This window comes from Pseudomonas sp. NPDC090203 (genome assembly GCF_044746765.1).
GTDB classification, from domain to species: domain Bacteria; phylum Pseudomonadota; class Gammaproteobacteria; order Pseudomonadales; family Pseudomonadaceae; genus Aquipseudomonas; species Aquipseudomonas putida_AD.
In genome coordinates, this window is the sequence record NZ_JBIVCV010000008.1 from 230,687 (window position 1) to 287,915 (window position 57,229).

The 57,229-nt window shown below is 61.2% G+C and carries 49 protein-coding genes and 2 tRNA genes (2 of these 51 cut by a window edge); 20 read left to right on the forward strand and 31 right to left on the reverse strand.

What is annotated here, in order from left to right:
• The 3 genes from ACIPO9_RS16190 to ACIPO9_RS16200 form a co-directional block, all read left to right on the forward strand.
• On the forward strand, nt 1–53 hold the final stretch of the coding sequence (locus tag ACIPO9_RS16190) for an urease subunit beta (RefSeq protein WP_274136237.1). It extends 253 nt beyond the left edge of the window; 53 of the gene's 306 nt are visible here — the last part of the coding sequence; its start codon lies off the left edge, out of view; the stop codon is at nt 51–53.
• A gap of 147 nt (nt 54–200) precedes the next feature.
• Nucleotides 201–1,901, forward strand: a complete 1,701-nt coding sequence (gene ureC, locus ACIPO9_RS16195) for an urease subunit alpha (protein ID WP_400782063.1) — start codon at nt 201–203, stop codon at nt 1,899–1,901.
• A gap of 208 nt (nt 1,902–2,109) precedes the next feature.
• The gene (locus tag ACIPO9_RS16200; RefSeq protein ID WP_400782065.1) at nt 2,110–3,243 is read left to right on the forward strand and encodes a sensor histidine kinase; all 1,134 of its coding nucleotides are present in this window, start codon (nt 2,110–2,112) and stop codon (nt 3,241–3,243) included.
• A 130-nt stretch (nt 3,244–3,373) separates the two neighbouring features.
• Here the strand turns inward: ACIPO9_RS16200 and ACIPO9_RS16205 are convergent, their stop codons facing one another.
• Together ACIPO9_RS16205 and cbpA are read right to left on the reverse strand one after the other, a co-directional pair.
• Entirely contained in the window at nt 3,374–3,673 is a 300-nt protein-coding gene (locus ACIPO9_RS16205; protein WP_400782067.1) for a chaperone modulator CbpM, read from the reverse strand.
• 2 nt (nt 3,674–3,675) lie between these two features.
• Nucleotides 3,676–4,635: a curved DNA-binding protein gene (cbpA, locus tag ACIPO9_RS16210; RefSeq protein WP_274136261.1), complete on the reverse strand. Its 960-nt coding sequence runs from the start codon at nt 4,633–4,635 to the stop codon at nt 3,676–3,678.
• Nucleotides 4,636–4,923: 288 nt separating this feature from the next.
• Here cbpA and ACIPO9_RS16215 point away from each other — a divergent pair, with 288 nt between their 5' ends.
• A complete protein-coding gene (locus ACIPO9_RS16215; RefSeq protein ID WP_274136231.1) occupies nt 4,924–6,189 on the forward strand; it encodes an Hsp70 family protein in 1,266 nt (421 codons plus the stop codon).
• A 119-nt stretch (nt 6,190–6,308) separates the two neighbouring features.
• Here ACIPO9_RS16215 and ACIPO9_RS16220 read toward each other — a convergent pair whose 3' ends face one another.
• Nucleotides 6,309–7,319 carry an AI-2E family transporter gene (locus tag ACIPO9_RS16220; protein WP_274136229.1) on the reverse strand — a complete coding sequence of 337 codons (1,011 nt, stop codon included), beginning with the start codon at nt 7,317–7,319 and terminating at the stop codon, nt 6,309–6,311.
• A 239-nt stretch (nt 7,320–7,558) separates the two neighbouring features.
• Nucleotides 7,559–7,849, reverse strand: a complete 291-nt coding sequence (locus ACIPO9_RS16225) for a PsiF family protein (protein ID WP_274136227.1) — start codon at nt 7,847–7,849, stop codon at nt 7,559–7,561.
• A 150-nt stretch (nt 7,850–7,999) separates the two neighbouring features.
• Here ACIPO9_RS16225 and ACIPO9_RS16230 point away from each other — a divergent pair, with 150 nt between their 5' ends.
• A complete protein-coding gene (locus ACIPO9_RS16230; RefSeq protein WP_400782069.1) occupies nt 8,000–8,902 on the forward strand; it encodes a DMT family transporter in 903 nt (300 codons plus the stop codon).
• Here ACIPO9_RS16230 and ACIPO9_RS16235 read toward each other — a convergent pair.
• Nucleotides 8,888–9,775 (reverse strand): esterase/lipase family protein, encoded by an 888-nt coding sequence (locus ACIPO9_RS16235; protein ID WP_400782071.1) that lies wholly within the window; start codon nt 9,773–9,775, stop codon nt 8,888–8,890. The two genes, ACIPO9_RS16230 and ACIPO9_RS16235, sit on opposite strands and share 15 nt — an antisense overlap.
• A 253-nt stretch (nt 9,776–10,028) precedes the next feature.
• Here ACIPO9_RS16235 and osmE point away from each other — a divergent pair, with 253 nt between their 5' ends.
• Complete coding sequence (osmE, locus tag ACIPO9_RS16240; protein WP_400782073.1) at nt 10,029–10,367, forward strand: osmotically-inducible lipoprotein OsmE; 339 nt, start codon at nt 10,029–10,031, stop codon at nt 10,365–10,367.
• Between the two features lie 140 nt (nt 10,368–10,507).
• Nucleotides 10,508–11,041, forward strand: coding sequence for a bacterioferritin (locus tag ACIPO9_RS16245; protein WP_274136219.1), 534 nt, complete (start codon nt 10,508–10,510; stop codon nt 11,039–11,041).
• A 249-nt stretch (nt 11,042–11,290) separates the two neighbouring features.
• On the opposite strand, the gene ACIPO9_RS16250 is transcribed toward ACIPO9_RS16245, so the two are convergent.
• Nucleotides 11,291–13,357: an AsmA family protein gene (locus tag ACIPO9_RS16250; protein ID WP_400782075.1), complete on the reverse strand. Its 2,067-nt coding sequence runs from the start codon at nt 13,355–13,357 to the stop codon at nt 11,291–11,293.
• A 330-nt stretch (nt 13,358–13,687) separates the two neighbouring features.
• Here ACIPO9_RS16250 and ACIPO9_RS16255 point away from each other — a divergent pair, with 330 nt between their 5' ends.
• The 7 genes from ACIPO9_RS16255 (at nt 13,688) to ACIPO9_RS16285 (ending at nt 18,820) form a co-directional block, all read left to right on the forward strand.
• On the forward strand, nt 13,688–13,909 hold the full coding sequence (locus ACIPO9_RS16255) for a hypothetical protein (protein WP_274136832.1): 222 nt from the start codon (nt 13,688–13,690) through the stop codon (nt 13,907–13,909).
• 195 nt (nt 13,910–14,104) lie between these two features.
• Complete coding sequence (locus ACIPO9_RS16260) at nt 14,105–14,737, forward strand: TetR family transcriptional regulator (protein ID WP_274136830.1); 633 nt, start codon at nt 14,105–14,107, stop codon at nt 14,735–14,737.
• A 275-nt stretch (nt 14,738–15,012) separates the two neighbouring features.
• Entirely contained in the window at nt 15,013–15,513 is a 501-nt protein-coding gene (gene ureE, locus ACIPO9_RS16265; RefSeq protein WP_400605515.1) for an urease accessory protein UreE, read from the forward strand.
• A gap of 10 nt (nt 15,514–15,523) precedes the next feature.
• The gene (locus ACIPO9_RS16270) at nt 15,524–16,198 is read left to right on the forward strand and encodes an urease accessory protein UreF (protein ID WP_400605518.1); all 675 of its coding nucleotides are present in this window, start codon (nt 15,524–15,526) and stop codon (nt 16,196–16,198) included.
• Nucleotides 16,199–16,245: 47 nt separating this feature from the next.
• Nucleotides 16,246–16,860 carry an urease accessory protein UreG gene (ureG, locus tag ACIPO9_RS16275; RefSeq protein ID WP_274136825.1) on the forward strand — a complete coding sequence of 205 codons (615 nt, stop codon included), beginning with the start codon at nt 16,246–16,248 and terminating at the stop codon, nt 16,858–16,860.
• Between the two features lie 27 nt (nt 16,861–16,887).
• Nucleotides 16,888–17,460, forward strand: coding sequence for a HupE/UreJ family protein (locus tag ACIPO9_RS16280; protein ID WP_400782077.1), 573 nt, complete (start codon nt 16,888–16,890; stop codon nt 17,458–17,460).
• 223 nt (nt 17,461–17,683) lie between these two features.
• Entirely contained in the window at nt 17,684–18,820 is a 1,137-nt protein-coding gene (locus tag ACIPO9_RS16285) for an AGE family epimerase/isomerase (protein ID WP_400782078.1), read from the forward strand.
• A gap of 158 nt (nt 18,821–18,978) precedes the next feature.
• Here the strand turns inward: ACIPO9_RS16285 and ACIPO9_RS16290 are convergent, their stop codons facing one another.
• The 8 genes from ACIPO9_RS16290 to ACIPO9_RS16325 all read right to left on the reverse strand — a co-directional run bounded on the left by ACIPO9_RS16290 (nt 18,979) and on the right by ACIPO9_RS16325 (nt 29,073).
• A complete protein-coding gene (locus tag ACIPO9_RS16290) occupies nt 18,979–19,752 on the reverse strand; it encodes an SDR family oxidoreductase (RefSeq protein WP_400782081.1) in 774 nt (257 codons plus the stop codon).
• 904 nt (nt 19,753–20,656) lie between these two features.
• Nucleotides 20,657–21,373 (reverse strand): ABC transporter ATP-binding protein, encoded by a 717-nt coding sequence (locus ACIPO9_RS16295; protein ID WP_274136123.1) that lies wholly within the window; start codon nt 21,371–21,373, stop codon nt 20,657–20,659.
• Nucleotides 21,370–22,245 (reverse strand): ABC transporter ATP-binding protein, encoded by an 876-nt coding sequence (locus ACIPO9_RS16300; protein WP_274136122.1) that lies wholly within the window; start codon nt 22,243–22,245, stop codon nt 21,370–21,372. Before ACIPO9_RS16300 ends, ACIPO9_RS16295 begins: the two co-directional genes overlap by 4 nt.
• On the reverse strand, nt 22,245–23,540 hold the full coding sequence (gene livM / locus ACIPO9_RS16305) for a high-affinity branched-chain amino acid ABC transporter permease LivM (protein ID WP_400782084.1): 1,296 nt from the start codon (nt 23,538–23,540) through the stop codon (nt 22,245–22,247). Before livM ends, ACIPO9_RS16300 begins: the two co-directional genes overlap by 1 nt.
• A 3-nt stretch (nt 23,541–23,543) precedes the next feature.
• Complete coding sequence (locus tag ACIPO9_RS16310; protein WP_274136118.1) at nt 23,544–24,458, reverse strand: ABC transporter permease subunit; 915 nt, start codon at nt 24,456–24,458, stop codon at nt 23,544–23,546.
• Nucleotides 24,459–24,642: 184 nt separating this feature from the next.
• The gene (locus tag ACIPO9_RS16315) at nt 24,643–25,776 is read right to left on the reverse strand and encodes a branched-chain amino acid ABC transporter substrate-binding protein (RefSeq protein ID WP_400782087.1); all 1,134 of its coding nucleotides are present in this window, start codon (nt 25,774–25,776) and stop codon (nt 24,643–24,645) included.
• A gap of 358 nt (nt 25,777–26,134) precedes the next feature.
• Nucleotides 26,135–27,418, reverse strand: a complete 1,284-nt coding sequence (locus tag ACIPO9_RS16320; RefSeq protein ID WP_400782088.1) for an NAD(P)/FAD-dependent oxidoreductase — start codon at nt 27,416–27,418, stop codon at nt 26,135–26,137.
• 164 nt (nt 27,419–27,582) lie between these two features.
• Nucleotides 27,583–29,073: an aldehyde dehydrogenase family protein gene (locus ACIPO9_RS16325; protein WP_400605534.1), complete on the reverse strand. Its 1,491-nt coding sequence runs from the start codon at nt 29,071–29,073 to the stop codon at nt 27,583–27,585.
• A gap of 162 nt (nt 29,074–29,235) precedes the next feature.
• On the opposite strand from ACIPO9_RS16325, the gene ACIPO9_RS16330 reads away from it, so the two are divergent.
• The 3 genes from ACIPO9_RS16330 (at nt 29,236) to nadE (ending at nt 32,509) form a co-directional block, all read left to right on the forward strand.
• The gene (locus ACIPO9_RS16330) at nt 29,236–30,141 is read left to right on the forward strand and encodes a LysR family transcriptional regulator (protein WP_400782090.1); all 906 of its coding nucleotides are present in this window, start codon (nt 29,236–29,238) and stop codon (nt 30,139–30,141) included.
• A 277-nt stretch (nt 30,142–30,418) separates the two neighbouring features.
• The gene (pncB, locus tag ACIPO9_RS16335; RefSeq protein ID WP_400782092.1) at nt 30,419–31,618 is read left to right on the forward strand and encodes a nicotinate phosphoribosyltransferase; all 1,200 of its coding nucleotides are present in this window, start codon (nt 30,419–30,421) and stop codon (nt 31,616–31,618) included.
• Nucleotides 31,619–31,681: 63 nt separating this feature from the next.
• Complete coding sequence (gene nadE / locus ACIPO9_RS16340; RefSeq protein WP_400782095.1) at nt 31,682–32,509, forward strand: ammonia-dependent NAD(+) synthetase; 828 nt, start codon at nt 31,682–31,684, stop codon at nt 32,507–32,509.
• Nucleotides 32,510–32,681: 172 nt separating this feature from the next.
• On the opposite strand, the gene azu is transcribed toward nadE, so the two are convergent.
• The 7 genes from azu to ACIPO9_RS16375 all read right to left on the reverse strand — a co-directional run bounded on the left by azu (nt 32,682) and on the right by ACIPO9_RS16375 (nt 42,740).
• A complete protein-coding gene (gene azu / locus ACIPO9_RS16345) occupies nt 32,682–33,128 on the reverse strand; it encodes an azurin (protein ID WP_274136104.1) in 447 nt (148 codons plus the stop codon).
• 251 nt (nt 33,129–33,379) lie between these two features.
• Complete coding sequence (locus tag ACIPO9_RS16350) at nt 33,380–34,276, reverse strand: transglutaminase N-terminal domain-containing protein (protein WP_400782097.1); 897 nt, start codon at nt 34,274–34,276, stop codon at nt 33,380–33,382.
• Entirely contained in the window at nt 34,276–36,777 is a 2,502-nt protein-coding gene (locus ACIPO9_RS16355) for a circularly permuted type 2 ATP-grasp protein (protein WP_400782100.1), read from the reverse strand. Before ACIPO9_RS16355 ends, ACIPO9_RS16350 begins: the two co-directional genes overlap by 1 nt.
• A 108-nt stretch (nt 36,778–36,885) precedes the next feature.
• Nucleotides 36,886–40,173, reverse strand: coding sequence for a DUF2126 domain-containing protein (locus tag ACIPO9_RS16360; RefSeq protein WP_400782101.1), 3,288 nt, complete (start codon nt 40,171–40,173; stop codon nt 36,886–36,888).
• A gap of 169 nt (nt 40,174–40,342) precedes the next feature.
• Nucleotides 40,343–40,819, reverse strand: a complete 477-nt coding sequence (locus ACIPO9_RS16365) for a hypothetical protein (RefSeq protein ID WP_400782104.1) — start codon at nt 40,817–40,819, stop codon at nt 40,343–40,345.
• Nucleotides 40,820–41,091: 272 nt separating this feature from the next.
• Nucleotides 41,092–41,865, reverse strand: a complete 774-nt coding sequence (locus ACIPO9_RS16370; protein ID WP_400782106.1) for a hypothetical protein — start codon at nt 41,863–41,865, stop codon at nt 41,092–41,094.
• Between the two features lie 2 nt (nt 41,866–41,867).
• Complete coding sequence (locus ACIPO9_RS16375) at nt 41,868–42,740, reverse strand: NAD synthetase (protein WP_400605558.1); 873 nt, start codon at nt 42,738–42,740, stop codon at nt 41,868–41,870.
• Between the two features lie 186 nt (nt 42,741–42,926).
• Between ACIPO9_RS16375 and ACIPO9_RS16380 the strand changes: the two genes are divergently transcribed.
• On the forward strand, nt 42,927–43,415 hold the full coding sequence (locus ACIPO9_RS16380; RefSeq protein WP_400605561.1) for an Hcp family type VI secretion system effector: 489 nt from the start codon (nt 42,927–42,929) through the stop codon (nt 43,413–43,415).
• A gap of 48 nt (nt 43,416–43,463) precedes the next feature.
• Here ACIPO9_RS16380 and ACIPO9_RS16385 read toward each other — a convergent pair whose 3' ends face one another.
• From ACIPO9_RS16385 to rnr, 8 genes are all read right to left on the reverse strand, one after another.
• Nucleotides 43,464–45,767: a YgiQ family radical SAM protein gene (locus ACIPO9_RS16385; RefSeq protein WP_274136094.1), complete on the reverse strand. Its 2,304-nt coding sequence runs from the start codon at nt 45,765–45,767 to the stop codon at nt 43,464–43,466.
• A 284-nt stretch (nt 45,768–46,051) separates the two neighbouring features.
• Entirely contained in the window at nt 46,052–47,449 is a 1,398-nt protein-coding gene (gene dnaB, locus ACIPO9_RS16390; RefSeq protein WP_274136093.1) for a replicative DNA helicase, read from the reverse strand.
• Between the two features lie 150 nt (nt 47,450–47,599).
• Entirely contained in the window at nt 47,600–48,046 is a 447-nt protein-coding gene (gene rplI, locus ACIPO9_RS16395) for a 50S ribosomal protein L9 (RefSeq protein WP_274136092.1), read from the reverse strand.
• 20 nt (nt 48,047–48,066) lie between these two features.
• Nucleotides 48,067–48,963 (reverse strand): hypothetical protein, encoded by an 897-nt coding sequence (locus ACIPO9_RS16400; RefSeq protein WP_400782108.1) that lies wholly within the window; start codon nt 48,961–48,963, stop codon nt 48,067–48,069.
• 42 nt (nt 48,964–49,005) lie between these two features.
• On the reverse strand, nt 49,006–49,236 hold the full coding sequence (gene rpsR, locus ACIPO9_RS16405; RefSeq protein ID WP_037015707.1) for a 30S ribosomal protein S18: 231 nt from the start codon (nt 49,234–49,236) through the stop codon (nt 49,006–49,008).
• 28 nt (nt 49,237–49,264) lie between these two features.
• Nucleotides 49,265–49,687: a 30S ribosomal protein S6 gene (gene rpsF / locus ACIPO9_RS16410; protein ID WP_062379020.1), complete on the reverse strand. Its 423-nt coding sequence runs from the start codon at nt 49,685–49,687 to the stop codon at nt 49,265–49,267.
• A 275-nt stretch (nt 49,688–49,962) separates the two neighbouring features.
• Nucleotides 49,963–50,721: a 23S rRNA (guanosine(2251)-2'-O)-methyltransferase RlmB gene (gene rlmB, locus ACIPO9_RS16415; protein ID WP_400605570.1), complete on the reverse strand. Its 759-nt coding sequence runs from the start codon at nt 50,719–50,721 to the stop codon at nt 49,963–49,965.
• Entirely contained in the window at nt 50,718–53,336 is a 2,619-nt protein-coding gene (rnr, locus tag ACIPO9_RS16420; RefSeq protein WP_274131672.1) for a ribonuclease R, read from the reverse strand. The genes rlmB and rnr overlap by 4 nt, the downstream gene beginning before the upstream one ends.
• A 227-nt stretch (nt 53,337–53,563) precedes the next feature.
• Here rnr and ACIPO9_RS16425 point away from each other — a divergent pair.
• Nucleotides 53,564–53,650, forward strand: a tRNA-Leu gene (locus ACIPO9_RS16425).
• Nucleotides 53,651–53,881: 231 nt separating this feature from the next.
• Nucleotides 53,882–53,968 (forward strand) — tRNA-Leu (locus tag ACIPO9_RS16430).
• 182 nt (nt 53,969–54,150) lie between these two features.
• Here the strand turns inward: ACIPO9_RS16430 and ACIPO9_RS16435 are convergent.
• Together ACIPO9_RS16435 and ACIPO9_RS16440 are read right to left on the reverse strand one after the other, a co-directional pair.
• Nucleotides 54,151–56,085: a methyl-accepting chemotaxis protein gene (locus tag ACIPO9_RS16435; protein ID WP_400782110.1), complete on the reverse strand. Its 1,935-nt coding sequence runs from the start codon at nt 56,083–56,085 to the stop codon at nt 54,151–54,153.
• 149 nt (nt 56,086–56,234) lie between these two features.
• Nucleotides 56,235–57,229, reverse strand: partial view of an adenylosuccinate synthase gene (locus ACIPO9_RS16440; RefSeq protein WP_274131674.1) — the 3' portion only. 298 nt of this gene lie beyond the right edge of the window; the window shows 995 of its 1,293 coding nt (coding positions 299–1,293); its start codon lies off the right edge, out of view — the gene reads right to left on this strand; it ends in the stop codon at nt 56,235–56,237.

The window sequence follows — 57,229 nt, forward strand, 5'->3', positions numbered from 1 at the left end:
CCGGGCATCGCCGGGTGTTCGGGTTTGCCGGGCGGGTGATGGGCGACCTCTAGTTTCCGGCGCCCCTGTAGGAGCGCGCTTGCCCGCGACAGCGTCGGGTCAGCGATAACCATGTCACAGGACCATCGCAAATCGCGGGCAAGCGCGCTCCTACGGAAGCTGCAACACCCGTGATCTCTCTTTGAATTCAAGGAAGCGTCATGAAGATTTCCAGACAAGCCTACGCCGACATGTTCGGCCCCACCGTCGGCGACCGTGTGCGTCTGGCCGACACCGAGCTGTGGGTCGAGGTCGAGAAGGACTTCACCGTTTACGGCGAGGAAGTGAAGTTCGGCGGCGGCAAGGTCATCCGCGACGGCATGGGCCAGGGCCAGTTGAACGCCGACGACGTCGTCGACACGCTGATTACCAACGCGCTCATCATCGACCACTGGGGCATCGTCAAGGCCGACGTGGGCCTGAAGAACGGCCGCATCGCCGCCATCGGCAAGGCCGGCAACCCGGATATCCAGCCCGATGTGACCATCGCCATCGGCGCGGCCACCGAGATCATCGCCGGTGAAGGCATGATCCTCACCGCAGGCGGTGTCGACACCCATATCCACTTCATCTGCCCGCAGCAGATCGAAGAAGCGCTGATGAGCGGCGTGACCACCATGATCGGCGGCGGCACGGGCCCTGCGACGGGCACCAACGCCACCACCGTCACCCCCGGCAAATGGCACATGATGCGCATGCTCCAGGCCGCCGAAGCCTTCCCGATGAACATCGGCTTCACCGGCAAGGGCAACGTCAGTGTGCCTGAACCCTTGATCGAGCAGGTGAAAGCCGGCGCCATCGGCCTCAAGCTGCACGAAGACTGGGGCACCACGCCTGCGGCCATCGACAACTGCCTGAGCGTCGCCGACCAGTACGACGTGCAGGTGGCGATCCACACCGACACCCTCAACGAGTCCGGTTTCGTCGAAACCACCCTGGGCGCGTTCAAGAACCGCACCATTCACACCTACCACACCGAAGGTGCCGGTGGCGGCCACGCGCCGGACATCATCAAGGCTTGCGGCTTCCCCAACGTGCTGCCGAGTTCGACCAACCCGACCCGGCCGTTCACCCGCAACACCATCGACGAGCACCTGGACATGCTGATGGTTTGCCATCACCTGGACCCGAGCATCGCCGAAGACGTGGCCTTCGCCGAGAGCCGCATCCGCCGCGAAACCATCGCCGCCGAAGACATCCTGCATGACCTGGGCGCGTTCTCCATGCTCAGCTCCGACAGCCAGGCCATGGGCCGTGTCGGCGAGGTGATCCTGCGCACCTGGCAGACCGCCGACAAGATGAAACGCCAGCGCGGCCCGCTGCCGGGCGACGGCGAAGGCAACGACAACTTCCGCGCCAAACGCTACATCGCCAAATACACCATCAACCCGGCGATCACCCACGGCATCAGCCATGAAGTGGGCTCGATTGAAGTCGGCAAATGGGCGGACCTGGTGCTGTGGCGCCCGGCCTTCTTCGGGGTCAAGCCGACGCTGATCCTCAAGGGCGGCTCCATCGCCGCAAGCCTGATGGGCGACGCCAACGCCTCGATCCCGACGCCGCAACCGGTGCACTACCGCCCGATGTTCGCCAGCTACGGCAGCTCATTGCACGCCAGCAGCCTGACGTTCATCAGCCAGGCGGCGTTCGATGCCGGCGTGCCGGAGCAACTGGGTTTGAAAAAGCAGATTGGCGTGGTCAAAGGTTGCCGCAGCGTGACCAAGGCCGACCTTATCCACAATGACTACCTGCCAAAGATCGACGTCGACCCGCAGACCTACCAGGTCAAGGCCGATGGCGTGCTGTTGTGGTGCGAGCCTGCCGAGGTGTTGCCGATGGCGCAGCGGTATTTCCTGTTCTAACGCCTGTAGGAGCGCGCTTGCCCGCGATTGCGGTTTGCCGGTGACATCGTTGTTGCCTGACACACCGCCGTCGTCCGGATGCGGCCCAGACCAAGCGCGCTCCTACAAGGCCGTGGGGTGGCTGTGAAAATCCGCTGTTCTACCTGCCACAACATGGCGCTAAGATGGCCCCACCTCATCCAGCGCCACGCCAGCAAGGTTGTCTTCCATGCGTCTATCCGACTTCATCGTGCAGAACGTGGACCGCATCGTCGATGAATGGGAAAAGTTCGCCGCGACCCTCACCCCCGCCGCTGACACGCTGAACAGCGTGGAATTGCGCGATCACGCCAAATCCATCCTGCTGGCTGCGGCGCGAGACATGAACACCGCGCAGACCAAGGCCGAACAGATCGCCAAGGCCCAGGGCGAGGATGTCGGCAAGACGCCCGCACTGGACGAGGCGGCCGCCAGCCACGGCGAGTTGCGCCACACGGTGGGGTTCGACCTGGTGCAGATGACCTCCGAGTTTCGCCACCTGCGCGCAACGGTCATCCGGTTCTGGGTGGAAAGCCTGGATTCGCCGCAGATCGGCCATTTTACCGACATGATTCGCTTCAACGAAGCCATCGACGAGGCCCTGGCCGAATCCACCGCTGCCTATGCCGAACGGGTGAACCGCTCGCGGGACATCTTCCTGGCGATCCTTGGTCACGACCTGCGCGCGCCATTGCAGGCGATTGGCATGTCATCGGAAATACTGATGCGCAAGGCGGGCATCAGCGAGGCCGACATGGCCTACGTCAAACGCATCAAGAGCAGCAGCCGGCACATGGCGACCATGGTCAACGATCTGCTGGAGTTCGTGCGCAGCCGGCTGGGCACCACGTTACCGATCGAACGCAGGCCCATGGAAATGACCATCGCCTGCCGGGATGCCATCGATGCCGCCAGCGCCGGGCAGCCCGATTGCGATCCGGTGTTCACCACCACCGGCGACACCCAAGGCGAATGGGACCGGGCGCGGATCGACCAGTTGCTGCAAAACCTCATCGGCAACGCCCTGCAACACGGCGCCTCGACCCACAGGATCAGCGTGTCGCTGATGGGCAGCGAGCATCACATCAGCCTGTCGGTGCACAACGACGGCGAGCCGATTGCGCAGGAAGCGATTGGCAGTATTTTCGACCCGCTGGTGCGCTCATTGAATGAAGAAGTGGGTAATCACAACCCCTCGACCAGCCTGGGGTTGGGGTTGTTCATCGTCAAAGAAGTGGTCAACGCCCACAGTGGCAGTATCACGGTGACGTCGAACGTCGGCGATGGCACCACGTTCACCGTGGTATTGCCGAAGAAGGGCTAAAAAGCCTCACCACGCACCCGTAGCAGCACGGCTTGCCGGCGGGAGCGGCGTGTCAGGCAGTCCACCCTTTGCTGATACACCGCTCCCGCCGGCAAGCCGTGCTGCTACGGGGCAGGTGAGTCAGGAACACTCAATCCAGCAAAAAACGCCCCAGACGCTGCTTGAGCATGCGGTTCTCGGCCCGCACCTGCTCAAGCTCGTCCAGCAGGTTCAGCGCCAGGGCGACGCCGTCCCATTCAAGTTCCAGTTCGTGGTGCAGCTTGACTGCCCGTTTGGCCACCGACAGCGAATAGGTGTCGAACAGCCATTCATCGGGCCGCGTACCCTGGGGTTCGACTATGCCGTGCTCGACGATTTCCATGACATAGGCGACCGGCATGTCGACTACCTGACAGAACTCGTGCATGTCTACGACCAGGGTGTTGCGCATTGTCAGTTACTCCATTGAGCCCTCGGATCGAACGCCGCCTTCTCGGCCAGCTTCTCCCAGAGTGCCTTGGTGGCATCATCAGTGGCCTTGGGCATGACGATCTTGAGTTGCGCGAACAGATCGCCACGCTCGCCCTTCTTGTTCAACAGACCATTACCTTTGACCCGCAATCGCTGCCCGCTCTGACTGTCCGGACGAATGGTCAGGTTGATCTTGCCGGTCAGGGTCGGCATCGCGACCTTGGTTCCCAGCGCGGCCTCCCATGGGGCCAGCGGCACAGTGATAATCAGGTCATGCCCTTCGACGTCGAAGTTGGGGTGCGGCGCCAGACGAATGGTCAGGAACAGATCGCCGTTTTCCCCACCGGCGACACCTGGCGCGCCCTGGCCCTTGAGGCGAATGCGTTCGCCGTCGGTGACGCCCGCCGGAATCTTCACGTTCAGGTTCTTGGTGATGTCAGCCATGCGCTGCCCGTTGGCGGCATGCTGCGGCACCTTGAAGCTGATCTTCTTGGATTCGGTGGAGAGGGTTTCCTCCAGGAAAATCGCCAGTTCCAGTTCCACGTCCTGCCCTCGACGGCCAGAGCTGCGCGGACGGCCACCCTGTGGTCCGCCACGATTGCCAAAGATCGAGCTGAAGAAATCGGAGAAATCCCCGCCCTCGAAGCCACCCGCGCCACCGCCAAAGCCCTGGCCCGCGCCGCCGCGCCCCTGCCAGCCCGGAGGCGGCTGGAAGCGGCCCTGCTGGCCGTACTTGCGAATGTCGTCGTACTCGGCGCGCTTTTCAGGATCGCTCAGCGCTTCATAGGCCTCGGAGGCCTCTTTGAACTTGTCCTCGGCGCCAGCTTCTTTGCTGACGTCCGGGTGATACTTGCGCGCGAGCTTGCGATAGGCGGTCTTGATCGTCTTCTCGTCCGCCGTCGGCTCCACGCCAAGAATCTTGTAATAGTCTTTGAAGTCCATGTAACGGTCACCCATTCCGGAGAATCCAGCACATCTCGGTCTGCGTTAAAGATGAGAACGTTGGCTGCGCTGAATGTTGCAAGGTTATCGGCACACGGCCTCGCAAGCTTGAAACGGGTGTTCAAACAGGCCGAATGCATTGAGAGTTGCCTGCAAGATTGGGGGTGCAGGGCCCAAGTTCAAGCCCGGGGACAAGAAATAGCCGCATAAACCGACGTTTCGCGCTACGCATCCGGCGCACTCTCGCATACACTGCGCGGCCGTTTTTTTGACCGGAACGTACAGAACATGAGCACCCCATCCCCAGCCCGTGCCCTAGGCATCGACTTCGGCACCTCCAACTCCACGGTCGGCTGGCTGCGCCCCGGAGCGGAAACGCTGATCGCGCTGGAGGACGACAAGATCACCCTGCCGTCGGTGGTCTTCTTCAATATCGAAGAACGTCGGCCTGTCTACGGTCGCCTGGCGCTGCACGAGTACCTTGAAGGCTACGAAGGCCGCCTGATGCGCTCGCTCAAGAGCCTGCTGGGCTCCAAGCTGATCAAGCACGACACCAGCGTGCTGGGCACGGCCATGCCGTTCAAGGACTTGCTGGGGCTGTTCATCGGTGAGCTGAAAAAGCGCGCCGAAGCCGCCGCTGGCCAGTCGTTCGAGCAAGTGGTGCTGGGCCGCCCGGTGCATTTCGTCGATGACGACGCCGCTGCCGACCAGGAAGCCGAAGATACCCTGGCCGAGGTTGCGCGCAAGATCGGCTTCAAGGACGTGTCCTTCCAGTTCGAGCCCATTGCGGCGGCATTCGACTACGAGTCGACCCTGGACCGCGAGGAACTGGTGCTCATCGTCGACATCGGCGGTGGTACTTCGGACTTCTCGCTGGTGCGCCTGTCGCCCGAGCGCCGGCTGGTCGATGAGCGCCAGAGCGACATCCTGGCCACCGGCGGCGTGCACATCGGCGGGACCGACTTCGACAAGCAACTGAGCCTGCAAGGCGTGATGCCGCTGTTCGGCTACGGTAGCCGGATGAAGAGCGGCGCCTTCATGCCCACCAGCACCCACATGAACCTGGCGACCTGGCACACCATCAACTCGGTGTATTCGCAGAAGTCGCAACTGGCGCTGGGCAGCATGCGCTACGACATCGAAGACACCTTAGGGATTGACCGCCTGTTCAAGCTGATCGAACAGCGCGCCGGGCACTGGCTGGCGATGGAAGTGGAAGAAACCAAGATCCAGCTGACCCACGCGCAAAACCGCGTGGTGCCGATGGATCGCGTCGAGTCGGGCCTGAGCGTCGACCTGACCCGCGCACTGTTCGAGTCGTCGATCGAATCGCTGCTCGAACGTGTGCGTGAAAGCGTGACGCAATTGCTGGGCGACGCTGGCGTGGGCGTGACCGACGTCGACACGGTGTTCTTCACCGGCGGCTCCAGCGGCATCCCGGCCCTGCGCAACAGCGTCGCCGCGATGCTGCCCAAGGCACGGCACGTGGAAGGCAACATTTTCGGCAGCATCGGCGCAGGCTTGGCGATCGAGGCCAAGAAGCGTTACGGCTGATCTCTCTTCACCCTGTAGGAGCGCGCTTGCCCGCGACGGCGGTGTCTCAGGAATAATCTCTGGGCTGACACACCGCGGTCGCGGGCAAGCGCGCTCCTACAGGGTTGGTTACCAGCCGGTCAAACCAACTCCGCCCTGCGCAACTCGCTCTTGAGATACGCATAGAAGATCGGCCCTGCCACCACCCCCGGCAGGCCAAAGGCCGCTTCGAAGATCAGCATCGCCAGCAGCAACTCCCACGACTTGGCACTGATCTGCCCGCCCACGATCCGGGCGTTGAGGAAGTACTCGACCTTGTGGATCACGATCAGATAGCCCAGCGCCGCGAACGCCACCCAGATCGACAGCGACATGCCGACGATGAAGATCAGCGTGTTCGACATCAGGTTGCCCACCACCGGCAACAGGCCCAGCAGGAACGTCAGCACGATCAGCGTCTTGGTCAGCGGCAGGTGCACGCCGCACAACGGCAGAATCACCGCCAGAAACACCGAGGTGAATATCGTGTTCAGCGCCGAGATCTTGATCTGGGCAAAAACGATATTGCGAAATGCCTGGCTGAGCAGGTGCAAGCGTTCGAACAGCGCGGCGGCCAGCGGCTTGCGCTTGGAGATGTCAGGAATGCGTTGCAGCGCGATGATCGCGCCCAGGACCATGCCGATCAGCAGGGTCACGAACATGTGCGCCGCGCCCTTGCCAAGCATCTGCAACTCGCCGATGTGCTTGGTCAGCCAGGCGCTGAGGGAAGCCTGGAACTCGGTGGCACTGGCGGGCAGGTAGCCGTCGATGAACGGCGGCAGTTGCCCCCGCGCCCGGTCGACCAGGGTCATGAACTTGTCCAGCGAGGCGCCGGGGTTTTCCGCCTCATGCAGCACGAAGCTGATCGCGCCGGCAAACAGCAGCGACAGTACAGTCACTACAAGCGTGCCCAGCAACGCCACCGCCAGCCATCGGGCGCGCTCGCCAGCAATCAGGCGCTGCAGTTGCGGGGTGAGCATGTCGACCAGTTCATAAACCAGCAGGCCCGCCAGCAGGCTGGGCAGCAATTTGAGCGGTAATACCAGCAGCAGGCCACCAAACACCAGAATGCAGCTGGCCAGATACACTTGTCGCGGCGAAAACGTTGGCATACAGCCTCAAAAAACGAACGGCTTGGAAGTACGGCAGTCTGCCAGCGTTCCCTGTTGAGGACCAGCGCCCAAGCGTGTCGTCAGTCGCGTGGCAACCATTTGAAACACCATGGTTTGCCAACGGGTGTTTGAAGATCACGCAACGTAGCAGCACGGCTTGCCGGCGGGAGCGGTGTGTCAGGCAGTCGACCCTTCGCCGATACACCGCTCCCGCCGGCAAGCCGTGCTGCTACGGGGGACTATTTTTTCTTCAGGCAATCGCTCATGAACGTCTTGCGCGCATCGCCCTTGAGAGCCTGGGTGGTGGCGGTGGCGTTACAGGTTTTCATCTTGTCCTGCTGGGTGGCAGCGGGCGCTGGCGCGGCCTTCAGACAAGTGCTCATGAATGCCTTGCGCTCATCGCCCTTCAGGGATTTGGCGGTAGCGTCGGCGTTGCAGGTGGTCATCTTGTTTTGCTGCGCGGTGGCGGCAAACCCTTGGGCACACATCAACAAGCCCATGACCAACAGAGGAACACGCAGCATTTTCATCGACATTCTCCAGGACCGCCGCGTCCATACGCAGCTTTGAAAGCAGTGTAGCCAAAGATTATTGCGGCATATTTCAGAGAATCCGCCCTTAACGGTAGACGCGAGGTTCAGCGCGTCGATAATGGCCGCTCACTCTGCCAAGGCCTTGCCATGCAATACCTCTACCCCCTGTTCACCGTCATGCTCTGGGCGGGCAACAACGTCATCACCAAGGCGGCAGCCGGGCGAATCTTTCCGGCGGAAATCGGCTTCTATCGGTGGCTGCTGGCGGGCCTGCTGTTCACCCCGTTCCTGCTGGGCCCGGTGCTGCGCAACCGTGCGCAGGTCAAGCCGATCCTGGGCAAGATTGCGGTGCTCGGCGTGCTGGGCATGGCGGTCTATCAGAGCCTGGCCTACTACGCTGCGGGCATTACCACGGCGACCAACATGGGGATCATCCTGTCACTGGTGCCTGTGATGACCCTTGGCCTGTCGATTGCCAGCCTGGGCACCGCGCTCACGGCAGGCGCGCTGGTCGGCGCCGGGGTGTCATTTGCGGGAGTGCTGCTGGTGGTGTCCCAGGGCAGCTGGACGGTACTGGTGGCCCACGGGGTCAATCTGGGAGACGCGATGATGCTGGTCGCCGCCTTTGCCTACGCCACCTACAGCACGCTATTGAAGAAGTGGCAGTTACGCATGCCGCCGCTGCAACTGTTGTACCTGCAAGTGCTGGTGGCAATTGTCGCGCTGTTTCCACTGTTCCTGCTCTCGCCCAAGACCGGCCTCAACGCCAGCAACATCCCGCTGGTGCTCTATGCCTGCATTCCGGTGTCGATGATCGCGCCGCTGTTGTGGATGAAGGCCATCACCCTGCTCGGCCCCAGCCGCACCACGCTGTTCTTCAATCTGGTGCCCATTTTCACTGCGCTGGTGGCGGCATTGGCGCTGGGCGAACAACTGGCGGTGTATCACTTCATCGGCGGTGCGCTGACCCTCAGTGGAGTGATCCTGGCCGAGCGCTGGACCACACCCCTGCGCAGCAAGCCCCAGGCAACGGCGTCAAAGGCCGACTGATTTGAGCCGTGCGGCGTGCTCCATGAACAGCCGCACCGGTTCCGCGCCCTTGCCCACCAGCCCCAGGTGCTGATTCACGATATCGAAATGATCGAGGGGGAAGTTGTCGCCAATGACCGTGCCCAGGTGCGAACTGAAACGCCCGACCATCCCATCGCTCTCCCGCTCGCGGGTGAAGGTGCGGGCGAACATCCGGCAGGTCAGGTTCGTCGTATCGAACAGGTTCTTGCCACGGTCAGTCAGGCCCGGCTGCAAGGTGCCGGACCAAGAGTAATAACGCACACCGTTGACCAGTTCAGGCCCCTGCCCGCCCCACTCAAGCGGCAGGCCCTGGGGAAACAAGGCATTGAATTTCGCGACACCCTTGGAGGTGAGCGAGCCATGGGCGGCATGCACGTCGGTGGGCAGCCGGGTGCCGCGATAGCCGGTGTCGAGCAGCGCCAGCGCCAGGGTGCTCAGGCGAATGACGGCATGCACCATCCGCCCGCGCAGTTTGCTGACCGGGAAGTGCTCTTCGAGAAAATCCGCCAGTTCCGAACCGTGATTGGGCCCGGCCACCGATGTCACCGAAGCCACCAGGTCCGGGCGAACCCCGGCCACATAGCGGATGGTCAACGCGCCCTGGCTGTGGCCGATGAGGTTGACCTTCTGCGCGCCGGTTTCCCTGAGGATTTCCTCGATTCGCTCCAGCAATTGCTCGCCGCGGATCTCGGAAGAGTTCACCGCCGAAACCATCACCGGAATCACCGTCGCCCCGCCGCGACGCAGCGCCGAGGCAATGCCGAACCAATAGGGATAGACCACCAGCTTCACGAACCCCAACAACCCGGGTACCAACACAATGGGGTACTGCGTGGCCTGATCTTGCGTCATGACTACCTGAGCCCTCACCTGATTCTGTAGGAGCGCGCTTGTCCGCGACCGCGGTGTGTCTGGTGCCGTCCTGTGTCTGACACACTGCGGTCGCGGGCAAGCGCGCTCCTACAGACAGTAGTCGCAAAGCGTTCATCGATGATGACAAAAACAAGTAATGCCCCATCGCCATCTATTGGATCGAACTCTTTCAATCCGCCGAGGCTCATAACTGCAACGGGCCACTAATGGCCTTTCAGTGGAGTGTCCGGTTATGTACAAGCAATCTCTGGCAGTAGTGTTTGCAATGGCCGCACTGGCCGGCTGTTCATCGACAACCCTGCAAAACCCGGTGGACTACGCCACCTATCGCAATGAGCCGCTGGTCAAGCAAGTCGACGACGGCATGACCGAGCAGCAAGTGCTGACCATCGGCGGCGAGCCCTCCACCCGAATGCACCGCAAGGTTCACCCTGGCACCTGCAACAACTACGTCCTGAACAAGGACGGCCACCAGCAGACCTACTACGTCACCTTCAATGCCAACGGTCGGGTGGACAACAAGGGCTTCATGACCTGCGAGCAGCGTGAGGCGAACGAACGGGCGATGTAAGCCGGCAAACAAATCAAACTTTTCCCCTCGCGCACCACTCACACCTTAAGACCCGATCTTGCCAAGGGCCGGTCAGACCTTTCGTGACCGGCCCATCAAGAGCGAGACGGGATTAACCGGATCAGCCCTGGAGAAAAATGATGAGCGATGTGCAGCAATTAACCGATGTCAGCACCCTGCGCGAGCGCGCGCGTCACAATGTTGAAAACGGTGCCGTGACCGAAGGCTACGATGGCGACCGCGAAGAGATCATTCGCCTGCTCAATGCATCGCTGGCCACCGAGTGGGTCTGCGTGCTTCGGTACAAGCGCCATTACTACATGGCCAAGGGCGTGAAAGCCCAAGTGGCTGCCGCCGAATTTCTCGAGCATTCCAATCAGGAAGCCGAGCACGCCGACAAACTCGCCGAGCGTATTGTGCAATTGGGTGGCGAGCCTGAGTTGAATCCTGACCTGCTGTCCAAGAATTCCCACGCGCAGTATGTGGCGGGTAATACGCTGAAAGAAATGGTCACCGAAGACTTGATCGCCGAGCGCATTGCCATCGACAGCTATCGTGAAATCATTCAGTACATCGGCGACAAAGACCCGACCACCCGCCGTATCTTCGAGGAAATCCTGGCCCAGGAAGAGGAACACGCCGACGACATGGCGGACATTCTCGACGGGCTGTGATGATTGAAGGCAGATGTAAAAAAGCCAGGACAGTGTCCTGGCTTTTTTTGTGCCCCAGATCCCGTAGGAGCGCGCTTGCCCGCGACGGCGGTGTGTCCGTAAACACATTCATCACAGACATACCGCCGTCGCGGGCAAGCGCGCTCCTACAGATCGAAGAACCCAGGCCCGTAGCAGTCCGGCTTGCCGGCGTCGGCGATTCCAAAGACGCTGACGCCGGCAAGCCGTGCTGCTACGGGACGGCAGCGCCTATTGCACGGTTTTTGGCGCCTTGCCCGCCCGCATCTGCTCAAGCAACGGCGCGCACTGGTTCGGCTCGCCGCCGCTTGGTGCGACCAGCGCCAGCAGCCCTGCCGCAGGCCCCACCGCCGCGCCCAGCAAGACCATCCCGGCTCCACGCAGCAACAACGGCCCGGTTTCCACACCTGCGTTGGGCTTGATGAACGGCCCGCGCACATACAGCGGCGAGCGCAGGGAGAACACACGGAAGCCCTTGGATTCCGGACTGATCTTCATGTCCAGCTGCTCGGTCTTCATGTTCGCCGTGCCATCGATGTAGATGATCGCGTTCTCGGTATCGAACACGAACAGCCTGGTCGTGGCCAGACCATCCTTGATCCCAAGATCGGACGCCGCGCAGTTGATCTTCACTTCCTTGTCGCCGAACAACTTGCCGACCACGTAGTTACCGACGTTTAGCCCGGCGATCTCCATCAGGTCGCGGCTGACCGCGCCATCGTTGACCAGCATTTTCAGCTCGCCATTGGCCGTGCCCAGCAACGCCGCCACCGAGTTGCCCTTGCCGCTGATGTCGGCATCACCATTCAACTCACCGAAACTGGTCTTCATCGGTTCGAAGGTCGGGAATAGCTGCTTGAGCTTGAAGTTGCGCGCGGTCAGCTTCGCCCGGCCTTCCAGCGGCTGAGTGTGACCATTGAGCTTGATGTCGGCATCGAGCTTGCCACCGGCCACGCCGAAACGCAGGGGTTGAAGGCTCAACTGACCATCATTGAGCACGACGTGGGTATAGAGGTCGGTAAAGGGCAATTCAGCGCTCTGCACGATCTTCTTGCCGGTGAATTCCACGTCGGCGTCCATCGCGCTCCAGCGATCAGTCTTGAATTCCTCGACCGGTAACACCTTGTCCTTAGGCTGCTTGCTCTCGCCGCCACGGGATTTCTGCTCGGCGTTGGAGTCAGCACCGATCAGCGGCTTGAGGTCGGTCATCAGCAACTGGTTGGACACCAGCGCGCCGGTCAGCTTGGGACGCGGCTGGCTGGCCACGAAACTCAGGTCGCCGTGGATGTCACTGCTACCGATCTTGCCGTTGAAGCCCTTGTACTGAAACGCTGCGCCCGCCGGATCATGAAGCTTGGCGATCAGGCGACCGTCGGTCGAGTACGGCGGAGAATCGGGAAGGGTTACGCCGGTCAGCGGATACAGGTTGCCCAGGCTGTCACCCGACAGCTTGAGGCGCAGGTCCAGTTCGCCGAGGTTTTGCGGATCGGTCACGGTGCCTGCGACCGCCACCCGGGTGTTGCCCGCGCTGACATCGGCCTGAACCGGAAACGGCAGAGCCGCGTCCTTGAGCGCCAGCAACCCGCCAACCTTGCCGCTGCCATTGAGTGCCTGGCCGTGATACTGGCCCTTGGCGGTGAAGCCGAAGGCGTAGTCCTGCGCCGATGCGCCCTTGTCCTGGACCTTCTTGGCCTCGCCGCTGCCCACGATGTCGCTGAACGGAATCGGCTTGCCCAGCGGGTCGATCACGACGTCCACCGAGGTATTGATCATTTTGTCGTTGTAGCTGACATGACCCTTGTCAAAGCCGATCGAGCCAATGTCCATGACCCAACTGGAAGGCTCGGCGTTGGGATCGCTCTTGGGCAGGTCGAACACCCAGTTGGCGCGGCCATCGGCCAGACGTTCGATTCTGGCATTGGGCTCGGTCAGGTCGATGCGCGGGATCACTACGCGTTGAGCCAGAAGCGGCAGCGGCGCGAGGCGCATTTCCACTCGCTTGAGGGTAACCATTTGAGGCTCTTTAGACCATTCGGGGTTACCCAAAGTGATGTCTTCAGCCGACATGTGCGGCCACGGCACCCAGGCGCGCCAGCCGCCTTCATCCGGCTCGCGGCGCCAGAGCACGGCCAGATTGCCGTTGATGGCGAACGGTCGGTGGATCTCGGCAGACACTTTTTCGTTGATGGTCGGCTTGAGCCGGTTCCAGTCGAAGGTGGCGATCACGATGATCAGAATGGCCAGCAACAGCAGCACGATGCCGACCGTCCAGGCGAAAATCTTGCGTCCTCGCGTCATTGCGTAATCTCCCAAATACCGACGCACCTTCCCGGGCGCGTCTTACACGTCATTGCGACGTTCGACTGACAAAAGCCGCGTGGGTTTGATGAAATATCAAAAAACCCGTGGCAGTGCGGCTTGCCGGCGTCATCGATCTCAAGGATGCCGACGCCGGCAAGCCGGACTGCTACGGGGCGGGTGCGCCCTGAAAGCCTTGTCCTGCCTGGCCTGCAGCCCTGAATCAATTCCGTCGATGGTCACCATCAGCCCTTTGAACTTCTTTATCCAGGCGGCGCCGGTAAAATTCACTCCATGTTCTCTACACGCCCTCTCGAGGAGCACACATTCATGAAACGCCAACTGATCGCCCTGACCCTTTCCCTCCTCGCCTCGAGCGCGTTCGCCATGCCTGCCAGCGAACAACCTGTGCTCGGCGAAGTGAAAGCGGCCCAGCAAGTTGGTCTGCCAACCCTGGCCCAGGACAACACCAACCGCGTGATCAACCAGTATCAGCGCGTGGCCGATAACGGCCCGGATCGCCTGGTGCAGCAGTATCAGCGCGTTTCCTGAAATATCACGTCCTCCCCGATCCCTGTAGGAGTGAGCTTGCTCGCGATGGGGATCTGCCTGTAACACTTGTAGTGACCGACACCCCGCAATCGCGAGCAAGCTCACTCCTACAGTTTTGATGCGTCGATCCGGTTCGACGCACCGCAAGCGCATTTGTTAGAGTGCGGACCATTCTTCACTCAGATGCACACGCTCATGTTGCCCCGCGCCGAACAGAAACAGCAGACTCGCCACGCCCTGCTCGATGCAGCACGGGGGCTGATGGAGAGCGGCCGGGGTTTTGGCAGCCTGAGCCTGCGCGAGGTGGCCAAAACCGCTGGCATCGTGCCCACCGGCTTCTATCGACACTTCGACGACATGGACCACCTGGGCCTGGCGCTGGTCAGCGAAGTCGGCCAGACATTCCGTGAAACCATTCGCCGGGTGCGCCGCAACGACAACCTCAACAGCGGCATCATCGATGCGTCGGTGCGCATCTTTCTCGATGTGGTGGCGGCCAATCGTTCGCAATTCCTGTTTCTGGCACGCGAACAGTACGGCGGCTCGCTGAAAGTGCGCCAGGCACTGGGCGCGCTGCGCGAAGGCATCATTGCCGACCTTGCCACCGACCTTGCGTCGATGCCCAAATTTCATCACCTCAACACCGATGACCTATCGGTCATGGCCGACCTTGTGGTCAAGAGCGTGTTCGCCATGCTCCCCGAACTCATCGACCCGCCATCCGTGACTCTGGCCGAACACCTGACGCCTCGGGCGAAGATCACCCAGCAATTGCGCTTCATCTTCATCGGCGCCAAGCGCTGGCAGGGGTTGGGCAGTACCGAGTGACGATTTCCCAGGCAAACCCTGTAGGAGCGCGCTTGCCCGCGACGGCGGTGTATCTGTGCCATCGATGCCGTCTGACACACTGCAATCGCGGGCAAGCGCGCTCCTACAGCGGCGCACCAGATGGGTGCGTTTAATTCCCGCTCGCACCAATAAACCCCACGATCAAATCCCACGCCTGACCCGCACGCACTATTTGTAGGCAATTTCCTCAGACTTCCCCGATTGGCAAGCCACTTGCTCTAGACATGGCATCGCACATTGCTGGAAGTTTTCCGATGCTGGTGATTCACACACGAATCGAGCCCCAGGCTGAATGGGCCGCCGAGCTGCATTTGAATTTCGAGGCGCGCAGTAAAAGCCGCCTGCGCTGTTTCAGTGCCGAGGGCGAAGACGTTGGCCTGTTCCTGGAGCGTGGCCAACCGCCGTTGCGTGACGGCGATTTTCTCAAGGCCGAAGACGGCCGCATCGTGCGGGTTTGTGCTCGCCCTGAGCAACTGATGCACGTCACCTGCAGCAGCGCCTTCGAACTGACCCGTGCGGCCTATCACCTGGGTAACCGCCACGTCGCACTTCAGGTCGGCGACGGCTGGCTGCGGCTGCTCGACGACTACGTGCTCAAGGCCATGCTCGACCAACTGGGCGCGACCACGGAATCCATCGAAGCGCCGTTCCAGCCCGAACATGGCGCCTACGGTGGCGGCCATCATCACTCGCGGGCTGGAGAAGAAGACTTCAACTACGCCCCGCGCATTCACCAGTTCGGCGTACGCAAATGAGCCCACGTCCATGAACAAGGCTTGGGCGCTGCTGCGCCTGGCGAGCCCGCAGTTGCCCATTGGCGGCTACAGCTACTCACAGGGGCTGGAGATGGCGGTGGAGAACGCCGTGGTCAAGGATCCGCAGAGCGCGGCCCGCTGGATCGGCGATCAACTGCTGCTCAACCTCGCCCGTTTTGAGGCGCCGTTGTTACTCGCCCATTGCACAGCCGCCGCACAGGAAGACTGGGCGAGCCTGCTGCAATTGAGCGAAGAACACCGCGCCAGCCGCGAAACCCGCGAGCTGCATCTGGAGAGCCGACAGATGGGCTATTCGTTGCAACAACTGCTCAACGGCCTGCCGGAGCTAGATCAGCCTGCGCGGGATTTTCTGCGGCAAATCGATGAGCCGCACCTGGCCCTGGGCTGGGCGCTGGCCGCCCGTGCCTGGCAGATCGATCCGCAGGACGCCCTGGCCGCCTGGCTATGGAGCTGGCTGGAAAACCAGTTGGCGGTCCTGATGAAAACCCTGCCTTTGGGCCAGCAGGCTGCTCAGCGTCTGACCAGCGAACTTACGCCTTTGCTGCAACAGGCCCAGCGGCACGCCACTGAACGTGACCCCGAGCATCTCGGCAGTGCCCCGTTCGGCCTGGCGCTGTCGAGCATGGCCCATGAACGCCAGTACAGCCGCCTGTTTCGATCCTGATATCAGCCAACACGAACCGCACAAGAAGATTAAATGGAGAGCATTTGATGAACAGCCAACCCTTGCGAGTCGGCATCGGCGGCCCGGTCGGATCCGGCAAGACCGCCCTGACCCTTGCCCTGTGCCTGGCCCTGCGCGAGCGCTACAACCTCGCCGTGGTCACAAACGACATCTACACCCGCGAAGACGCCGACTTCCTGGTGCGAAACGAGGCACTGGCGCCTGAGCGCATCATCGGCGTGGAGACCGGCGGCTGCCCGCACACGGCAATTCGTGAAGACGCTTCGATCAACCTGGAAGCCGTCGACCAGTTGAACCGCCGCTTCGAAGGCCTGGACCTGATCATCGTCGAGTCCGGCGGCGACAACCTCTCGGCAACCTTCAGCCCTGAGCTGTCGGACCTGACCATCTACGTGATCGACGTCTCGGCGGGCGACAAGCTGCCACGCAAGGGCGGGCCGGGGATCTGCAAGTCTGACCTGCTGGTGATCAACAAGATCGACCTGGCGCCGCTAGTGGGCGCGTCGCTGGAGATGATGGACCGCGACACCAGGAAGATGCGCGGCGACAAGCCCTTCGTGTTCAGCAACCAGAAAACCGGCCATGGCCTGGAGGACATCATCGCCTTCATCGAGCGTCAGGGTCTGCTGACCGCTGCCTGATTTCTTTCACTCAAGGAAAATCCCTACATGAACTGCAGAAAAGTATTCGGCGCCCTGGCGCTGCTGCTGGCACCGGCGCTGGCCTTTGCCCACCCCGGTCACGACGAAAGCGGCTTGATGGCCGGTATAGGTCACCCGCTGGGCGGCCTCGATCACCTGCTGGCGATGGTTGCCGTGGGCCTGTGGGCTGCGCAGCAGAAAGGCGCGGCGCGCTGGGCCCTGCCGTGCGCCTTTGTCGGCACCATGCTGATCGGCGGCCTGCTGGGTTTCGAAGGGCTGGAATTGCCTGGCCTGGAAAGCGGGATCGCGGCGTCGGTGTTTGCGCTGGGACTGGCGGTGGCGCTGGCGGTGCGTCCGCCGCTGTTCATGGCCGTAACGGCGACCGCGCTGTTTGCGATGTTCCACGGCGTGGCTCACGGTCTGGAGCTGCCTGAGATGTCGAGCCCGTGGGGCTATGCCGCAGGCTTCGTCGCCGCGACCGCTGCGCTGCATGCCGCAGGCTACGCCGTGGTGCGTTTCCTGCCAGCCGCTGCCGCGCCCGTGGTGCGGATTGCAGGCGCGCTGTCGGCTGCGACTGGCCTGTGGTTGTTCGCCGGTTGAAGCTTTTGTAGGAGCGCGCTTGCCCGCGAAAGCGGTGTGTCAGACACCTCACCATTGACTGACACACCGCTCCCGCCGGCAAGCCGTGCTGCTACGGCGCGTCTTCGCCAGTTGGATCGTGATCGCGGGCAAGCGCGCTCCTACAATTGATCCGCTTCTGACTCAAAATCCCCGCCTCCTGCTACCATGTCGCGCAATTTGCCTCCTGCCGTGACGCCATCCAATGCCAGACGCTTCCCTCCCCGCCGCCAAGCCTGAACTGTCCGCTGTGTTCCATGCCGTGCAGCAGCACTTCATGCAAACGATCGTGCCGCTGTGGCAGGGGCCGGGCTGGAATGCGGACATGGCGCTGCCCTATGAGGCACTGGATGCGGCGCATCAGCCATTGCCGCCCCAGCGCTATCGCGCCATGGCCTGCGCGCGGCAGTTGTTCCTGTTTGCCAGCTTCATCGGCAACCCTCGGGTGCCGGACGCCGAGGTGCGCGCCGCCGCACTGTTCCGTTCCCTGCAGCGGCATTTCCACGATGCCGAGCATGGCGGCTGGTTCTACAGCATCGATCCACAGGGCGCGCCGCTGGACCGCCGCAAGGACCTCTATACCCACGCGTTCATCATCTTTGCCTGCGCCCATTACTGGGCCAAGGTCCGCGAGCCGCTGGTCGAATCGGTACTCAACGCAGCGCTGCACGTAGTCGCCGAGCAATTCGCCGATGGCGATGGCCTGTATGAAGCGGTGCTGAACGAGGACTGGTCTTCGCTGGACGCAGGGCCTCTGCAGAACCCGTTGATGCACCTGGCCGAGGCCTTTCTGGCGACGCTTGAGGTGCGCGAAGACGAAGACACCCTCGCCGCACTCGACGCACTGGCCGAAGCCATGCAGCGACGCTTTGTGGATGTCGCCCACGGCGTGATGCTGGAGAAGCCGCTGGACGCTGTGGATAACTGGTCAGAGCCTGGGCATCAGTTCGAATGGTTCTATCTGCTGGAGTCCTCGAAGCATCTGCGCGGCACACCGCTGCATCGCTCGCTGACCACGGCATTCGCCCACGCCCAGGCGCAAGGCGTCGATCCGCTTACAGGGGCGGTGGTGGCGATGTTGGAGGTGGATGGATCAGTCAAAGACGGCACCCAGCGCATCTGGGCCCAGGCCGAGTACCTGCGCGCACTGACCCTTCGCCCTGACAGTCAGGCATTGCTGGCGCGCCAGTTGAACGCCTTGCAGCAGCGTTTTCTGCATGCAGGCGGCTGGAACGAGTGCCTGGATAACCAAGGCCAGGTCAGCCGCAGCGACATGCCCTCGACCACGCCGTATCACCTGGCGACCTGCTATATCGGTTTGGCTGAATATTTCCGTGATTAACCTGTAGGAGCGCGCTTGCCCGCGATAACGGTGTGTCAGTCAATCGTGAGGTGTCTGACACACCGCTCCCGCCGGCAAGCCGTGCTGCTACGGGGCGTAGTCGCCAGCTGGATCGCAATCGCGGGCAAGCGCGCTCCTACAAGACCAGCACAGGCTGATTACTTCGTCTCACCACGTGTACGGTCAATCGCAAAGCCAGCCCAGGTCTGGCTCACCGGCATCAGCTCCAGGTTGTTCACGTTGACGTGGGCCGGGGTGTTCATGATCCAGAAGATGGTGTCTGCGATGTCTTGCGGCTGGATCGGCTCGGCGCCCGCGTAGGTGGCGTCGTACTTGGCCTGGTCACCGCCGAAACGCACTAGCGAGAACTCGCTTTCGCACAGGCCCGGCTCCAGGTTCGTCACGCGCACGCCAGTGCCGATCAGGTCGTTGCGCAGGTTCAGCGAGAACTGACCGACGAACGCTTTCGAGCCGCCATACACGTTGCCGCCCGGATACGGATAGTTACCCGCCACCGAACCCAGGTTGACGATGCTCGCGCCACGGCCGTAGGCGATCAGGCGCGAAAGCAGCAGGCGGGTGGTGTAGACCAGACCTTTGACGTTGGTGTCGATCATGGTGTCCCAGTCATCCAGATCGCACTTGGGCGCAGGGTCGATACCCAAGGCCAGGCCTGCGTTGTTGATGAGTCCACGGATCTTGGCGAACTCGGCCGGCAGGCCGTCGATGGCCTTCTCCATGGCTGCGCGATCACGCACGTCCAGCGTCAGGGTGTGGACCTTGGTCTGCTTGGACAGATCGGCCTTGAGGGCCTGCAGGCGGTCTTCGCGGCGGCCGGTCAGCACCAGCGACCAGCCCGCCTCTGCAAAACGTCGTGCGCAGGCTTCGCCAAACCCGGAAGTGGCGCCGGTGATGAAGACGGTGGAAGTCATGTAGTTCTCCTGACTGGGTTTGCGGCCTTATCGGTATAAGCCCTGGGTAAACGCAAGCGGCGTTGCGCGTAGGAAAGTTCTGGAGAATGCCCGCCCAGACGGCTCAGGATCAAGCCCGCTGGCAACAATCGTCGTACAACTTCATGAGACGATCCCGCTGTACAAAAAACGTACAACCCACGCAAAGCCTTATGCCATATGGCCTGCAAGGGGTTTTGCCCACCTTATCCACAGCCACACGCACAATCTCTGGGGGCAACTCGAAAAGGCGAAAGCCACGCCATGCGCGGGCTGTGGGCAAGTTTTAGAGCTTTTTCTGTTGACTCGCTGAAACGTATCTGCAAGCAAATCGACAGCAAAACTGCACACTCAGTCAACCCTGTGCGCTGGAACCTAGAGATTGCGCTACCTGCGGCGCTATTTCCAACGGTTGCACACAGACTTATCCACAGGCTTGCCAACCTCATTAACTGTATAAAAAACCAGCCCTCAAAGCGTTGACAAATACCCTCGAAATACCGGCCGAAACCATTGATCAAATATTGACCAACATCCTGAAAGCCACGGAAACAAAGGCGTGTAGCCAACTGCCACCAACTTATTCACAGCCACACCCACAGTAAAACTGAACAAGTCAAAAGCATGACAAAACAACCATTTACAGCGGCTATATGTCGCGGTTTGGCGGTTGTCGAAAATTGTTTTCCACAATTTGACTGTACCCATGGATCTGTAGCAGCACGGCTTGCCGGCGGGAGCGGTGTGTCAGCGAATACAGAGGTATCTGACACACCGGTCCCGCCGGCAAGCCGTGCTGCCACGGATCTGGTCCGGACCGTAGAATGCAAACGCCCCGGGAAATTTCTACCCGGGGCGTTTTGTTATTGGGAGACCGCTGCAGGAATCAATGCCCGCCGAGGTAGGCGTTCCTGACTTCCTCGTTGGTCAGCAGCTCCTTACCGGTGCCTGTCAGGCGAATCTCGCCGTTGACCATCACATAGGCGCGATCTGACAGTTTCAGGGCGTGGTTGGCGTTCTGCTCGACCAGGAAGATGGTCATGCCGGTTTGCGCCAGTTCACGCAGAGTGGCGAAGATCTGTTTGACGATGATCGGCGCCAGGCCCAGGCTCGGTTCGTCCAGCAGCAGCAACTTGGGCCGGCTCATCAGCGCGCGGGCGATGGCGAGCATCTGCTGCTCGCCCCCGGACATGGTCATCGCCCGCTGGTTACGCCGCTCCTTGAGGCGCGGGAACAGGTCGAACATGCGCTGCATGTCTTCGCTGGCATATTTATCCCCAATCGGGATGGTGCCCATCATCAGGTTCTCTTCCACCGACATGTCGGGGAACACACGGCGGCCTTCCGGCGACTGCGCGATGCCGTTGGACGCAATGTAGTGCGACGACTTGTGGGTGATGTCGGTGCCCTGATAGATGATCTGCCCGCTGGCGGCACGCGGCTGGCCGAAGATCGACATCAGCAGCGTGGACTTGCCCGCGCCGTTGGAGCCGATCAGGCTGACGGTCTCGCCCTCGTCGATGTGCATCGAGACTTTTTTCAGGGCCTGAATCGGCCCGTAGTACACGTCGATCTCTTTCAGTTCGAGGATCGGCTTACTCATACCAACTCCTCTTCATCAGCACCCAGGTACGCGGCGATCACTTTCGGATCGTTGCGAATCTGTTCCGGCTTGCCCTTGGCGATCACGTTGCCGTGGTCGAGTACGACGATATCGTCGGAAATGCCCATGACCATGCCCATGTCGTGCTCGATCAGCACGATGGTCATGTCGTGGTCGTCGCGCAGGTGGCGAATCATGCCGCTCAGCGCTTCGGTTTCCTGCGGGTTGAGGCCTGCGGCCGGTTCATCCAGGCAGATCACCTGCGGACGGGTGCACATGGCGCGGGCGATCTCCAGGCGGCGCTGCTGGCCGTAGGAAAGCTCACCGGCCAGGCGGTTGGCGCAGTCCACCAGATCGACCACTTCGAGCCAGTAGAAGGCCGTGTTCATGGCGTCTTCTTCGGCCTTGCGGTAGCCCTTGGTATTGAGGATGCCCGCGATCATGTTGCGGTTGACCCACATGTGCTGGGCCACCAGCAGGTTCTCGACCACGGACATTTCCTTGAACAGGCGAATGTTCTGGAAGGTCCGCGCCAGGCCTGCGCGGTTCACCAGGTGGGTGCCGCCGAACATCTTGTAGAACAGCCGGCTGCCGAAACGCTTGGGGGATGCGAAGTCCGCGGCCTGGAACTGCTCGCCGAGCAGTTGGATGACGTTGGTTTTCTTGCCCCGCGCATTGAGCTCGATCTTGCCGCCGGTGGCCTTGTAGAAGCCGGTCAGGCAGTTGAACACGGTGGTCTTGCCCGCGCCGTTGGGGCCGATCAGGGCGAAGATCGAATTGCGACGCACCTCAAGGCTCACGTCGCTCAGAGCCTTGATGCCACCGAAGTGCATCATCAGGTTTTCCACGGACAGAACGATTTCGTCGCTCATCACGCGCCCTCCACTTTGGCCAGCACGCCTTTGCGTGGGCGAACACCGGTACGGCTGATGCGGATCAGGCCACGGGGGCGCCAGATCATCATCAACACCATCAGGATGCCGAACAGCAGCACCCGGTACTCGGCGAAGCTGCGCAGCATTTCAGGGGCGACGGTCAGTACGAACGCGGCGATCACCACGCCCACTGTCGAGCCCATGCCGCCGAGCACGACAATGGCCAGGATCAGCGCGGATTCGAAGAAGGTGAACGACGTCGGGTTGACGAAGCCCTGGTAGCTGGCGAAGAACACCCCGGCAAGACCTGCGGTCGATGCACCGATGGTGAACGCCGAGAGCTTGACCAGTACGTGGTTAAGGCCCATGGAGCGGCAGGCGATCTCGTCTTCACGCAGGGCTTCCCAGGCGCGACCGACCGGCATGCGGGTCAGGCGGTGCTTGATGTAGAGCACAGCCAGCACCACCAGGAACAGCACGGCGTAGATGAAGATGAATTTCAGATCCGGGTTGTATTCGAAGCCGAAGTACTCGTGGATCGGAATGCCACCATCCTTGGCACGGCGGCCGAATTCCAGGCCGAAGAAGGTCGGCGAAGGCACCGGCACGCCGTTCGGGCCGCCGGTGAACGACAGCCAGTTGTTGAGCACCAGGCGAATGATTTCACCGAAGCCCAGGGTCACGATGGCCAGGTAGTCACCGTGCATGCGCAACACCGGGAAGCCCAGGATGCAACCGGCAAACGCCGCTGCGATGGCCGCCAGTGGCAGCGCCGACCAGAAGCCCAGGCCCAGGTACTGATAACCCAGCGCCAGGCCGTAGGCGCCGATGGCGTAGAACGCCACGTAACCCAGGTCGAGCAGGCCAGCCAGGCCGACCACGATGTTCAGGCCCAGGCCCAGCAACACGTAGATCAGGCCGAGGATGACCACGGTCAGCACGTACTTGTCGGCGAACACCGGGAATATCACGGCGATCAGGATCATGATCGGAATGATGAACCGCAGGCGGGTCTTGTAGCCAGGCGGCAGCACATGCACGCCCGAACCCGAGCTTTCGAAGCTCTGGGCGATGGCCATGCCCTTGGGCGTCTGCAGGTACAGGCTCATCAGGAAGCGGCCGACCACCACCACGCCCACCAGCATGGCGACGCGATGAGGTTCCATATTGAAGCCGTAACCGTCGAGCACGACGCCGACGATAGGGCCGAACACGATCAACGCGAGCAATCCGGCGATTACCGCGTCAATCAGGCTTTGTTTGATATCGATGGGTTTGACTGGAGCAGACATGGTTCACACCTTCGCCACGAGTGGGCGACCCAGCAGGCCTTGAGGACGGAAGATCAGGATCAATACCAGCAGGCCGAAACTGAACACGTCTTTGTAATCGGAGTTGATAAGCCCCGAGAATTGCGACTCGGCAACCCCCAGGATCAACCCGCCCAGCATGGCGCCCGGCAGTGAGCCGATACCGCCCAGCACCGCCGCGGTGAACGCCTTGATGCCGATGACGAACCCGGCGAAGAAGTCGAAGGTGCCGTAGTTCAGGGTAATCAGCACGCCGGCAAGGGCCGCCATGGCTGCACCGATGACGAACACGTAGGAGATGATCCGGTCGGTGTTGATGCCCAGGATCGACGCCATCTTGCGGTCCTGCTGCGTGGCGCGGCACATCCGGCCAAGCTTGGTGTACTTGATGATGTAGGTCAGCACGCCCATGCCGATGAAGGCGGCCACCAGGATGAAGATCTTGGTGTAGGTGATCTGCACGAAGCCTGTGCCGACGTCGAAACGCATGGCCCCTTCAAGCAGGGTCGGAACGCCTTGCTGACGTGGGCCCTGCGCGATCTGCGCGTAGTTCTGCAGGATCAGGGAAATACCGATGGCGCTGATCAGCGGTGCCAGCCGCGTCGAGTTGCGCAGCGGCTTGTAGGCCACACGCTCGATGACGAAGCCGTACACACCGGTCACCACGATGGTGAAGATCAGCGTGCCGAGAATCAGGAAGGGAAACGACTCGATACCGAAGAAAGACAGCACGGCCAGGCCGATGGCTGCGAGGTAGGCGGAGATCATGTACACGTCGCCGTGGGCGAAGTTGATCATGCCGATGATGCCGTAGACCATCGTGTAACCGATGGCGATCAGGCCGTAGACCGAACCCAGAGTCAGGCCGTTGACCATTTGCTGCAGGAAAATACCATCCATCACGCACGCTCACGAACTTTAAAGGCCGTCCCGGCGCGCACCGGTCATCTCCTCGTGAGAGATTTCGGGACGTGCTCGGTGGCAACAGAAGAAATCCGGTGCTGGCGGGCAGCACCGATTACCGGATCCGGCCGCTTGCGGATTGAAAACCCGCGAGACGGCCGTTTCCGACTAAGCGCTCAACTCACTTCTGCTTTTCGAGCTGGTGGTATTTGCCGTCCTTGTCCCACTGATAGACCACGTAGTCAGAGACTTTCAGGTCGCCCTTGGAGTCCCAGGCCTTTTCGCCCATGACGGTTTTCACAGGGTGGGCCTTGAGGAACTTGGAAGCGTCTTCGCCCTTGTTCGACTTGGCACCGTTGAAGCCGGCCGCCAGGGCCTGGACCGAAGCGTAGGCGTACAGGGTGTAGCCTTCAGGCTCGTAACCGGACTTGCGGAACTCCTCGACCACCGCCTTGCTGTCTGGCAGCAGGCGCGGGTCGGCGCCGAAGGTCATGTACACGCCGTCGACGTACTGAGCGCCGCCAGCGGTGGTGACCAACTCGTCAGTCACAACGCCGTCGTCGGACATGAACTTGACGTCTTTGAGACCTTGTTCACGCAGTTGGCGAACCAGTGGACCGGCTTCCGGGTGCAGGCCGCCGAAGTAGACGACGTCGGCACCGGCGCCGCGGATCTTGGTGACCAGGGCGCTGAAGTCTTTCTCGCCGCGGGTCAGGCCTTCTTCGAGCACCGGCTTCACGCCACGGGCGGTCAGCTGCTTGGCGGTGGCGTCAGCCAGGCCTTTGCCGTAGGTGTCCTTGTCGTTGATGACCGCAACTTTCTTGCCTTTGAGCACGTCGACGATGTAGTCGCCGGCCACGATGCCTTGTTGGTCGTCACGGCCGCACATGCGGAACATGGCGCCCAGGCCGCGTTCGGTGACTTGTGGGTTGGTGGAACCCGGAGTGATCGCGATGATGCCGGCTTCGTCATAGACTTCCGACGCCGGAATGGTGGAAGAAGAGCAGAAGTGACCGACCACGCCGGCAACCTTCTCCTGGGACATCTTGTTGGCCACCGCTACGGCCTGTTTAGGCTCGCAGGCGTCGTCGCCCTGGACCAGGACGATTTTCTCGCCGTTGACGCCGCCCGCCTTGTTGATCGCGTCGGCAGCCGCCTGGGCGCCTTTCATGTATTGCAAACCGAAGGAGGCGTTGGCGCCTGTCATCGGGCCTGCAACGCCGATCTTGACGTCAGCCTGTGCAAAAGTAGCCGCACCCATTGCAGTAGCCACTGCGAGTGCCAGAAAGCCTTTCCTGTAAAACGTCTGCGACATGAGTTGGTGCTCCTAGGTTTTTTTAATTAGCACTGCGACCACACAGATGCTCTGAGCAAGTGGCGTGCCATCGGTTTTTTATTCTGAAAAAAGTCGTCGTCTTGTTGTTATTCGACTGATTCGGGCCCTTTTTTACTGGGCGTGCAACCGTCTAAACCGCGCAAGGTGCAACCCTGCGCCTTGTGAAGAGCAACCCTCCTGAATAAATCGCGCAACCACGCCAACCTGACCTGTACAACCCTGTTGTTACAAGCTGCGTCACCGAACTGCACACCGCAGGTGCGGATACGCTACGGGACGCACCATTTCAGGTTAGTGGATGCGCGAAAAAGCGCCGTTTTGTGAAGGAAATTTGGTGTCAAATCACGATTCTGAGACATTGACCCGCATGGTATAGCGAAAAGCCAGCTTCATATAAAGAGCTGCGCAGGCCAATACCGGAAAGTGGCTGCATCGGCGTGAACGGAATCGGCAGCACGCTCGCATCACCCTTGCACAGGTAATCGGCGAACGCCTTGCCCACCACCGTCCCCGTGGTGTTGCCGCGCCCGTTGTAACCTGCCACCGCGACCAGTCCTGGTGCAGGTTCAAACATGCGTAACAGGTGATCGGGCGTGAAGCCGATGCAACCGGTCCAGGTGCATTCCCACTCGACCTTCTTCAGGTACGGGAAATAGTGCTGCTGCACACGGTCGGCCCAGGCCTTGAGAAACCACGCAGGCTTCTGGTTGCCATTGCCCAGGCTGCCGAGCAACAGGCGTTCGTCGGCGTCACGGCGAATGCTGCTGAGCACCTGGCGGGTGTCCCACGAGCCTTGTCCGCCCGGCAGGATTTGCTGCGCGGCGTCTTCAGTCAGCGGTGCCGAAGCAATCTGATAGTAATAACCGGGGAAGAAGCTGCGGCGCAGGTCGGTCCATTCGCCTTCGGTGTAGGCATTGGAGGCGATGACCACCTGATTGGCAACCACCGAGCCGTTTTCCGTGACCACGCACCAGCGCTGGCCCTGGCGTTCCAGGCGTTTGACCGGCGAATGATCGAAGCGCTGACCGCCCAGAGAGGTGACGGCAGCAGCAAGGCCACTGGTGTAGGCCATAGGGTTGATGGTGCCTGCACGGTGATCGAGCAAGGCGGCGGTGATTTCCCTGGTGCCGGTCGCCTCCTGGCAGGCCTTGCCGGTGAGCAATTCGATGGGCGCGCCACGGCGCTTCCACTGTTCTTCGCGACTGCGCAAATCCAGCACGCCCTTGGCGTTGTGCGCCATGTGCAGCGTGCCTTTGCGCGTGGCCTGGCAATCGATGCCGTATTTCTCGATCAGGCTGAACACCAGCGACGGCGCGTTGCCGAGCATGGTGTTGAGCTGGCTGCCGACCTTCTCGCCGAAACCTTCTTCGATTTCGTCGGGTGGAATCCACATCCCGGCGTTAACCAATCCTACGTTGCGCCCCGAACCGCCCTGGCCGGTGCGATGGGCTTCGACGATGGCTACCGTCTTGCCCTGCTCAAGCAGATGAATCGCCGCTGACAACCCGGTGATGCCCGCGCCGATCACGCAGACATCTGCCGTTACCTCGCCCCTCAACGCCGGCGCCTCAGGCCTCTGCGGCGTCAGCGTTTCCCACAGACATTCTTCGCGTAGCGGCATCGCAAAACCTCAAAAGAGACATGGCCAAACCTTTGCTGCACCACCATACCCGTAGGAGCGCGCTTGCCCGCGACGGCGGAGTGTCAGACGGCATTTGCGATTCTGACACTCCGCCGTCGCGGGCAAGCGCGCTCCTACAATGGGATGGCGCTTACCTTACGGCATCAATCGAAAGTAATCCCCTGCGCCAACGGCAGCTCGCGGGAGTAGTTCACGGTTGCGGTCTGGCGACGCATGTAGCCTTTCCACGAATCCGAACCCGACTCACGACCACCGCCGGTTTCCTTCTCGCCGCCGAACGCGCCGCCAATCTCTGCACCACTCGGGCCAATGTTGACGTTGGCGATGCCGCAGTCGCTGCCCAGTGCCGAGATGAACTGCTCGGCTTCACGCACGTCGGTGGTGAAAATGCACGACGACAGGCCCTGCGGCACGTCGTTGTTCAGGCGCACGGCGTCGGTGAATTCGTCGTAACCGATCACGTAGAGAATCGGAGCGAAGGTTTCGTGGCGGACCACGTCGCTCTGCTCCGGCATTTCGACGATGGCAGGCGAGACGTAGTAAGCGTTAGGGAAAGTGTCCTGCAACTGGCGCTTGCCGCCGAAGACCTTGCCGCCTTCGCTCAGGGACTGCTCCAGCGCTTCTTGCATGTTTTCGAAGCTTTGCTTGTCGATCAGCGGGCCGACCAGGTTGCCTTCCAGCGGGTGACCGATACGCACCTTGGCGTAGGCGGTCTTCAGGCGCTCGACGAACTCGGCCTTGACCGAGTTGTGGGCGATCAGGCGGCGCAGCGTGGTGCAGCGCTGGCCGGCAGTACCCACGGCGCTGAACAGTACGGCGCGCACGGCCAGGTCCAGGTCGGCGCTCGGGGTCAGGATCATGGCGTTGTTGCCGCCCAGTTCCAGAATGCTGCGGGCGAAACGCGCGGCGATCTTCGGCGCCACTTCGCGGCCCATGCGGGTGCTGCCGGTGGCGCTGATGAGCGCAACGCGGGCATCGTCCACCAGCGCTTCGCCAGCTTCACGGCCGCCGATCACGCATTGAGTCAGGTACTGCGGCGCGTCGGCGAATTCGGCCGCGACGCGGTCGAACAGTGCCTGGCAGGCCAGTGCGGTGAGCGGGGTCTTTTCCGACGGTTTCCAGATCACCGAGTTGCCGCACACCAGCGCCAGCGCGGTGTTCCAGGACCAGACCGCGACCGGGAAGTTGAACGCCGAGATCACGCCGACCACGCCCAGCGGGTGCCAGGTTTCACGCATATGGTGGCCAGGGCGCTCCGAGGCGATGGTCAGGCCGTAGATCTGCCGAGACAGGCCCACTGCGAAGTCGCAGATGTCGATCATTTCCTGCACTTCGCCCAGGCCTTCCTGGGTGATCTTGCCGGCTTCCCAGGAAACCAGCTCGCCCAGATCGGCCTTGTGCTTGCGCAGGGCTTCGCCGAACAGGCGTACCAGTTCGCCACGACGCGGCGCCGGCACTTTGCGCCAGGCCTGAAAAGCGTGCTCGGCACGGGTGATGCGCTGTTCGACTTCAGCGCCGCTTTCCCAACTGACCGAAGCGACCTTGCTGCCATCGACGGGCGTGTGAACGGGCTTGTCGCCTTTCTGGTAAAGAGCAGGGTCGACACCAAGGCGGGTGAGCAGGTCGTTGAGCATGATTTCTCCTGGATGCTGGTGCGCCGAAAGCGCGAACGCGGAATGCAAAAATGCAGGTAAATTTTCAGCCTCTAGTAATAGCTGGCCTTACGCACTCCAACAAACGACGATTAAGCGAGATATCATTCCGTTTTTTCATGCTGAACCCGAGCACGCCCGAATATGCTGAACAAACGCCATTTGCCGTCGGTCACTGCGCTGCAATGTTTTGAAGCCGTGACGCGCCACCTGAGCTTCACCCGTGCCGCCGAAGAGCTGAATCTGACCCAGAGTGCGGTCAGCAAGCAGGTCGCGCAACTCGAAGAACTGGTGCAGCACCTGCTGTTCAGGCGGGTTCGGCGACGCCTGCAACTGACGCCGGCCGGGGCGCTGTATCTGGGCGAAGTGCGCAAGGTGCTGACGCAGATGGAAATGTCGACGCACTTCCTGCGCTCCTACGGCGGCGAGACGGAAGTGTTGCGGGTGTCCACGCCCTCGACCTTCGGCGCACGCTGGCTGGTACCCCGGCTCAAGGGCTGGCGGCTGCGCCATCCGCACATTCATCTGGATCTGGTCAACGAACAGGACAGCGACGACCTGGTGCAGAACCGCTGCGATGCCTCGTTCTACTTCGGCCAGGGCGCCCGCCCCGGTGCGGAGAGCGTGAGGCTGTTCGGCGAGGAGCTGGTGCCGGTCTGCTCCCCCGCCAGCCTGCCGGACAAAGCCTTCACCGATCCCACGCAACTGGCTGACCTTGTGCTGCTGCAAACCGCCCACCGCCCCCAGGCCTGGCACGAATGGTTCGAGGATCAGGGCTACCAGACCGAACACAGTTACCACGGCCCGCGGTTCGAAACCTTTTACATGTGCATCCGTGCCGCGCAAGTGGGCTGCGGCGTAGCGCTGTTGCCCAGGTTTCTGGTGGAGGAAGAGCTGCAGGACGGCAAGCTGGTGATTCCCTGGGATCACCCCATGCCCAGCCGCGACGCCTATTACCTGGCCTACCCCGAGCACACGGCGGACGTGCCCAAGGTTCGAGTGTTCGTGGAGTGGATGCTGGAACAGCTCAATGAGCCCACGCCCACCTGACGTCCCGTAGGAGCGCGCTTGGTCTGGGCCGCATCCGGACGATAGCGGTCTGTCAGACCCGAACCGGCATCTGGCACTCCCTCGTCGCGGGCAAGCGCGCTCCTACAGAGTTGCGGCGAAGTTCGCTGAAACATTTCTGCCCCAAGCCGCGCGTGACTGGCATTATGTCCGTCATCGTCAATAACAGGCCGGACGTAGTGCCAAAAGGCCGTATGCGACACCGAACCAAATTCCATGGGCCGCGCCTTGGGCGGCCACCGCTGGCTGGAGCGACACAATGAGTGAGAGCGCTTTCGCAGATCGCGTCGTGCAGAACCTGCTCGATACCGACCTCTACAAGCTGAGCATGATGCAGGCTGTGCTGCACAACTACCCCAACGTCGAAGTCGAGTGGGAGTTTCGCTGCCGTAATCACGAAGACCTGCGCCCGTACCTGCCACAGATTCGCCAGCAGATCGAACAACTCTGCGACCTGTCCCTGAGCCTGGAAGAAACCGGCTTTCTGGAACGCATCAACTTCATGAAGCCGGATTTCCTGCGGTTCCTGGGGCTGTTCCGTTTCAACATGCGCTATGTCACGACCACCATCGAAAACGACGAGCTGTGTATTCGCCTGGCAGGCCCCTGGCTGCACGTGATCCTGTTCGAAGTGCCGGTGCTGGCCATCGTCAGCGAAGTGCGCAATCGCCACCGCACCCCGGACACGCTGCTCAGCCAGGCCCGGGACCAGCTCTATCGCAAGTTCGACTGGCTGACCGCTTCGGCCATGCCCGATGAGCTGGCGGAACTTAAAGTCGCCGACTTCGGCACCCGCCGGCGTTTTTCCTATGCTGTGCAGGAAGACGTCGTACGCGCCTTGAAGCAGGATTTCCCCGGCCAGTTCGTCGGCACCAGCAACGTGCACCTGGCGCGCAAGTTCGACCTCAAGCCGTTGGGCACCATGGCCCATGAATGGATCATGGCGCACCAGCAACTGGGCCCACGGCTGATCGACAGCCAGATCGCCGCCCTCGATTGCTGGGTCCGCGAATACCGTGGCCTGCTGGGCATCGCGCTGACCGACTGCATCACCACCGACGCCTTCCTGGGTGACTTCGACCTGTTCTTCGCCAAGCTCTTCGACGGCTTGCGCCACGACTCGGGCGATCCTGTGCAATGGGCGGAAAAATGCATCAGCCATTATCAGAAGCTGGGCATCGACCCCATGACCAAGACCCTGGTGTTTTCCGATGGGCTGAACCTGCCCAAGGCGCTGGACATCTTCCGTGCGCTGCGGGGCCGGATCAACGTGAGCTTTGGCATCGGCACCAACCTGACCGCCGATGTGCCGGGCGTGCAACCGATGAGCATCGTGCTGAAAATGACCGCCTGTGCCGGCCAGCCCGTCGCCAAGATTTCCGACGAGCCCGGCAAGACGCAGTGCAAGGACCCGGAATTCGTGTCTTACCTGCGCCACGTATTCAAGGTGCCAGCTTGAGTCGAGCACCCGTTGCGCCTTCTTTGAATGCCTATTTTTCCCTTTCCGCATAAGGAGTGAATCATGCAAGCCGTACAGCTCCAGATCGCCCGTGAGCTCAAGGTCCAGGCTCCCTTCGCAGGCCCCGCAGAGCTTGAAGCCGAAGTCGCGCGGCGCGTCCAGTTCATCAAGGACTGCCTGCACAACGCCCGCCTGAAAGTGTTGGTGCTGGGCATCAGCGGCGGCGTCGACTCGCTGACCGCAGGCCTGCTGGCCCAGCGCGCCGTGCGTGAACTGCGCGAGAGCACTGGCGACAACGCCTACCAGTTCATCGCCGTGCGCCTGCCGTACCACATCCAGCACGACGAGCATGAAGCCACCGCATCGGTCGACTTCATCAACCCGGACGAGCGTCACACCGTGGACATCGCGCCATCGGTCAAGGCGTTGGTAGAGCAGGTCAAGGCGTTCGAAGGCCAGTCCGACGCAGCGGTGGATTTCGTCAAGGGCAACGTCAAGGCCCGCACCCGCATGGTGGCGCAGTACACCATCGCCGGGGCTCGCGCAGGACTGGTAATCGGCACGGACCACGCGGCCGAGGCGGTGATGGGGTTCTTCACCAAGTTCGGTGATGGCGCCTGCGACCTGGCACCGCTGAGCGGGCTGGTGAAGAATCAGGTACGCGCCATCGCCCGCAGCTTCGGGGCGCCAGAGAATCTGGTGGAGAAAGTGCCGACGGCGGACCTGGAAGACCTGGTGCCGGGCAAGCCCGACGAAGCTTCACATGGCGTGACCTACGTCGAGATCGATGCGTTCCTGCACGGTGAGCCGGTGCGTCAGGAAGCGTTCGATATCATCGTGAACACCTACCGCAAGACCCAGCACAAGCGGGATCTGCCGTACGCGCCATGATGCCAGAACGCCTGTAGGAGCGCGCTTGGTCTGGGCCGCATCCGGACGATGGCGGTGTGTCAGACGGCATTTGCACTTCTGACACACCGCCGTCGCGGGCAAGCGCGCTCCTACAGGGCAGGTGGTGTGTCAGGCAATGCGTTGTTGCCAGACACGCCGCAAGGCCCTGGAATCACTTCAGGGTAATCGTGCCCTTCATCATGCTGATGTGCCCGGGGAACGAGCAGAAGAAGCCGTACTTCTCGGCCGGGTCCAGCTTCGATACGTCGATGGTCAACGAATCCGATTCCTTCGCGCCGATGATCTTGGTGTGCGCGATCACCCGGGCGTCGCCCTCTTTCAGGTAATCCTTGTCGATCCCGGCGCTCAGGCCGTCGGTGGCGATGGGCTGCATGTCGGCTTCCTTGCTGACCACCAGGTTATGGCCCATGACGTTCTTCGGCAGGCTGCCGGAGTGTTCCAGCTTGACGGTGAACTCCTTGCAGCTCTTGTCGATTTCGATGGCCTTGGTGTTGAAGGACATCTGGTCGGTGGAGTCGACGGTCACCGAACATTCAGCAGCCAGCAGGTGGCCGCTGGCCAGGGTCAGCAGGGATGCAGCAACGAGCTTGCGAATCATGATTGAGTCTCCTGAATGGGGTTGCTCTTGTTTTTTGTATACAAAGAGTGCCTGAACTTTAAACAATTTATCAACCGAAGATTATGAAACCTGTCTGGGTGGCGTCTATCAGGGCCATCGAGACAATCAAGCAGCCAAGGATACAGTGTCCTCCTAAGATGAGTTTGTCACTCATCAATCAGGACGAATTTCATGCAACTCAAGGGTCTGTTTCGCAATTTGCTCGCCGCCTATGCCTGCGGCGCCAGTGGTCACGCTGACAGCGGCATCACCGTCACGCGCACTTCGGGGTCGTGATTGCCACCGCCCAGAATGACGCCACGCAGGGGCGAGACATCGGAGAAATCCCGGCCCCAGGCCAGGCTGATGTGCTCCAGCGCCGGCTGAATGTTGTTGGTCGGGTCGAAATCCACCCAGCCCAGTACCGGGCAGAACACCGACACCCAGGCGTGAGAGGCGTCGGCACCGATCAGGCGCGGCTGGCCGGGAGGCGGCTGGGTCAGCAGATAGCCGCTGATGTAACGCGCTGCCAGGCCTCGGGAACGCAGGCAGGCGAGCATCAGATGGGCGAAGTCCTGGCAGACACCGCGCCGTGTTTCCAGCACCTGCACCAAGGGCGTCGCCACCTGGGTCGCTTCGCCATCGAAGGTGAACTCCTCGAAGATCTTTTCCATCAGCGCCTGGGCACAGAGCAGCAAAGGCCGCCCCGGCGCAAAGCAGTCGGCGGAAAACTCGACGAAGGATTGCTTGAGGTGCACGTAAGGCGATTCGAAGCGATAGCGACAGGCTTCCAGAATATCCGGTGACATTTTCGTCGCGCTGTAGGTGAGCGTGTTGCGCGTCTCATCCCACGGGGCAGACAGCTGGAAATCCAGCACCGGACGGGCCAGCACCTCGATGCGCAAGCGGGCGTTGACCTGCAGTTCGTCATGGGGCCGCTCAAAAGCCAGGCGCGTCACCGGATTGCCGAACACATCCAGCTCATCGCGGCGCGTGGTCGGCGTCGGGTGGATCTCCAGTTGCTGTTCCAGGCAACGCTGCCACGCACAACTGCGCGGCCACAGGTGCGCCAGTTGCTGCGCCAGCGAGACAGGGCTGTCGTACTTGTAATGGGTGTCGTGAAGGATCTGGTAAGAGGCACTGTTCATCACACGGACACCGTACGCTGGCTGACATCGTCGACATGGGCGAAATGGCGCAAGGCCAGGCGATCGGAAATCTGCCCGCTGAGATCGCCGATACTCTGCAACAGGTCCGCCAGGCCGTTCAGAGCAGCCCTGACGCTGCTTTCCCCGAACAGGCCGGGTTCCAGACAGCCAAGGTCGAAACGCGCCAGGCGCTGGATCCAGACGCCCAGGCTGTTGTCCTGCGGCATGCCGAAATCCTCGTTCAAGCGCTTCAACGAGCGCTCCACCAGCTTGAGCTGAAATCGCACCGCATGGGGGTTCTGTCCGTCGAGCAGCAGCAGGTCGAGCACCGGGATCAGTTGCGGCAACGCCAGGTAACGAGAGCGATAGGTGATGCTGCTGTTGCCCAGCTCCAGCAGCCAGTCGAGGGCGTCTTGGTCGAACACCGCATCGCTGCGCAGGAAGCCTGCAAGGCTGGTACTGAGAAATTGCAGGCGTTCGATGCGCCGGCCGATCATCAGGAAGCGCCAGCCTTCATCGCGGGTCATGTCGTCCAGCGCGAAACCCGAAAGCGCCGCCAGAGACATCACCAGGCGGTTGAGGAAATCCAGCAGTTCGCCAAAGTCGGGGTCATCGGTTTCAAGGCTTGCGGCTTCACGCTGCAGCTCCACCAGCGCCTGCCAGTTCTCCCGGCTCAACTTGCCGCGCACCTGGGACGCCGCCCACTGCAAGCGCTGCAGGTTGGAGCGCAGGCTGAAGGGCCAGTCGTCGCCCAGCAATGCGGTCATCAGCCGTTCATGCAGGGTGCTGCCCTCCTCTTCGTCCTCGCGGGGCAGCAGGCTCAGGCGTTCGCCCAGCTCGACCGCGGCCTGCAAGGCTTGCGGGTCGTCGCCATCGACGTACCGCGCCAGCACGATGCGCAGCAACCGGGCGCTGTCGTCGCAGCGCTCGCAGTACCGGCCGAACCAGAAAAGGTTCTCCACCACCCGGGACGGCAGATACGGATCACGGCGGATCAGGTCGTGCACGCCCAGGGAACGGCGGGCTTTCCAGGGCTCGCTGCCCTGAATGCGCTCACCCAGAATCCAGGTGTCCTTGCTGGCGCCTCCGCGCTGCATCGACACCACATCGGCATCCGCGTCGGCAGCCACGCGGGTCAGGCCGCCCGGCAGCACGCGATAGCCGTCCTGGGCAGCCACGGCGTAGACGCGCATGCCAATGGCCCGGGGCTGCAACTGTTCAGCCTCGCCCTGCCAGACCGGCGCCTGGGACAACTGGGCGATTTCCTGGGCGACGTAGGCGTAAGGCCGCGCCTGCATGCGCGCGGCGAGGGCCTGGCGCTGTTTTTCGTCCAGATCCCGGCCAAACACCGGGGCAAAACTCTGGGACGCGAACGCCGGTTTGATGAGCAGATCCGGCATCTTTTCCAGGGCCTGGGCCAGCACTGGCGGCTCACCACACCACCAGGTCGCCACGGACGGCAGGATCAGCTCTTCGCCAAACAGGTGCTCATTGATCTTCGGCAGAAAACCCAGCAACCCCGGCGACTCCAGCACGCCACTTCCCAGCGCGTTCGCCACGATCACCCGGCCCTGACGCACGGCTTCGAGCAGGCCGGGTACGCCCAGCGCCGAGTCGGTGCGCAGCTCCAGCGGGTCGCAGAAGTCATCGTCCAGACGCCGCATGATCGCGTGGACACGCCGCAGGCCGCTGAGGGTTTTCAGATACACCGTAGCGTCACGGACGGTCAGGTCGCCGCCCTCGACCAGCGGATAACCCAGCTGCCCGGCCAGATAGAGGTGCTCGAAATAGCTCTCGTTGAAGCGCCCTGGCGTGAGCATGACCACCAGCGGCGCCTCGTTGCTGCTCGGCGCCTGGCGCGTGAGGGTTTCCTGTAGCGAGCGGAAGAAGCCGGACAGGTGCTGCACTTCCAGGTCGCGATACAGTTCGGGAAAGGCGCGGGACACGATCACCCGGTTTTCCAGCGCGTAACCGGCCCCTGACGGCGCCTGGGTGCGGTCCGCCGTGACCCACCAGCGGCCATCAGGCGTGCGCGCCAGATCCACCGCATACACATGCAGAAAGGTGCCTTCCGGCGGCTTCACGCCCTGGCACGGCCAGAGGAAATTGTTGTGCCCGAACACCAGTTCGGCGGGCAGCAGGCCGTCGGCAATCAGATGCTGCGGGCCGTAGAGGTCGGCCAGTACCGCATTGAGCAGGCGCGCACGCTGGGCGATGCCGGCCTCCAGGCGCTGCCACTCGGCGACCGGAATCAGATGCGGCAGCAGGTCGAGCTCCCAGGGCCGGTCCGCGCCCTTGGGGTCGGCGTACACGTTATAGGTGACGCCATTTTCCTGAATCTGCCGCGCCAGCAGCGCCTGACGCTGTATCAACTGAGCGGGGGTGCTGCGTTGCAGATGCTCGTAGAAACGCAGCCAATGCGGCCGCACTGCGCCGCTGGCGTCGAGCATCTCGTGATAACTACCCGCATGCAGCGGATATCGGTCAAGCAGGTCAGGCATGGAGAACTCGGCAGACAAACATGGGGATCAACGCAGCAGCGCTTAGATTAGCGCAGCCAACGTGACACGTAATGGCTCGCGGCCTTGTGTCACGCCGGCAGCGGCTGGTCAGCGATGCAGACGCAAGTCCAGCGTCATGGGCATTTCATCATTGACGGTCAGGTTCGGCACGTCCTGTTTGCCTGGGGTGTGACCGATTCGGAAAAACCGCGCCAGACGCCGGCTTTCCGCTTCGTTGGCATTGACCGGCAGCGTCTCGTAATTGCGCCCGCCGGGGTGCGCCACATGATATTCACAGCCGCCCAGCGAGCGCTGCATCCAGGTATCGAGCAGATCGAACACCAGCGGCGCATGCACCGGGATGGTCGGCTGCAAGGCGTTGAACGGTTGCCAGGCACGGTAACGAACCCCCGCGACAAACTCGCCGATACGCCCGGTAGGTTGCAGCGGGACGGGTACGCCGTTGCAGGTCAAGACATAGCGCTGGGGCGCGAGCCCGCTGATCTTGACCTGCAACCGCTCAAGGGACGAATCCACATAACGCACCGCACCGCCCCCCGAACCCTCCTCGCCCAATACGTGCCAGGGCTCCAGCGCCTGACGCAGTTCCATCTCGATACCGTTGACCGCGTAGTCGCCGACCTTGGGAAAGCGAAACTCCAGATGCGCGGCGAACCACTCAGCCCGCAGTGGATAACCTGCGGCATTGAGTTCGACGATGACGTCGGCGAAATCCTGCTCGATGAAGTGCGGCAGCATGAAGCGGTCATGCAACTCGGTGCCCCAGCGCGCCAGTTTCGCCGGTGCATAGGGCTCGCGCCAGAAACGGGCCACCAGCGCACGCAGCAACAGTTGCTGGGCCAGGCTCATGCGCGCATGGGGCGGCATTTCGAAAGCGCGCAACTCAAGCAGGCCCAGGCGACCGGTAGCGCCGTCCGGAGAGTAGAGCTTGTCGATGCAGAATTCGGCGCGATGGGTGTTGCCCGTGACGTCGATCAGCAGGTTGCGCAGCAGCCGGTCCACCAGCCATGGCGCGCACTCCTCGCCGGGAGCGGGCATCTGCGAGAAGGCGATTTCCAGCTCGTACAGCGAATCGTTGCGCGCCTCGTCAACCCGTGGCGCCTGGGAGGTCGGGCCGATGAACAGCCCGGAGAACAGGTACGACAGCGACGGGTGGTTGTGCCAGTAGCTGAGCAGGCTGCGCAGCAGGTCGGGCCGGCGCAGGAACGGTGAATCGCCCGGCGTGGCGCCGCCCAGCACGAAATGGTTGCCACCGCCGGTACCGGTATGGCGCCCGTCGATCATGAACTTTTCGGTGGTCAGGCGGGTGAGGCGTGCCTGCTCGTAGAGAAACTCCGTACGCTCGACCAGCTCGTCCCAGCTTGAGGACGGCTGCACGTTAACCTCGATCACACCAGGATCCGGAGTGATGCGGAAATTGGCCAGACGCGGATCGCTCGGTGGCTCATAGCCTTCCAGCAACACCGGGCAGCGCAGTTCCTCGGCGGTCGCTTCGATGGCCGCGACCAGCTCCAGATACGCCTCAAGGGTCTGCAGCGGCGGCATGAACAGATACAGCCGACCGCCCCGGGCCTCGGCGCCCAGCGCGGTGCGGGTCAGCCAGTCTGCGGACTCGTCGATGGTCGGTGCGCGCTCAGTGCCTTCGTGTTCAGTCAGGCTGTTGATCCGTGACTCCACCTCATCGCGATCCGGAAGTTCGGCGAAGTCCTGGTTATGGTCAGTGGGATGGATGTAGGGATATTCAGCGGCCTTGACCCAAGGCTGCGACGCCAATGGCAGCCTGTAGCCCAGTGGAGAATCCCCCGGCACCAGCCGGCAGTGCTCGCCACGCAGGTACCAGCGTCCGCTCTGCCAGCGCGCCTCATCGGCACTGCGGGCCAGAGGCAGGACATGGCCGATGACCTTGTCCAGGCCCTGGGAGAACACCTTGGCCAGCCGCGCCCGCTCCATCTCGTCGCCCAAACGCGAATCTTCGGCACTGACGTTCTGCGGCAAGGCACCTTCTCGCCACAGGTAATAGAAATTGTCCTCGTAAGCGGGAAAAACATAGCGCGCAGGCAGCTTCAGGCGCTCGGCGACACTGCGCAGGAAGCGCCCGGCCATCTCGCCGTCACAGCCGTAATCCTCGCCCTCATCGGCGATCAGCGCAGTGTTGCGCCACACGGGCTTGCCATCCCGGCGCCAGAAACAGTTCAGCGACCAGCGCGGCAACTGCTCGCCCGGATACCACTTGCCCTGGCCGAAATGCACGATGCCCTGAGGCGCGTAGTGCTTGCGCATGCGCTGGAACAGCTCGGCAGAGAGCACACGCTTCTTCGGGCCCAGCGCTGCGGTGTTCCACTCGCTGCCGTCACGGTCATCGATGGAGACGAACGTCGGCTCGCCGCCCATGGTCAGGCGCACGTCCTCGGCGATCAGGTCGGCGTCGATCTTGCGACCCAGCGCCTGAATCTCCAGCCACTGCGCCTCGGTATAAGGCTTGGTAACCCGTGGCGCCTCCCATATCCGCTCCACCGACATCTCGTGGCTGAATTCGGTTTCGCACGGCTCCACCAGGCCGCTGATGGGCGCCGCCGATGAAGGGTCAGGGCTGCACGCCAAGGGAATATGTCCCTCCCCGGCAAACAGCCCGGACGTCGCATCCAGCCCGACCCAGCCCGCACCCGGCAAGTACACCTCGCACCAGGCATGCAGGTCGGTGAAGTCAACGTCAGTGCCTGACGGCCCATCCAGCGCCTGGACATCCGCCTTGAGCTGAATCAGGTAGCCGGACACAAACCGCGCGGCCAGCCCCAGATGCCGCAGCAACTGCACCAGCAACCACGCCGAATCCCGGCAAGAACCCGAAGCACTGTCCAGCGTGAACTCCGGCGTCTGGATGCCCGGCTCCATGCGGATCAGGTAGTTGATGTCATGGGCCAGGCGCTGATTGAGGCTGACCAGAAAATCGATTGCCGGCACCGGCGTGCGATCGATGCTGTCCAGATAGGCCTGAAATCTGGGCGTCAGCGGGAGCTTTTCCAGATACGGCTGTAATTCGTGATGTTCTTCCTTCGCGTACTGGAACGGGATCTTTTCAGCGTAGGGCTCAAGGAAGAAATCGAACGGGTTGAACACCGCCATCTCGGCGACAAGATCGACCTCGATCCGCAGCTCATCGGTTTTTTCTGGAAACACCAGCCGCGCCAGGTAATTACCCTGCGGGTCCTGCTGCCAGTTGATGAAATGATTGTCCGGCAGCACCTTCAGCGAATACGACAGGACACGCGTACGGCTATGGGCCGCCGGGCGCAAGCGCACAATCTGCGGACCCAGTTCCACCGCGCGTTCGTAGCGGTAATGCGTGACATGGTGCAAGGCAATGTGAATCGACACGGCGTGCCTCCTGCGAGCCTGGACGGTAGCGGAACCGCGCAAGACTTATGCCATCCAGGCAAGTCAGGCGCCTTCGGCCTCGATGATGCTCGCTCAGCTAAGCACAGCACCAAAATCGCGCCAGCTTCGGCGGATGGTGCAAGGGTCGCACGGAAATGAGGCGGACGGGTTAATTGCTTCGCTCATCCCGCAGCCGACGCAGGCGAACCCTGCGAATGCCGCGAAAACGTTCACGCTTGCGACGCATGAAAAAGAAGATTTCTCTCATCTGTCGATGACGCCTTGAGTTCAGCATCAGCAAACCCACCACAGGAGCGAGCACGCCAACGAAGAACATCAGCTCACCCGGGCTGTGTTCGATAATGGGTAACGACAGGAACAGACAAAGGAAGAAAAACAACTCCATCCCCCAGACCGCCCGAATCCGACCCCGAATCAGAAAAAAGTGGCAGGCAAATAAAACCACCACCCCGACAACCGCACCGCCGAACAGCCAATGCACGCCGTCTTCAAGCGTTAATTCCTGATAAAACGTGTCGACATGCAGCAGCACCAGGCTCGCAACCGCACACAGTCCCGCACTGAGGCACCCGATAAAAACCGGAAAATAGTGCCGCATGAACACCACATACTCTGAAGGTCTCATGGGCTGACCCGCTCCCCATGAATACCCATCACTCAAACCCATCCTGCCGGTGTGTAGCCTTCATCACTTTCCCTATGCGATTGGTCAAAGCGAGGGAGCATAGGCAGCTACAGACTGTAGAGATGTAGGAAGTTTTTCTTTGTTTTGTATGAACGGTCTTGTTCTGCTTTCAGAGTGTTGGTCTGGGGAAGCGCCGGACGGAAATGAGACCGTCGGGAACTTGTCTGAAATCGGGCCCCGCTTATACCGCCGAGCCATAAAGCAAGTGAGGCCTACCATTTGCGAAGCATCAGCATCACTCGCAGGAACAGGGCGCAGATACCGATGGTCAGCAGATGCAGCCCCATGGAAAGCCCGTACATCCAGGGTTGATCGACAAACGAATAGCTCTTCGGAGGGCCGAAACGGTTTGCTCCGACTACGACCCCGTCGCTCAAACCACCGTAAACGACATAAAGCTTAACCAACATGATGATCACAAATAATAGAGACAGCGCGCACCCGCCCCAGTTAATGATTGTGAAAACAACTTCAGAGATTGCGTAAGGCTTTACCGACTTCGCCCTGAGCCTATGATTGATAGCAGTTTGCCGCCTTGAAGTCTTCAGTTTGGTCTGTGATCCAGCGGCCTTTTCCAGGCCTATAGTTTCTGCCGCTTGCAACATCGCCCGGTAGCGGATGGTATTCAAGCAATACAAACCCATTAAAGGAGAGACCAACGTTAAAACATACAATCCCAGATGCGGGTCGTGAACAATGGTCGGCGCGGCAAATAATAAATGCAAGAAGAACAAGAACACCATTCCGCCCACCCAACTCGGGCGCCCGCGCAGAATATTTACACAACAGACTGACTGAAATACATTCACAACCACCATTACTGAAAATGATATCTTCAGAACCGTGCCCAGATCCATACGTTTGAAGTAGCTATCCAACGACAGCGCCAATAAACAAACACATGAACACATCGCGAGAAAAATAGGCACAACAAATACGAGAAAATGTTTTTTCCGGAATTCGAGAGCGCTTTCGGGCAGCAACACGTTCAAAACTCCCCATGAACCGCAACAGCTATCGGCTTCAGATGCCCAGCGACCAAGCTGCCGCCCATGGATGCTCCCGAGGCCACCAGATCCCTCAGCTGGGTGTACGTTTGTTGTTTTATTTGCGCGTTTGAATAGCGTTTGGGAAGTCCAAAGACATCCCTCCTATACTTGTGCACTTCACTCGTCAGTGCCAGCCGCTCCTGTCGAGACAATCCACGTAGTATTTCCCGGTAGCTTTTTCGAGTGGCGGTTTTCGTCGCCATGACATATCGGGTTGTAGAGTAAAAAGATAGAGCAGCTCCAACGAGTGTTATCCCATCCAGTATTTCACTCATGGTTTGATACCATGCCTCGGAATCTATCTTGTCCAGTCCCTCAGGATCAAGAAGCTCACCCGCGACTCTCGATACATTTATAATGCATTGAAGAGACCCTGCTGCTGCCGCTACTACACCGACCGCCGACACGACCAGGCTGACGCCTCCAGTGAAAGGAGCCGCCATTATTCCTCCGTATACGACTTTCCAACTGAGGTAAGCTCCGCCGCAGGCCAGCCCGGCACCAATCACTTCCATCACTAACCGGGATTCACGAACGTTCAATTCCAGCTCCCTGTAGAACTCGAATGCATTCATGTGCCTCGGCGCTTCACGCAAGATCACCCGCTTCACAGCCACGCTGCAAATCGGTTGAAACTCCCTCAGCGTGACAACATTGAAATCGCTGTCGATGAAGACAACACCTGCCCCGACAATTGCCGGGTCAGCGTCGATGACGCGAAACAGTTTGTTGAGGTCCATGGCGCTTTCGATGCGATCTCTCGCCTGGCGTCGCGCGACTGAAAAACCATCCCGGAGTGACAAGCCGCTCATCCATTCTTCCCTTTGTCATGGCTCAGAGCGAATGAGAATAGGCACCGACACACTGTAGAGATGTAGGAAGTTTTTCTTTGTTTTGTATGAACGGTCTTGTTCTGCTCCCAGCGTATTGATCTGCAAAGCCCAGTGCGAAAAGGTGCGCATCGACAATTCGTCGACGACTGTTTTCAGGGAGTGTTCATGGCTATCGATATGTTTTTGAAATTGGGCGACATCAAGGGCGAGTCAAGAGACAGCGTGCACAAGGAGGAGATCGACATCCACTCGTTCCAGTGGGGTATGGCGCAGTCCGGTTCCATGCATCAGGGCGGTGGAGGTGGTGCGGGCAAGGTCAGCATCAACAACCTGAGCCTGACCAAGTCACTGGACAAGTCTTCGCCCAACCTGATGATGGCCTGCTCCAGCGGCAAGCACTATCCGGAAGCCACGCTCACTGTGCGCAAGGCTGGCGGTAGCAGTCCGGTGGAGTACATGATTATCACGCTCAAGGAAGTCATGGTCGCGTCGTGCAACACCAACGCCGGCAGCAGCGATGAAATCATCAACGAAGACATCTCCCTGAACTTCGGCAAGGTCGAGGTCAGCTACCAACCGCAGAAAGCCGATGGCAGCAAGGACGGTGGCGCAGTCAAATACGGCTGGAACATCCGCGAAAACGTGAAGATCTGAGATGCAAAAACGCCAGCTCGAAGGCTGGCGTTTTTGTGGGGACACCGCTTAGCGCGGGAAGACTGGCTGCCGGGATGGCTTCTTGCCGCCCTTACCGCCCTTGGCGGCGTCGGCGCGGTCCTTGGCGGCCTGTTTGTTGCGGGCTGCGGCGGCGGCCTTGGCTTCTTCGCGCTTGTCCCACGGCTTGCTGCCGTCACTGCCACGCTGCGGCAGACCGGTGTGCTGGGTGAGGATCTTGGTGGTCTTGGCGACCTTGTGGCTGCCAGCCGGCGTCGAGTTCTTGCGACGGGCGCTCTGGTAGCTGTCGGTGTCCGGCTGGTGCAGCGGGATCAACTGGTGCTTGCCCGGGCCAATGAGGTCCGAACGGCCCATGCGTTCCAGTGCTTCACGCAGCATCGGCCAGCCTTTGGGGTCGTGGTAGCGCAGGAAGGCCTTGTGCAGGCGGCGCTGCTCCTCGCTCTTGACGATGGTGACCGAGTCGCTCTTGTAGGTGACCTTGCGCAGCGGGTTCTTGCCCGAGTGGTACATGGCGGTGGCACTGGCCATCGGCGAAGGGTAGAACGCCTGCACCTGATCAGCGCGGAAACCGTTGCCCTTGAGCCACAGCGCAAGGTTCATCATGTCTTCGTCGGTGGTGCCTGGATGCGCCGCGATGAAGTACGGGATCAGGTACTGTTCCTTGCCCGCCTCTTTCGAATACTTCTCGAACATGCGCTTGAACTTGTCATAGCTGCCAATGCCCGGCTTCATCATCTGGTTGAGCGGGCCTTCCTCGGTGTGCTCCGGGGCGATCTTCAGGTAGCCGCCGACGTGGTGGGTCACCAGCTCCTTGACGTACTCAGGCGACTCGACAGCCAGGTCATAGCGCAGGCCGGACGCGATCAGAATCTTCTTCACACCCGGCAAATCGCGGGCGCTGCGGTACAGCTGAATCAGCGCCGAGTGGTCGGTGTTCAGGTTCGGGCAGATGCCAGGGAACACGCAGGACGGCTTGCGGCACGCGGATTCGATTTCCGGGCTCTTGCAAGCGATGCGATACATGTTCGCGGTCGGACCGCCGAGGTCGGAAATGACGCCGGTGAAGCCTGGAACCTTGTCACGAATTTCTTCGATTTCACGAATGATCGAGTCGTGGGAGCGGTTCTGGATGATGCGGCCTTCGTGCTCGGTGATCGAACAGAAGGTGCAGCCACCAAAGCAGCCACGCATGATGTTCACCGAGAAGCGAATCATGTCGTAGGCCGGGATCTTTTCCTTGCCGTACGCAGGGTGCGGGATACGTGCGTAAGGCATGCCGAACACGTAGTCCATTTCTTCGGTGGTCATCGGAATCGGTGGCGGGTTGAACCAGACATCCACTTCGCCATGCTTCTGGACCAGCGCACGGGCGTTACCCGGGTTGGTTTCCAGGTGCAGTACGCGGTTGGCGTGGGCGTAGAGGACCGGGTCGTTGCGCACTTTTTCCATGGACGGCAGGCGGATCACCGTCTTGTCACGGGTCATGCGCGGGCTCGCCAGGATCTGCACGACCTTGGCTTCGTTCGGGTCTTCAACCTCGCCCTTTTCCTGCTCGATGGCGCAGGCCTGGGTGTCCTGGGTGTTGACGTACGGGTTGATGATCTTGTCGACCTTGCCCGGCCGGTCGATGCGCGTGGAATCGACTTCGTACCAGCCCTCAGGCGTGTCGCGACGAATGAACGCGGTGCCGCGCACGTCGGTGATGTTCTCGATCTTCTCGCCGTAGGACAGACGGTTGGCGACTTCGACAATCGCGCGCTCGGCGTTGCCGTACAGCAGGATGTCGGCGCTGGCGTCGATCAGGATCGAATTGCGGACCTTGTCCTGCCAGTAGTCGTAGTGAGCGATGCGGCGTAGCGAAGCCTCGATGCCGCCAAGGATGATCGGCACATGCTTGTAGGCTTCCTTGCAGCGCTGGCTGTAGACCAGGCTCGCACGGTCCGGACGCTTGCCGGCCATGCCGCCTGGCGTGTAGGCGTCATCGGAGCGGATTTTCTTGTCCGCGGTGTAGCGGTTGATCATCGAGTCCATGTTGCCGGCCGCGACGCCGAAGAACAGGTTCGGCTCGCCCAGCTTCATGAAGTCGTCTTTGTTGCGCCAGTCCGGCTGGGCAATGATCCCGACGCGGAAGCCCTGGGACTCCAGCAGCCGGCCGATGATCGCCATGCCGAACGACGGATGGTCAACGTAGGCATCACCGGTGACGATGATGATGTCGCAGGAATCCCAGCCAAGCTGATCCATTTCTTCCCGGCTCATCGGCAGGAAAGGCGCAGGCCCGAAACATTCGGCCCAGTACTTTGGATAGTCAAATAACGGCTTGGCTGCTTGCATGTCGATGACCAGTGTTCGTAATCAGGGAGGCGATCTTCTCGTGAAAAATCGCGGGCGCGGAGGATAGCACATTTTTTGATCAAATCCGACGGTGTGGGTCGGATTTGTGGTTGGGTTGGGATTGTTACATTGATGCCCTTCGGGCGCATCGCGGGCAAGCGCACTCCTACATTTTTTGCAACGTGCCATGGCCTGACAGAGCGCGGCACGTTTCAGCAAATGTAGGAGCGCGCTTGCCCGCGACAAGGCCCAAAGGGCATCAATGTAGCGGCCTCAAGCCAACATCACTCATCATCATCAAAATTGTAACTACCCGGCGCCAGGTTCTCGAAGCGGGTGTATTTACCGATAAACGCCAGCCGTACGAAGCCGATCGGGCCGTTACGCTGTTTACCGATGATGATTTCGGCCACGCCCTTGTGCTCGGTTTCCGGGTGGTAGACCTCGTCCCGATACACGAACATGATCACGTCGGCGTCCTGCTCGATCGCTCCGGATTCGCGCAAGTCGGAGTTCACCGGGCGTTTGTTCGGGCGCTGTTCCAGGGAGCGGTTGAGCTGCGAGAGCGCGACGACCGGGCAATTGAATTCCTTGGCCAGGGCTTTCAGGGACCGGGAAATCTCGGAAATCTCGTTGGTCCGGTTGTCACCGCTGGAGCCTGGAATCTGCATCAGCTGCAGGTAGTCGATCATGATCAGGCCGATATCGCCATGCTCACGCACCAGACGTCGGGTGCGGGCGCGCATTTCCGACGGGCTGATACCCGCCGTATCGTCGATGAATAGCTTGCGGTCGTTGAGCAGGTTGACCGCCGACGTCAGGCGCGGCCAGTCGTCATCGTCCAGTTGGCCGGAACGGACCTTGGTCTGGTCAATACGCCCCAGCGAAGACAGCATACGCATGATGAGCGACTCACCTGGCATCTCCAGCGAGAACACCAGCACCGCCTTTTCACTGCGCAGCACCGCATTTTCCACCAGGTTCATGGCGAAGGTGGTCTTGCCCATCGACGGACGGCCGGCCACGATGATCAGGTCGGCTGGCTGCAGGCCGCTGGTCTTCTCGTCCAGGTCGGTGTAACCGGTGGACAGACCGGTGATCCCCTCGCCCAGGTTGAACAGGGTGTCGATACGGTCGATGGCCTTGGTCAACAGATCGTTGACCCCTACCGGGCCGCCGGTCTTGGGCCGCGCCTCGGCGATCTGGAAGATCTGCCGCTCGGCCTCGTCGAGAATCTCTTCGGCGGTACGACCTTGCGGGTCGAACGCGCTGTCGGCGATTTCGTTACTGATGCCGATGAGCTGGCGCAGGGTCGCACGCTGGCGAACGATCTGGGCGTAGGCCTTGATGTTGGCGACCGACGGAATGTTCTTCGCCAGCTCCGACAGGTAGCCCAGGCCGCCCACTTGCGAGGTCTGCCCTTCCTTGTCCAGTTGCTCGGCCAGGGTCACGACGTCGATGGGCAGGTTCTGGTCGGCCAGCTTGGCGATGGCGCGGAAAATCAGGCGGTGGTCATGACGATAGAAATCGCCGTCCGACACTTGATCCAGCACGCGTTCCCAGGCGTTGTTGTCCAGCATCAGACCACCGAGCACGGCCTGTTCGGCCTCGATGGAATGCGGCGGCACCTTCAGGGCAGCGGTTTGCAGATCGTATTGCTCGGGAGCGGAGATATCGTTCATGGCCACACGGAATCAGGGATTTGAATCAGGATACGTCAGAAATGACAAAGGGCACGACCCGAAAAACAGGAACGCGCCCCTTGCTGACCAGTCGGCGAACGAGTCGCCAGTCGGTCGGACTCCCGCACCAGGGTGCGGGAATCAAACTGCTTAAGCAGCCACCACAACTACGCGAACGGTAGCTTCAACATCGCTGTGCAGGTGCACGGCAACGTCGTATTCGCCAACGTTACGGATGGTGCCGTTCGGCAGACGAACTTCAGCTTTGGCCACTTCAACGCCAGAGGCGGTCAGTGCGTCAGCGATGTCGTGGGTACCGATCGAACCGAACAGCTTGCCTTCGTCACCGGCGGTGGCAGTGATGGTCACTTCCAGCTCCGCCAGTTGAGCAGCACGACTTTCAGCCGAAGCTTTCTTGTCGGCAGCAGCTTTTTCCAGGTCAGCACGACGCTCTTCGAAAGCGGCCAGGTTGGCAGCGGTCGCAGCGGTAGCTTTGCCGAAAGGCAGCAGGTAGTTACGGCCGTAACCAGCCTTAACGTTTACTTTGTCGCCCAGGTTGCCCAGGTTGGCGATTTTTTCCAGCAGGATGAGTTCCATTTGGTAATAACCTCTTAACTTTAACCTTCACCGTTCGCAGAACCGTTATCGGCATCTTTCGACGCCAGACGGCCGCGAAAATCAATCAGGCTGTCGACAATGGCAAACACCACCAGCAACGGATAAATCAGCTGCATGAACAGCAACAACGTGACGTACAACCCCACCAGCCAGAACCGTCCCAGGTGCTTTTCAGCCACCAGTCCGTGAATCAGGGCCAGCCCTGCGAACACCAGCGGCACGCTGCACAACGGTGTCAGCATCGCCAGTTGCGGGCCGAAATTCGGCGCAACCAACATGCACACCAGCAGCACCAGCATCGGTGCCCGCGGGAGTTTCAGGCTGCGAAATTCGCGTCCGAAACCGCCCGGGTTATACAACAGCGCCTGCCAGTACCGCCCAAGAATCAGGCATACCACGCTGACGATCTGCAACACCGCAGCTATCAGGCCGTTAAGGACCGGTGTAATCAGTGCTCCCAGACGCGCTCGCTCTTCTACCGACATCTGTTGGTAGACATCACCGAAGACATGGGGCAGCAGCTTTTGCATCGCCACTGCCAGCGCTTCGATGGGCTCGCGGAAAACCGCCCCCAGAACCACTGCGTACAACAACCCAAGCCCTACGCTGACCAGCAGCACACGAACCCAGGACTCGCTGGCGCGCAATGAAGCCGCCAACCCCCATGACCCCAACAACACCATCAAGATGCGGGGATCACCGAAATACCACCAGACCAAGGCCGGCAGTAGAGCCCAGACGAGCACGCCAGAGGCGTCGCTCAATCCGCGTCGCAGGAGCACAAGGCACCCTGCGGCAGCACTCAACCAGAACAACAGCGGCAACGCCGCACATCCAGCCACTACCAGAGTGGCCTGCACGCGACCGCGCATGATGTAGTCAGCCATGGCGCGCATGCGATTTATCCCTTACTGCGTTTTTGTCGACTGAACCTGGTCTCAGCGGCCGTGGCTGTCGGTGTAGGCCAGCAGGGCCAGGAAGCGGGCGCGCTTGATAGCGGTAGCCAGCTGACGCTGATAACGAGCTTTGGTACCGGTAATGCGGCTAGGAACGATCTTGCCGGTTTCGGATACGTAGGCTTTCAGGGTGTTCAGATCTTTGTAATCGATCTCTTTAACGTTTTCTGCGGTGAAGCGGCAGAACTTACGACGACGGAAGAAACGTGCCATGTAATAGGCTCCTCAAAAGGTCCGTGGATTACTCGTCAGCGTTATCGCTGTTGTCGCTGTCATCACTGTCAACGCCTTCAGCGTCGGAGTGCTCAGGACGGTCGCGACGCTCACGGCGCTCACTGCGGTTCTCTTCAGCCTTGAGCATTTCGGACTGGCCGGTAACGGCTTCGTCGCGACGGATGACAAGGTTACGGATCACGGCATCGTTGTAACGGAAGTTGTCTTCCAGCTCGGCCAGGGCCTTGCCAGTGCACTCAACGTTCAGCATCACGTAGTGAGCCTTGTGAACATTGTTGATTGCGTAGGCCAGTTGACGACGGCCCCAATCTTCCAGACGGTGGATCTTGCCGCCGTCTTCTTCGATCAGCTTGGTGTAACGCTCAACCATGCCGCCGACTTGCTCGCTCTGGTCCGGGTGAACCAGAAAGATGATTTCGTAATGACGCATGAATGCTCCTTACGGGTTGTAGCCTGCCGCCAAAGCGGTCAGACAAGGAGTGAATAACACTGGTTTATCTTGCACAGAGACAGGCACATGAGCGCCTGCCATGACAGCAAGGGGCGCAATTGTAGAGAAGGGCCTGAATCGGCGCAAGGAAATTGGTGAATATTTGAGCAGAACAGACAGCCTGTAGGAGCGCGCTTGCCCGCGACTGCGGTGCGTCATGCAACATTGCGTTATCTGACCCAACGCAATCGCGGGCAAGCGCGCTCCTACAACGGTTATTTTTTGGCAGCAGCCTTGGCGCTGCGCTGGCGCATCGCTTCGAACAGGCAGACACCGGTCGCCACGGACACGTTCAGGCTGCTGACGCTGCCAGCCATCGGCAAGCGCACCAGGTAGTCGCAGTGCTCGCGGGTCAGGCGGCGCATGCCTTTGCCTTCGGCGCCCATGATCATGATGGTCGGCCCGGTCAGGTCCTGTTGATACAGTTCCTGTTCGGCCTCGCCCGCCGTGCCGACGATCCACAGGCCGCGCTGCTGGAGTTTTTCCAGGGTGCGCGCCAGGTTGGTCACGGCCACCAGCGGAATCACTTCCGCCGCGCCGCACGCCACTTTACGCACGGTCGGAGTCAGGGTCGCGGACTTGTCCTTGGGCACGATCACCGCCAGCGCACCGGCCGCATCGGCAGTACGCAGGCAGGCGCCGAGGTTGTGCGGGTCGGTCACGCCGTCCAGCACCAGAATCAGCGGCGGGCCTTCGGTACGGTCCAGCAGCTCGTCGAGCATCGCCTCGCCCCAGACCTGGCTTGGGCTGACATCCGCCACCACGCCCTGGTGAACGCCTTCAACCCAGGCGTCCATCTCACGGCGCTCGGCCTGCCCAACCGACACACGGTTCTGCGCCGCCAGATCGATCAACACCTGGACGCGCGGGTCGCTGCGGCCTTCAGCCAGCCAGATCTGCTTGACCCGCTTGGGGTGATGACGCAACAACGCTTCTACCGCGTGAACGCCGTAGATTTTTTCCAGCTGACTCATGACTTCGCCTTAGGTTTACGCGCCCCGCCGCTCTTGGCAGCCGGAGCCGAGCCCGATTTTGGCGGGCCTTTACGGTGTTTACTCGGTTTTGCCGACTTGCCGGCAGGAGCGGAGTCACTCCGGGACGGCTTTCCCGACGACGCCTTGCTACCACCCTTCGCTTCAGCCAGCAGGGCTTTTTTCATCTCGCGGCTCTTGCGCACTTCGGCGTTCTTGGCTGCCGCATCGCTTGGGCGATAGGCCTCGACCACAGGCTCCTTGGCGGCACGACGGCTCGGGCGAGAGGAGCTGGTCTTTTCCGCAGCCTTCTCGACAGGCGCAGGCTCTGCGGCCTTGCGCTTGCGGGTCGTCGGCGAAACAGCGGCCTTGTCGGACATTTCGAAGTCGATCTTGCGCTCGTCGAGATCGACGCGCATGACCCGCACTTCGACGGTGTCACCCAGACGGAAGCTGCGACCGGTGCGCTCACCCGCCAGACGGTGATGAACCGGGTCGAAATGGTAGTAGTCGCCCGGCAGCGCGGTGACGTGCACCAGCCCCTCGACGTAGATGTCAGTCAGCTCGACGAACAGACCAAAGCCGGTCACAGCCGTGATCACGCCCGGGAACGACTCGCCCACGCGATCCTTCATGAACTCGCACTTGAGCCAGTTGGTCACGTCGCGCGTGGCCTCGTCGGCACGGCGTTCGCTCATCGAGCACTGTTCGCCCAACTGCTCCAGCGCCGCCACATCGTACGGGTAGATCCGCGCTTTCGGGATGGTCGAACCACCAGCACGACGAACGTGCGGGGTGTCCTGCTTCGAGTGAATGACGCTGCGAATGGCCCGATGGGTCAGCAGGTCCGGGTAGCGGCGAATCGGCGAGGTGAAGTGGGTGTACGCCTCGTAATTCAGGCCGAAGTGGCCGTTGTTGTCGGAGGTGTAAACCGCCTGGCTCAGCGAGCGCAGCATGACGGTCTGGATCAGGTGGTAATCCGGACGGTCCTTGATGTTTTCCAGCAGCGCCTGGTAGTCCTTCGGCGACGGACCGTCCTTGCCCTTGTGCAGGGAAAGGCCCAGCTCACCGAGGAAGGCACGCAGTTTTTCCAGGCGCTCCGGCGGCGGGCCGTCGTGGACGCGGTACAGCGCAGGAATCTCGTGCTTCTTGAGGAATTGCGCGGTGGCCACGTTCGCCGCCAGCATGCATTCTTCGATCAGCTTGTGAGCGTCGTTGCGGGTGGTCGGCCGAATTTCGGCGATCTTGCGCTCGGAACCGAAGATGATCCGGGTTTCCTGGGTCTCGAAATCGATCGCGCCGCGGGCATGACGGGCGCCCAGCAGGACCTTGTACAACGCATAGAGCTGCTTGAGGTCCGGCACGACTTCGCCGTACTGGCTGCGCAGTTGCTTGGCCTCGGCGGTTTTCGGGTGTTCCAGCATCGTGCTGACCTTGTTATAGGTCAGGCGTGCATGGGAATGGATCACCGCCTCGTAGAACACGTAGTCGGTCATTTCGCCGGTCTTGGAGATGGTCATCTCGCAGACCATCGCCAGACGGTCGACCAGCGGATTGAGCGAGCACAGGCCGTTGGACAGCTGCTCAGGCAGCATCGGCACCACGCGCTCCGGGAAGTACACGGAGTTGCCGCGCACCTGGGATTCGGCATCCAGCGCCGAGCCGATCTTCACGTAGCTGGAGACGTCGGCAATGGCCACGTACAGCTTCCAGCCACCGGAGAACAGGCGCAGCTTGCCCGGCTTGGCTTCGCAGTACACCGCGTCGTCGAAGTCGCGGGCGTCTTCGCCGTCGATGGTGACGAACGGCAGGTGGCGCAGGTCGATGCGGTGTTCCTTGTCCTTCTCCTGCACTTCGGGCTTGAGCTTGGCGGCTTCCTTGAGCACTGCTTCAGGCCAGACGTGAGGGATGTCGTAGGTACGCAGCGCGACATCGATTTCCATGCCCGGCGCCATGTAGTTGCCCACGACTTCGACCACGTCGCCCTGAGGCTGGAAGCGCGGCGTCGGCCAGTGAGTAATCTTCACCTCGACGAACTGGCCGATCTTGGCGTTGGCGTTGCGGCCCGGCGTGACCAGCACTTCCTGCTGGATCTTCGGATTGTCGGCGACGACGAAACCGATGCCCTGCTCCTCGAAGTAGCGACCGACGATGGTTTCGTGGGCGCGGGAGATGACCTCGACGATCACGCCTTCGCGACGACCACGACGATCAAGGCCCGAAACCCGTGCCAGGGCACGGTCGCCATCGAACACCAGGCGCATCTGCGCCGGGCTCATGAACAGGTCGTCCGAACCGTCGTCCGGGACCAGGAAGCCGAAGCCGTCGCGGTGACCGCTGATGCGGCCCAGGATCAGGTCGAGCTTGTCCACCGGCGCGTAGGTGCCGCGGCGGGTGTAGATCAGTTGGCCATCGCGCTCCATGGCGCGCAGGCGCCGGCGCAGGGCCTCAATCTGATCTTCGGTGGTCAGGCCGAACTCTGCGACCAGCTCTTCACGGGCTGCGGGTGATCCGCGCTCGGAGAGGTGCGCCAGGATCAGTTCGCGGCTTGGGATGGGGTTTTCGTATTTTTCCGCTTCACGAGCGGCCTCGGGATCGAGGGACTGCCAATCGGCCATTAGAATGAGTTCACCTTATCTGTATGCAATTAGTTTGGCATATACCCGATTGAAACGCGAAGGCAGCGTTTGCTGAGTCTTTTCGCTATTTCAAAAAAAATTTCACTTCGGGGGTTTACAGCCCCGATTCCCATCCGTAAGATGCGCCCCACAACGACGGCACACGCCACGTTGTAGTTGAAATCAAGCGGCTTTTTAAACAAATAGTCGAATGAAATCAGCGAATTGCCCAGATGGTGAAATTGGTAGACACGCCAGCTTCAGGTGCTGGTGACCTTACGGTCGTGGAAGTTCGAGTCTTCTTCTGGGCACCAATTCAACGAAACCGAGCCAAGTGCTCGGTTTTGTGCTTTCCGGGGTTTGAAAAAACCCGCAGCAGAACCATCTCCCAGCCTAGTCCATTCCCCGACTTGCGCGATTGCGAACAGCGACCGCCCTTCTCGCCCGCCTCCTTTTGGGCGCATTCTGCAAAAAATCCATCTCGCGCTAATTTTTCTCAAATTTATGTTGCATTAAAACGAAAAATCTAATTAAATCAGCGCCATGCCCAGGTGGTGAAATTGGTAGACACGCCAGCTTCAGGTGCTGGTGACCTTACGGTCGTGGAAGTTCGAGTCTTCTCCTGGGCACCAAACAAAAACGAAACCGAGCCAAGTGCTCGGTTTTGTGCTTTCTGGGGTTTGGAAAATCTCACCAGCCTCACTCACGTAGCAGTCCGGCTTGCCGGCGTCGGTGTGTCAGCGCCGCATATGCTGACTGACACGCCGCCGTCGCCGGCAAGCCGGACTGCTACGAAATGCGATATGGCATCCTGTTATGCCCGGAACTGCCCCAGGCTCGCCTTGAGCTGCGCCGCCAGTTTGTCCAGCGCCTTGCCACTGGCCGTCGTCTCTACCACCGCCTGCGCGGCCTTCTCTGCCTGTGCATGAATAACCTCGACACGCCCACGCACCGCTTGCGCACCCTGCGCCTGCTGCTCGGCCGCACGCGTGGCCAGGCCTATTGCCGCATGCACCTGCTCGACCGACGTCTGCACGCTTTGCTGCAGACGCGCGCTGTCGCGCAATACGGCTAACCCTTCCTTGGCCTGACGCCCGGCCAGCCCGATGGTGGCCACGGCCTCTTTCGCGCCTGACTGCAATTTCGCGATATGTTCCTGAATGTCACCGGTCGAGCTTTGCGTCTTGCTGGCCAGCGCCCGCACTTCATCCGCCACCACGGCAAAGCCGCGACCGGTTTCCCCGGCCCGCGCCGCTTCGATCGCCGCGTTGAGAGCCAGCAGATTGGTCTGTTCGGCAATGCCATGAATCACTTCCAGCACCACCTCGATTTGTTCGCTCTGCTGCGCGAGGCGCTCGATCACCTGCGACCCGGTTTCGACCTGTCCGGCCAGCGCCTCGATCAGATTGCCCACCTGCGCGGAGGTGCGGGTGTTTTCATCGGTTGCCTGGCGGATATCCACCACTTGCTGCAAGGCCGCCTGCATCGCCTTGCTTTCAGCCTGCGCCTCGTCGGCCATGTGCGACAGCGCCTGCAAACTGGCCGCTACTTCATCGCGCTGCAGTTCGGCCGCAGCATCGGCCCCGGCGTTGCGCTTGCTCATCGCACCGATTTCGACGCCCGTCTGCTGCGCCACATCCCCGGCCTCACGCACGATGGGCTGCAACTTGTCGACGAAACGGTTCACGGCAGCCGCCATGTCACCGATCTCGTCATTGCTGTTGAGCTTGACCCGCTTGGTCAGGTCGCCCTCTCCCGCCGCCAGATCATCCAGCGCACGGTTGAGTAACTGGATACGCAGCACGACCCGGCGCCCCAACACCACCGCCAGCACGATCAACACGCCGAACCCGACCAGCGCCAGACCCACGCCTATTTTCAGGCGCAGCGCCTCTGCCGCTTCTTGAACCGCTGAACGGGTATTGGTCGCCATCGCCGTGGCCGAGCCTTGCGCCGTTTGCAGCCGCGCACGCAGCGCGCCGGAACTCTCCGCCGCAGCACCACCCAGGCTCTCGGACACCAGTTGCTCGCCACTGCCGATCAGCGCCGTGAAGCGTTTGTCCAGCGCCGCCAGGTCAGTCTCGACCGAGGCCGTGGAAACGCCCATGCGCACCTTGCCGATCTCGACGCCATTGGGGCTGATGGACGCCTCGACGTAGTACACCTGCGGGTCTTTCTGCGCGGCATTGAGCACCTTGTCCATGGCACGCTCGCCATCGCCCTTGGCCAGCAGCGACTTGATCGCCTCGCTGTCGCGGTTCAGGTAGCGGGTCAGGTGTTCGCCCTGAGCGTCGTCGTACACCACGAACAGCACGTTGGGATTGCGCTGGGCACGGCGGGCGAACTCGGAAAGCGTCGGCGTATCGTTGTCCCACATGGCGCGGGGCGCGACCGCTGCGAGAAGCTCGGCCATGTCTGTCGCCGAATCCTTCAGATCCTTCTCCAGCGTCGCACGCAGTTGCTTCTGCTCGTCCTTCAGGCGCGTAGAGAGCCCTGCGCTCAAGCGCTGGCGGGTATTCTGCGAAAGGCTGTCCAGACTCGATGTTACGTCGCGGCTTGCCTGCTCAAGCTCCCCGGACAAGTGTTGCGAATCTACACCCAGGCGCGCGGCGAGATCGGACTCCAGCGCCGTGACCGTGCTCCGGGTCAGGGCGAGCGCAACCAGCACCTGCACCAAAAGGGCAATGCCAAGGGCAATGAATACGGGGCGCAGCAAGCGGCTGCGAAAAAGCGACAGAACGGCAGACACAGGAGATCCCCCAGCGCAAGCGCCACTAAAATGATGGCGTCTTTTCTGGCGGTATTTACAGCAAGTGTTGTGCCGTAATCGAAAGAGGGATATCGCAGGCAAAACAAAGGGCCGCCTGAGCGACCCTTTGTTTGTGCATCAACGACTTATCAACCGAACGGGTGACGCAGAACGATGGTTTCGTTGCGATCCGGGCCCGTCGAAATAATGTCGATCGGTGCGCCGACCAGCTCTTCCAGACGCTTGATGTAAGCGCGGGCGTTGGCTGGCAGCTCTTCCAGGGTCTTGGCGCCCAGGGTCGATTCGCTCCAGCCTGGCACTTGCTCGTACACCGGCTCCAGGCCGATGTAGCTGTCGGCGTCGGTCGGAGCTTCGATCACGGCACCGTTTTCGTTCTTGTAACCCACGCAGATGTTGATGGTTTCAAGACCGTCCAGTACGTCCAGCTTGGTCAGGCAGATGCCCGAGATGCTGTTGACGTCGATGGCGCGACGCAGGATGACGGCGTCGAACCAGCCGCAACGACGGGCACGGCCGGTGGTCGCACCGAACTCGTGGCCACGCTTGGCCAGGAAGGCGCCGACGTCGTCGAACAGTTCGGTCGGGAACGGACCGGAACCGACGCGAGTGGTGTAGGCCTTGGTGATGCCCAGGATGTAGTCGATGAACATCGGGCCGACGCCGGAACCGGTGGCGATGCCGCCAGCCGTGGTGTTGGAACTGGTGACGTACGGGTAGGTACCGTGGTCGATGTCCAGCAGCGAACCTTGGGCGCCTTCGAACATGATGTCTTTGCCGGCACGACGCATTTCATGCAGCGCAGCGGTGACGTCCAGCATCATCGGCTTGAGCTGCTCGGCGTATTCCATGCACTCGTCCAGAGTCTTCTGGAAGTCGATTGCAGGCTCTTTGTAGTAATTGACCAGCACGAAGTTGTGGTAGTCCAGCAGCTCGCCCAGCTTGGCGGCGAAACGCTCGCGGTGGAACAGGTCACCGATGCGCAGGCCACGGCGTGCAACCTTGTCTTCGTAGGCCGGGCCGATGCCGCGACCGGTGGTGCCGATCTTCTGCTCGCCACGGGCCTTTTCACGGGCCTGGTCCAGCGCCACGTGGTACGACAGGATCAGCGGGCAGGACGGGCTGA

Excerpts from the sequence above, each read along its gene's own strand:
- ACIPO9_RS16315 (WP_400782087.1), bottom strand. The coding sequence starts at position 25,776 with ATGTCGCAGACGTTTTACAGGAAAGGCTTTCTGGCACTCGCAGTGGCT.
- ACIPO9_RS16215 (WP_274136231.1), top strand. The coding sequence starts at position 4,924 with ATGAGCACCCCATCCCCAGCCCGTGCCCTAGGCATCGACTTCGGCACC.
- ACIPO9_RS16245 (WP_274136219.1), top strand. The coding sequence starts at position 10,508 with ATGAGCGATGTGCAGCAATTAACCGATGTCAGCACCCTGCGCGAGCGC.
- pncB (WP_400782092.1), top strand. The coding sequence starts at position 30,419 with ATGAGTGAGAGCGCTTTCGCAGATCGCGTCGTGCAGAACCTGCTCGAT.
- rlmB (WP_400605570.1), bottom strand. The coding sequence starts at position 50,721 with ATGAGTCAGCTGGAAAAAATCTACGGCGTTCACGCGGTAGAAGCGTTG.
- ureC (WP_400782063.1), top strand. The coding sequence starts at position 201 with ATGAAGATTTCCAGACAAGCCTACGCCGACATGTTCGGCCCCACCGTC.
- ACIPO9_RS16285 (WP_400782078.1), top strand. The coding sequence starts at position 17,684 with ATGCCAGACGCTTCCCTCCCCGCCGCCAAGCCTGAACTGTCCGCTGTG.
- ACIPO9_RS16330 (WP_400782090.1), top strand. The coding sequence starts at position 29,236 with ATGCTGAACAAACGCCATTTGCCGTCGGTCACTGCGCTGCAATGTTTT.
- azu (WP_274136104.1), bottom strand. The coding sequence starts at position 33,128 with ATGATTCGCAAGCTCGTTGCTGCATCCCTGCTGACCCTGGCCAGCGGC.
- ACIPO9_RS16230 (WP_400782069.1), top strand. The coding sequence starts at position 8,000 with ATGCAATACCTCTACCCCCTGTTCACCGTCATGCTCTGGGCGGGCAAC.
- ACIPO9_RS16355 (WP_400782100.1), bottom strand. The coding sequence starts at position 36,777 with ATGCCTGACCTGCTTGACCGATATCCGCTGCATGCGGGTAGTTATCAC.
- ACIPO9_RS16250 (WP_400782075.1), bottom strand. The coding sequence starts at position 13,357 with ATGACGCGAGGACGCAAGATTTTCGCCTGGACGGTCGGCATCGTGCTG.
- ureG (WP_274136825.1), top strand. The coding sequence starts at position 16,246 with ATGAACAGCCAACCCTTGCGAGTCGGCATCGGCGGCCCGGTCGGATCC.
- ACIPO9_RS16295 (WP_274136123.1), bottom strand. The coding sequence starts at position 21,373 with ATGAGTAAGCCGATCCTCGAACTGAAAGAGATCGACGTGTACTACGGG.
- ACIPO9_RS16260 (WP_274136830.1), top strand. The coding sequence starts at position 14,105 with ATGTTGCCCCGCGCCGAACAGAAACAGCAGACTCGCCACGCCCTGCTC.
- osmE (WP_400782073.1), top strand. The coding sequence starts at position 10,029 with ATGTACAAGCAATCTCTGGCAGTAGTGTTTGCAATGGCCGCACTGGCC.
- nadE (WP_400782095.1), top strand. The coding sequence starts at position 31,682 with ATGCAAGCCGTACAGCTCCAGATCGCCCGTGAGCTCAAGGTCCAGGCT.
- ACIPO9_RS16200 (WP_400782065.1), top strand. The coding sequence starts at position 2,110 with ATGCGTCTATCCGACTTCATCGTGCAGAACGTGGACCGCATCGTCGAT.
- ureE (WP_400605515.1), top strand. The coding sequence starts at position 15,013 with ATGCTGGTGATTCACACACGAATCGAGCCCCAGGCTGAATGGGCCGCC.
- ACIPO9_RS16290 (WP_400782081.1), bottom strand. The coding sequence starts at position 19,752 with ATGACTTCCACCGTCTTCATCACCGGCGCCACTTCCGGGTTTGGCGAA.
- ACIPO9_RS16255 (WP_274136832.1), top strand. The coding sequence starts at position 13,688 with ATGAAACGCCAACTGATCGCCCTGACCCTTTCCCTCCTCGCCTCGAGC.
- ACIPO9_RS16300 (WP_274136122.1), bottom strand. The coding sequence starts at position 22,245 with ATGAGCGACGAAATCGTTCTGTCCGTGGAAAACCTGATGATGCACTTC.
- livM (WP_400782084.1), bottom strand. The coding sequence starts at position 23,540 with ATGTCTGCTCCAGTCAAACCCATCGATATCAAACAAAGCCTGATTGAC.
- rpsF (WP_062379020.1), bottom strand. The coding sequence starts at position 49,687 with ATGCGTCATTACGAAATCATCTTTCTGGTTCACCCGGACCAGAGCGAG.
- ACIPO9_RS16385 (WP_274136094.1), bottom strand. The coding sequence starts at position 45,767 with ATGCAAGCAGCCAAGCCGTTATTTGACTATCCAAAGTACTGGGCCGAA.
- ACIPO9_RS16400 (WP_400782108.1), bottom strand. The coding sequence starts at position 48,963 with ATGCGCGCCATGGCTGACTACATCATGCGCGGTCGCGTGCAGGCCACT.
- ACIPO9_RS16310 (WP_274136118.1), bottom strand. The coding sequence starts at position 24,458 with ATGGATGGTATTTTCCTGCAGCAAATGGTCAACGGCCTGACTCTGGGT.
- ACIPO9_RS16365 (WP_400782104.1), bottom strand. The coding sequence starts at position 40,819 with ATGAGACCTTCAGAGTATGTGGTGTTCATGCGGCACTATTTTCCGGTT.
- ACIPO9_RS16235 (WP_400782071.1), bottom strand. The coding sequence starts at position 9,775 with ATGACGCAAGATCAGGCCACGCAGTACCCCATTGTGTTGGTACCCGGG.
- ACIPO9_RS16320 (WP_400782088.1), bottom strand. The coding sequence starts at position 27,418 with ATGCCGCTACGCGAAGAATGTCTGTGGGAAACGCTGACGCCGCAGAGG.
- ACIPO9_RS16350 (WP_400782097.1), bottom strand. The coding sequence starts at position 34,276 with ATGAACAGTGCCTCTTACCAGATCCTTCACGACACCCATTACAAGTAC.
- rplI (WP_274136092.1), bottom strand. The coding sequence starts at position 48,046 with ATGGAACTCATCCTGCTGGAAAAAATCGCCAACCTGGGCAACCTGGGC.
- ACIPO9_RS16380 (WP_400605561.1), top strand. The coding sequence starts at position 42,927 with ATGGCTATCGATATGTTTTTGAAATTGGGCGACATCAAGGGCGAGTCA.
- rpsR (WP_037015707.1), bottom strand. The coding sequence starts at position 49,236 with ATGGCACGTTTCTTCCGTCGTCGTAAGTTCTGCCGCTTCACCGCAGAA.
- dnaB (WP_274136093.1), bottom strand. The coding sequence starts at position 47,449 with ATGAACGATATCTCCGCTCCCGAGCAATACGATCTGCAAACCGCTGCC.
- ACIPO9_RS16205 (WP_400782067.1), bottom strand. The coding sequence starts at position 3,673 with ATGCGCAACACCCTGGTCGTAGACATGCACGAGTTCTGTCAGGTAGTC.
- ACIPO9_RS16325 (WP_400605534.1), bottom strand. The coding sequence starts at position 29,073 with ATGCTCAACGACCTGCTCACCCGCCTTGGTGTCGACCCTGCTCTTTAC.
- ACIPO9_RS16225 (WP_274136227.1), bottom strand. The coding sequence starts at position 7,849 with ATGAAAATGCTGCGTGTTCCTCTGTTGGTCATGGGCTTGTTGATGTGT.
- cbpA (WP_274136261.1), bottom strand. The coding sequence starts at position 4,635 with ATGGACTTCAAAGACTATTACAAGATTCTTGGCGTGGAGCCGACGGCG.
- ACIPO9_RS16270 (WP_400605518.1), top strand. The coding sequence starts at position 15,524 with ATGAACAAGGCTTGGGCGCTGCTGCGCCTGGCGAGCCCGCAGTTGCCC.
- rnr (WP_274131672.1), bottom strand. The coding sequence starts at position 53,336 with ATGGCCGATTGGCAGTCCCTCGATCCCGAGGCCGCTCGTGAAGCGGAA.
- ACIPO9_RS16280 (WP_400782077.1), top strand. The coding sequence starts at position 16,888 with ATGAACTGCAGAAAAGTATTCGGCGCCCTGGCGCTGCTGCTGGCACCG.
- ACIPO9_RS16375 (WP_400605558.1), bottom strand. The coding sequence starts at position 42,740 with ATGAGCGGCTTGTCACTCCGGGATGGTTTTTCAGTCGCGCGACGCCAG.
- ACIPO9_RS16220 (WP_274136229.1), bottom strand. The coding sequence starts at position 7,319 with ATGCCAACGTTTTCGCCGCGACAAGTGTATCTGGCCAGCTGCATTCTG.